Annotated in this window: 50 protein-coding genes, 1 other RNA gene and 2 pseudogenes (1 of these 53 running past the window's edge); 30 read left to right on the top strand and 23 right to left on the bottom strand. The window is 62.1% G+C overall.

Going from position 1 to position 57,032, the window contains the following annotated elements:
- Window positions 1–1,612, bottom strand: partial view of a DNA polymerase III subunit gamma/tau gene (gene dnaX / locus MJ643_RS17405; RefSeq protein ID WP_013973506.1) — the 5' portion only. Its footprint begins 461 nt before the window's first position; the window shows 1,612 of its 2,073 coding nt (coding positions 1–1,612); the start codon lies at window positions 1,610–1,612; the stop codon falls past the left edge of the window.
- Between the two features lie 123 nt (window positions 1,613–1,735).
- Between dnaX and MJ643_RS17400 the strand changes: the two genes are divergently transcribed.
- The gene (locus MJ643_RS17400) at window positions 1,736–2,503 is read left to right on the top strand and encodes a transporter substrate-binding domain-containing protein (protein WP_013973507.1); all 768 of its coding nucleotides are present in this window, start codon (window positions 1,736–1,738) and stop codon (window positions 2,501–2,503) included.
- A gap of 181 nt (window positions 2,504–2,684) precedes the next feature.
- On the opposite strand, the gene MJ643_RS17395 is transcribed toward MJ643_RS17400, so the two are convergent.
- Complete coding sequence (locus tag MJ643_RS17395; protein WP_013973508.1) at window positions 2,685–2,960, bottom strand: hypothetical protein; 276 nt, start codon at window positions 2,958–2,960, stop codon at window positions 2,685–2,687.
- A gap of 368 nt (window positions 2,961–3,328) precedes the next feature.
- Entirely contained in the window at window positions 3,329–3,817 is a 489-nt protein-coding gene (locus MJ643_RS17390) for a DUF2938 domain-containing protein (protein ID WP_024087435.1), read from the bottom strand.
- Between the two features lie 82 nt (window positions 3,818–3,899).
- On the opposite strand from MJ643_RS17390, the gene MJ643_RS17385 reads away from it, so the two are divergent.
- The gene (locus MJ643_RS17385) at window positions 3,900–4,322 is read left to right on the top strand and encodes a helix-turn-helix domain-containing protein (protein WP_013973510.1); all 423 of its coding nucleotides are present in this window, start codon (window positions 3,900–3,902) and stop codon (window positions 4,320–4,322) included.
- A 55-nt stretch (window positions 4,323–4,377) separates the two neighbouring features.
- Here MJ643_RS17385 and MJ643_RS17380 read toward each other — a convergent pair.
- Window positions 4,378–4,769 (bottom strand): annotated as a pseudogene (locus MJ643_RS17380) (hypothetical protein).
- Window positions 4,770–5,051: 282 nt separating this feature from the next.
- On the opposite strand from MJ643_RS17380, the gene MJ643_RS17375 reads away from it, so the two are divergent.
- The 4 genes from MJ643_RS17375 (at window position 5,052) to MJ643_RS17360 (ending at window position 6,934) form a co-directional block, all read left to right on the top strand.
- Window positions 5,052–5,378 (top strand): hypothetical protein, encoded by a 327-nt coding sequence (locus MJ643_RS17375; protein WP_013973511.1) that lies wholly within the window; start codon window positions 5,052–5,054, stop codon window positions 5,376–5,378.
- A 242-nt stretch (window positions 5,379–5,620) separates the two neighbouring features.
- Window positions 5,621–5,875, top strand: a complete 255-nt coding sequence (locus tag MJ643_RS17370; protein WP_023661286.1) for a Pathogenicity locus — start codon at window positions 5,621–5,623, stop codon at window positions 5,873–5,875.
- On the top strand, window positions 5,868–6,581 hold the full coding sequence (locus MJ643_RS17365) for a YafY family protein (protein WP_024087436.1): 714 nt from the start codon (window positions 5,868–5,870) through the stop codon (window positions 6,579–6,581). Before MJ643_RS17370 ends, MJ643_RS17365 begins: the two co-directional genes overlap by 8 nt.
- Before the next feature lie 44 nt (window positions 6,582–6,625).
- A complete protein-coding gene (locus MJ643_RS17360; RefSeq protein WP_023661288.1) occupies window positions 6,626–6,934 on the top strand; it encodes a hypothetical protein in 309 nt (102 codons plus the stop codon).
- Between the two features lie 275 nt (window positions 6,935–7,209).
- On the opposite strand, the gene ffs is transcribed toward MJ643_RS17360, so the two are convergent.
- From ffs to MJ643_RS17335, 5 genes are all read right to left on the bottom strand, one after another.
- Window positions 7,210–7,306: signal recognition particle sRNA small type (ffs, locus tag MJ643_RS17355), an RNA gene on the bottom strand.
- Between the two features lie 329 nt (window positions 7,307–7,635).
- The gene (ligA, locus tag MJ643_RS17350; RefSeq protein ID WP_013973519.1) at window positions 7,636–9,966 is read right to left on the bottom strand and encodes an NAD-dependent DNA ligase LigA; all 2,331 of its coding nucleotides are present in this window, start codon (window positions 9,964–9,966) and stop codon (window positions 7,636–7,638) included.
- Between the two features lie 238 nt (window positions 9,967–10,204).
- Entirely contained in the window at window positions 10,205–11,095 is an 891-nt protein-coding gene (zipA, locus tag MJ643_RS17345; protein WP_013973520.1) for a cell division protein ZipA, read from the bottom strand.
- A 205-nt stretch (window positions 11,096–11,300) separates the two neighbouring features.
- Window positions 11,301–14,789 carry a chromosome segregation protein SMC gene (gene smc, locus MJ643_RS17340; RefSeq protein WP_208209444.1) on the bottom strand — a complete coding sequence of 1,163 codons (3,489 nt, stop codon included), beginning with the start codon at window positions 14,787–14,789 and terminating at the stop codon, window positions 11,301–11,303.
- Between the two features lie 3 nt (window positions 14,790–14,792).
- Window positions 14,793–15,452, bottom strand: coding sequence for a GntR family transcriptional regulator (locus MJ643_RS17335; RefSeq protein ID WP_013973522.1), 660 nt, complete (start codon window positions 15,450–15,452; stop codon window positions 14,793–14,795).
- Window positions 15,453–15,720: 268 nt separating this feature from the next.
- Between MJ643_RS17335 and xdhA the strand changes: the two genes are divergently transcribed.
- From xdhA to guaD, 4 genes are all read left to right on the top strand, one after another.
- The gene (xdhA, locus tag MJ643_RS17330) at window positions 15,721–17,175 is read left to right on the top strand and encodes a xanthine dehydrogenase small subunit (protein WP_013973523.1); all 1,455 of its coding nucleotides are present in this window, start codon (window positions 15,721–15,723) and stop codon (window positions 17,173–17,175) included.
- Window positions 17,168–19,567, top strand: a complete 2,400-nt coding sequence (gene xdhB / locus MJ643_RS17325; RefSeq protein ID WP_041505746.1) for a xanthine dehydrogenase molybdopterin binding subunit — start codon at window positions 17,168–17,170, stop codon at window positions 19,565–19,567. The genes xdhA and xdhB overlap by 8 nt, the downstream gene beginning before the upstream one ends.
- 118 nt (window positions 19,568–19,685) lie before the next feature.
- The gene (xdhC, locus tag MJ643_RS17320; RefSeq protein ID WP_013973525.1) at window positions 19,686–20,531 is read left to right on the top strand and encodes a xanthine dehydrogenase accessory protein XdhC; all 846 of its coding nucleotides are present in this window, start codon (window positions 19,686–19,688) and stop codon (window positions 20,529–20,531) included.
- A gap of 10 nt (window positions 20,532–20,541) precedes the next feature.
- Window positions 20,542–21,846 carry a guanine deaminase gene (guaD, locus tag MJ643_RS17315; RefSeq protein WP_013973526.1) on the top strand — a complete coding sequence of 435 codons (1,305 nt, stop codon included), beginning with the start codon at window positions 20,542–20,544 and terminating at the stop codon, window positions 21,844–21,846.
- On the opposite strand, the gene aqpZ is transcribed toward guaD, so the two are convergent.
- Both aqpZ and MJ643_RS17305 read right to left on the bottom strand, forming a co-directional pair.
- Complete coding sequence (gene aqpZ / locus MJ643_RS17310; protein ID WP_013973527.1) at window positions 21,843–22,541, bottom strand: aquaporin Z; 699 nt, start codon at window positions 22,539–22,541, stop codon at window positions 21,843–21,845. The genes guaD and aqpZ overlap by 4 nt on opposite strands.
- Window positions 22,542–22,773: 232 nt before the next feature.
- A complete protein-coding gene (locus tag MJ643_RS17305; RefSeq protein ID WP_003259493.1) occupies window positions 22,774–23,529 on the bottom strand; it encodes a GntR family transcriptional regulator in 756 nt (251 codons plus the stop codon).
- 312 nt (window positions 23,530–23,841) lie between these two features.
- On the opposite strand from MJ643_RS17305, the gene MJ643_RS17300 reads away from it, so the two are divergent.
- Window positions 23,842–25,161 carry an NCS2 family permease gene (locus MJ643_RS17300; protein WP_153671158.1) on the top strand — a complete coding sequence of 440 codons (1,320 nt, stop codon included), beginning with the start codon at window positions 23,842–23,844 and terminating at the stop codon, window positions 25,159–25,161.
- A gap of 494 nt (window positions 25,162–25,655) precedes the next feature.
- On the opposite strand, the pseudogene MJ643_RS17295 reads toward MJ643_RS17300, so the two are convergent.
- A pseudogene (locus tag MJ643_RS17295) lies at window positions 25,656–25,889 on the bottom strand (RHS repeat-associated core domain-containing protein); the annotation flags it as partial.
- A gap of 179 nt (window positions 25,890–26,068) precedes the next feature.
- Entirely contained in the window at window positions 26,069–26,422 is a 354-nt protein-coding gene (gene uraH, locus MJ643_RS17290; protein WP_003259496.1) for a hydroxyisourate hydrolase, read from the bottom strand.
- Window positions 26,423–26,820: 398 nt separating this feature from the next.
- On the opposite strand from uraH, the gene puuE reads away from it, so the two are divergent.
- The 7 genes from puuE to MJ643_RS17255 all read left to right on the top strand — a co-directional run bounded on the left by puuE (window position 26,821) and on the right by MJ643_RS17255 (window position 33,831).
- Window positions 26,821–27,747 (top strand): allantoinase PuuE, encoded by a 927-nt coding sequence (gene puuE / locus MJ643_RS17285; RefSeq protein WP_013973531.1) that lies wholly within the window; start codon window positions 26,821–26,823, stop codon window positions 27,745–27,747.
- Window positions 27,747–28,262, top strand: coding sequence for a 2-oxo-4-hydroxy-4-carboxy-5-ureidoimidazoline decarboxylase (uraD, locus tag MJ643_RS17280; protein ID WP_013973532.1), 516 nt, complete (start codon window positions 27,747–27,749; stop codon window positions 28,260–28,262). The genes puuE and uraD overlap by 1 nt, the downstream gene beginning before the upstream one ends.
- Window positions 28,263–28,318: 56 nt before the next feature.
- Window positions 28,319–28,822 (top strand): ureidoglycolate lyase, encoded by a 504-nt coding sequence (locus MJ643_RS17275; protein ID WP_003259500.1) that lies wholly within the window; start codon window positions 28,319–28,321, stop codon window positions 28,820–28,822.
- Between the two features lie 59 nt (window positions 28,823–28,881).
- Window positions 28,882–30,210: a urate hydroxylase PuuD gene (locus MJ643_RS17270; protein WP_013973534.1), complete on the top strand. Its 1,329-nt coding sequence runs from the start codon at window positions 28,882–28,884 to the stop codon at window positions 30,208–30,210.
- 209 nt (window positions 30,211–30,419) lie between these two features.
- Window positions 30,420–31,775, top strand: a complete 1,356-nt coding sequence (locus MJ643_RS17265; protein ID WP_013973535.1) for a nucleobase:cation symporter-2 family protein — start codon at window positions 30,420–30,422, stop codon at window positions 31,773–31,775.
- Window positions 31,776–31,912: 137 nt separating this feature from the next.
- Window positions 31,913–32,698, top strand: coding sequence for an outer membrane protein OmpK (locus MJ643_RS17260; RefSeq protein ID WP_013973536.1), 786 nt, complete (start codon window positions 31,913–31,915; stop codon window positions 32,696–32,698).
- A 350-nt stretch (window positions 32,699–33,048) separates the two neighbouring features.
- Window positions 33,049–33,831 (top strand): outer membrane protein OmpK, encoded by a 783-nt coding sequence (locus MJ643_RS17255; RefSeq protein WP_003259506.1) that lies wholly within the window; start codon window positions 33,049–33,051, stop codon window positions 33,829–33,831.
- Between the two features lie 138 nt (window positions 33,832–33,969).
- On the opposite strand, the gene MJ643_RS17250 is transcribed toward MJ643_RS17255, so the two are convergent.
- Window positions 33,970–34,884 (bottom strand): DUF808 domain-containing protein, encoded by a 915-nt coding sequence (locus MJ643_RS17250; RefSeq protein ID WP_208209446.1) that lies wholly within the window; start codon window positions 34,882–34,884, stop codon window positions 33,970–33,972.
- 132 nt (window positions 34,885–35,016) lie between these two features.
- Here MJ643_RS17250 and MJ643_RS17245 point away from each other — a divergent pair, with 132 nt between their 5' ends.
- Window positions 35,017–35,628 (top strand): TetR/AcrR family transcriptional regulator, encoded by a 612-nt coding sequence (locus MJ643_RS17245; RefSeq protein WP_013973538.1) that lies wholly within the window; start codon window positions 35,017–35,019, stop codon window positions 35,626–35,628.
- A gap of 122 nt (window positions 35,629–35,750) precedes the next feature.
- On the opposite strand, the gene MJ643_RS17240 is transcribed toward MJ643_RS17245, so the two are convergent.
- The gene (locus MJ643_RS17240; RefSeq protein ID WP_013973539.1) at window positions 35,751–36,191 is read right to left on the bottom strand and encodes a heme-binding protein; all 441 of its coding nucleotides are present in this window, start codon (window positions 36,189–36,191) and stop codon (window positions 35,751–35,753) included.
- 257 nt (window positions 36,192–36,448) lie between these two features.
- Between MJ643_RS17240 and gcl the strand changes: the two genes are divergently transcribed.
- The 8 genes from gcl to MJ643_RS17200 all read left to right on the top strand — a co-directional run bounded on the left by gcl (window position 36,449) and on the right by MJ643_RS17200 (window position 46,225).
- Window positions 36,449–38,224, top strand: coding sequence for a glyoxylate carboligase (gene gcl / locus MJ643_RS17235; RefSeq protein WP_015271168.1), 1,776 nt, complete (start codon window positions 36,449–36,451; stop codon window positions 38,222–38,224).
- Window positions 38,225–38,292: 68 nt separating this feature from the next.
- Complete coding sequence (gene hyi / locus MJ643_RS17230) at window positions 38,293–39,075, top strand: hydroxypyruvate isomerase (RefSeq protein WP_003259508.1); 783 nt, start codon at window positions 38,293–38,295, stop codon at window positions 39,073–39,075.
- Between the two features lie 180 nt (window positions 39,076–39,255).
- Window positions 39,256–40,149: a 2-hydroxy-3-oxopropionate reductase gene (locus MJ643_RS17225; RefSeq protein ID WP_003259509.1), complete on the top strand. Its 894-nt coding sequence runs from the start codon at window positions 39,256–39,258 to the stop codon at window positions 40,147–40,149.
- 243 nt (window positions 40,150–40,392) lie between these two features.
- On the top strand, window positions 40,393–41,667 hold the full coding sequence (locus tag MJ643_RS17220; RefSeq protein WP_015271169.1) for a glycerate kinase: 1,275 nt from the start codon (window positions 40,393–40,395) through the stop codon (window positions 41,665–41,667).
- Complete coding sequence (gene pyk, locus MJ643_RS17215; protein WP_013973542.1) at window positions 41,664–43,079, top strand: pyruvate kinase; 1,416 nt, start codon at window positions 41,664–41,666, stop codon at window positions 43,077–43,079. The genes MJ643_RS17220 and pyk overlap by 4 nt, the downstream gene beginning before the upstream one ends.
- A 187-nt stretch (window positions 43,080–43,266) precedes the next feature.
- Window positions 43,267–44,139, top strand: coding sequence for an urea transporter (locus tag MJ643_RS17210; protein WP_013973543.1), 873 nt, complete (start codon window positions 43,267–43,269; stop codon window positions 44,137–44,139).
- A 45-nt stretch (window positions 44,140–44,184) separates the two neighbouring features.
- Complete coding sequence (locus tag MJ643_RS17205; protein ID WP_013973544.1) at window positions 44,185–45,006, top strand: ion transporter; 822 nt, start codon at window positions 44,185–44,187, stop codon at window positions 45,004–45,006.
- A gap of 217 nt (window positions 45,007–45,223) precedes the next feature.
- Window positions 45,224–46,225 (top strand): sulfate ABC transporter substrate-binding protein, encoded by a 1,002-nt coding sequence (locus MJ643_RS17200; RefSeq protein ID WP_013973545.1) that lies wholly within the window; start codon window positions 45,224–45,226, stop codon window positions 46,223–46,225.
- 124 nt (window positions 46,226–46,349) lie between these two features.
- Here MJ643_RS17200 and MJ643_RS17195 read toward each other — a convergent pair whose 3' ends face one another.
- Window positions 46,350–47,276: a class I SAM-dependent methyltransferase gene (locus MJ643_RS17195; RefSeq protein ID WP_024087446.1), complete on the bottom strand. Its 927-nt coding sequence runs from the start codon at window positions 47,274–47,276 to the stop codon at window positions 46,350–46,352.
- Between the two features lie 145 nt (window positions 47,277–47,421).
- Window positions 47,422–48,318: a DMT family transporter gene (locus MJ643_RS17190; RefSeq protein ID WP_024087447.1), complete on the bottom strand. Its 897-nt coding sequence runs from the start codon at window positions 48,316–48,318 to the stop codon at window positions 47,422–47,424.
- A 134-nt stretch (window positions 48,319–48,452) separates the two neighbouring features.
- Here MJ643_RS17190 and MJ643_RS17185 point away from each other — a divergent pair, with 134 nt between their 5' ends.
- The 3 genes from MJ643_RS17185 to MJ643_RS17175 all read left to right on the top strand — a co-directional run bounded on the left by MJ643_RS17185 (window position 48,453) and on the right by MJ643_RS17175 (window position 51,725).
- Window positions 48,453–48,890 (top strand): Lrp/AsnC family transcriptional regulator, encoded by a 438-nt coding sequence (locus tag MJ643_RS17185; RefSeq protein ID WP_003260363.1) that lies wholly within the window; start codon window positions 48,453–48,455, stop codon window positions 48,888–48,890.
- Window positions 48,891–49,447: 557 nt separating this feature from the next.
- Window positions 49,448–50,980, top strand: coding sequence for an NCS1 family nucleobase:cation symporter-1 (locus MJ643_RS17180; protein ID WP_013973549.1), 1,533 nt, complete (start codon window positions 49,448–49,450; stop codon window positions 50,978–50,980).
- Between the two features lie 16 nt (window positions 50,981–50,996).
- Window positions 50,997–51,725 carry an aspartate/glutamate racemase family protein gene (locus tag MJ643_RS17175; RefSeq protein ID WP_013973550.1) on the top strand — a complete coding sequence of 243 codons (729 nt, stop codon included), beginning with the start codon at window positions 50,997–50,999 and terminating at the stop codon, window positions 51,723–51,725.
- Between the two features lie 203 nt (window positions 51,726–51,928).
- Here the strand turns inward: MJ643_RS17175 and MJ643_RS17170 are convergent, their stop codons facing one another.
- The 6 genes from MJ643_RS17170 to MJ643_RS17145 all read right to left on the bottom strand — a co-directional run bounded on the left by MJ643_RS17170 (window position 51,929) and on the right by MJ643_RS17145 (window position 56,352).
- Complete coding sequence (locus MJ643_RS17170) at window positions 51,929–52,588, bottom strand: hypothetical protein (RefSeq protein ID WP_013973551.1); 660 nt, start codon at window positions 52,586–52,588, stop codon at window positions 51,929–51,931.
- A 238-nt stretch (window positions 52,589–52,826) separates the two neighbouring features.
- Window positions 52,827–53,333: a hypothetical protein gene (locus MJ643_RS17165; RefSeq protein ID WP_023661660.1), complete on the bottom strand. Its 507-nt coding sequence runs from the start codon at window positions 53,331–53,333 to the stop codon at window positions 52,827–52,829.
- Between the two features lie 289 nt (window positions 53,334–53,622).
- The gene (locus MJ643_RS17160; RefSeq protein ID WP_013973553.1) at window positions 53,623–53,961 is read right to left on the bottom strand and encodes an FKBP-type peptidyl-prolyl cis-trans isomerase; all 339 of its coding nucleotides are present in this window, start codon (window positions 53,959–53,961) and stop codon (window positions 53,623–53,625) included.
- A 112-nt stretch (window positions 53,962–54,073) separates the two neighbouring features.
- Complete coding sequence (locus tag MJ643_RS17155) at window positions 54,074–54,481, bottom strand: GFA family protein (protein ID WP_024087448.1); 408 nt, start codon at window positions 54,479–54,481, stop codon at window positions 54,074–54,076.
- Window positions 54,482–54,574: 93 nt separating this feature from the next.
- Window positions 54,575–55,363: a PhzF family phenazine biosynthesis protein gene (locus MJ643_RS17150; protein ID WP_023661667.1), complete on the bottom strand. Its 789-nt coding sequence runs from the start codon at window positions 55,361–55,363 to the stop codon at window positions 54,575–54,577.
- A gap of 50 nt (window positions 55,364–55,413) precedes the next feature.
- Window positions 55,414–56,352 carry a 2-hydroxyacid dehydrogenase gene (locus MJ643_RS17145; protein WP_013973556.1) on the bottom strand — a complete coding sequence of 313 codons (939 nt, stop codon included), beginning with the start codon at window positions 56,350–56,352 and terminating at the stop codon, window positions 55,414–55,416.
- Between the last annotated feature and the right edge of the window lie 680 nt (window positions 56,353–57,032).

Here is a 57,032-nt window from a genome sequence, read left to right as displayed (position 1 = left end):
GGACGTGTTCGGCCAGTTCGTCCAGGTAGCTGAAGCCGACCGGGTCGCTTTCGCCGCCGTAATAGTCTTCGTCCAGTGGCGGTTCATCGTCGCGGTCCATGCCCACGGCGGCATAGGCGGACGGGTCGAAGGGTGGCTCGTCGTCGTGTGCCGGGGCGGCAGGTGCCGGCGTGGGCACAGCGGCCGGTGCAGGAGCCGGCGCAGGCTCGGCCACTACCGGTGCGGGCGTTGGCGCGGGCTCTTCCCATGGCAGGTCAACCACCTCTGCCACGGGTTCTGGTGCTGGCTCAGGTTCACTGACCGGGGCAGGCTCAGCTGCCACCACAGGCTCGACAACCGGCTGTGGCGCTGGTTCGACCGGTGCGGGCGCCTGCACTTGTTGCTCGGCAACCGGTGCAACCGGCGCCACGACAGCAGCGGCCGGCGGCGCCACGGCAACCGCCGGCGCTGCCACCGGTGTTGCAGGATCAGCTGTGGCCTGGCTGATCCCCACTGGCTTTAGTACCGGCTTCGGCGCGTCGTCGGTGTCGGCGGGGCGGAACGCGAGCATGCGCAGCAGGACCATTTCGAAGCCGCCGCGCGGGTCCGGCGCAAGTGGCAGGTCACGGCGGCCTATCAGGCCCATCTGGTAATAGAACTGCACGTCCTCGGCTGGCAATGCCGAGGCCAGCGCCAGCACCCGCTCACGGTCGCCCTGGCCGTTGTCCACCGCTTCCGGCAGCGCCTGGGCAATGGCCACGCGGTGCAGCACATTGAGCATCTCGGCCAGCACGCCAGCCCAGTCCGGGCCCTGCTCGGCCAGGTTGCGCACGGCCTCGAGCAAGGCCCGGGCATCGCCTTCGAGCAACGCCTGCAGCACCCCGTAGACTTGGCCATGATCAAGGCTGCCGAGCATGGCCCGCACATCGGCGGCCAGTACCTTGCCTTCGCCAAAGGCGATGGCCTGGTCGGTCAGGCTCATGGCGTCGCGCATCGAGCCATCGGCCGCGCGCCCCAGCAGCCACAGGGCATCCGGCTCGAACGGCACGTTCTCGGCGGCCAGAACATGGCTGAGGTGCTCGACCACCCGCTCCGGGCTCATGTTCTTCAGCGAGAACTGCAGACAGCGCGACAGGATGGTGGCCGGCAGTTTCTGCGGGTCAGTGGTGGCGAGGATGAACTTGACGTAGGGCGGTGGCTCTTCCAGCGTCTTGAGCAAGGCGTTGAACGAGTGAGTCGAGAGCATGTGCACTTCGTCGATCAGGTAGACCTTGAAGCGCCCACGACTCGGGGCGTACTGCACGTTATCGAGCAGTTCGCGCGTGTCCTCGACCTTGGTGCGGCTGGCGGCGTCGATCTCGATCAGGTCGACGAAACGGCCTTCGTCAATCTCCCGGCACACCGAACAGGTACCGCAGGGCGTTGAGGTGATGCCGGTTTCGCAGTTCAGGCACTTGGCGATGATACGGGCAATGGTCGTCTTGCCCACACCCCGGGTACCAGTGAACAGATAGGCATGGTGCAGGCGCTGGTTGTCCAAGGCATTGATCAAGGCCTTGAGCACATGGGTCTGGCCGACCATTTCGCGGAACGAGCGCGGACGCCATTTACGTGCAAGAACCTGATAACTCATCGAAAAACCATCGCAGCCTGATCGAGCGGAAGATCGCTAATGCTAGCGGAGCGGGGGCAAAATTGCACCCTGCGCAAGTCGTCTAAGCTTTGAAACTGGCGCGCCATCCAGGGAGGATCGCCTTTGCGAAGACTGCTGGCCCTGTTGCTGCTGTGGAGCACCTACAACCAGGCTGAACAGCCCCTGGTGCGTTTTTCTGTCGCCGAGAGCTGGAGCATGCCGCTGGTACGCATCGAAGGCGACCAGCCGGTGGAAGGCATGCTGTACGACCTGATGCAGGCCTTGGCCAAGGAAGTGGGCATCCGCCCTGAATACCACGTCATGGCCCGCCTGCGTCTGCAGGAGGCGATGAACAGCGGTGATATCGATGTGCGCTGCTATGTCAGCACCCAGTGGTTCAATGACCGGCCAGGGGATTTTGTCTGGAGCATTCCACTGCTGCACCAGCGAGACCTGCTGGTAGGACGCGCTGGCAATAGTACTCCGCTGCCCCCGGAGCAATTGACTGCCCAGGTCATTGGTACGGTGCTTGGCTACACCTATTCGACCTTGCAACCGCTGCTCGCCCAGGGTCGCCTGCACCGCGAGGACAGCCGCAGCCAGTTGCTGGTACTGCAGAAGCTGCAAGCCGGGCGCTATCGGCATGCGGTAAGCAACCAGCTGTCGTTGCAGTGGTTCAACCAGGGCCTGCCCACCGAACAGCAATTGCAGGCGCTGGCAGTACTGGAAGAACAGGACCTGGGATGCATGGTACGCAATGACCCGTCGATACCGACCCAAGGGCTGCTGCGGGCGCTGGTGCGAATGAAGCAGTCGGGGGAGATCGAGCGGATTGTGCAGCGGTATGGGGGGACGGGCAACCAAGAACCCATGTCTGTGGCTCGCCCCTGAGCCACGCATACCTGATGAAAGACAAACCTGCCCGAAAATTGCACGCCCGCTGTGGGAGCGGGTTCACCCGCGAACACCGGCAAAGCCGGTGCCATCCATCGTGTCGCGTTCTTCGCGGGTAAACCCGCTCCCACAGGGTTAATTGATATCCCTGCTATCTCTACTTACTCCAAGGCCGACTTCACTGGCTTCTACGCTCAACTGCCAGTGCCACAGCATCCGCCTGCCCCCAGGCAATCTGCATGGCCCGCAACCCGTGCTCCAGCAACTGCCGCGTCTCCTCGTCCTGGATACGCTCCAGCGCCCGCCGGCTGTCGCTATAGGCAAACATCAGATAGTGGGTGACATTCATCAACGCGAACTCCATCGGCACGATGCCTTCGCTGATCGCGCGGGAAAGGGATTTACCTTGGGGAAGCTCGAAAACGTGGGGTGGATCGGGGACCAGTTTTTTCATGACAGCTCCGTGTTGGCTGTGTTGTCCCCTTCCGCTTCCACGCATTAGGGTGGCAACTGTACGCGGGGTGGAAGACCAGGTACACGGTAGACCCGGCAGGTACGAATACCTCCCGCGCACAGCCGCCATAAATGACAACCGTCCCGTGTACTGCCCAGGCTTCCACACCCGATCGCTGAACCGACAGCGACCGCAAAAGCCTAGTGGGCGGTGATTCCCGGGACAATCAGACGGGAGTCGACGGAGTGCGTAGGATATTTCGACACCTCCTACAGAAAAAGCGGGAAATTGCCCTGACCGTTGTAGGAAGCATCCTGAAAGCAGATCGCATTCCTGCTACCGATTGCTCGTCTTGAGGAATGTCGCTCTCACACAGCCGCAACCAAACCCGCACTCAAGAACATCCCCACGCCAAACACAAAATGCGTGGCCAGGCTCTTCAGGCAATTGCGCACAGGCGTCGGCGTCCTCGACGCAAAGAACCCCGCGCCCATCGCCGGCTGCATGAAGCACAAAGGCGCCACGACCGTCACCACACCAACAACCAGCGCGGGCAACAATGTAGGTGCCAGCAACCAGCCCTCCCCCACGATCACGACCAGCAGCATCGCGAACAGCACGCCGATGGCGTAATGAATCCCCCACCCCAACGCCAGCTCATGCCGCACCGGTTCCGCCTTGGCAATCGCCTGGTGCCGCACACGCCCGTGCAGCAAATGCCCCGCCCAACGCCCGACCATGGCGAAGTTCAGCGTGGCAACACCCATCCGCCTAAGCAGCAGCCCCCACAAGTCCATCACCATCGTGGCACCGATACCAATCGGCAAGGCAGCGGAAAACATCGCAGTAAGGGTCATTGAACAAGCCCTCCAAGATTGACGGTCATCACCATGCCGCGCAGCATAGAAGTTGAAGTCAACTTCAAGTCAAGGGCCCGAAATGGACATTGCCGACGTCGCCAAGCGCACAGGCGTACCCGCCTCGACGCTGCGCTACTACGAGAAGAAAGGCCTGCTCAAGTCACTCGCCGGGCCTGGCCAGCGGCGGCAGTTCGCAGCCGATGTTGCAGACCGGCTGGCGCTGATCGCCCTCGGCCAGGCTGCGGGGTTTTCGCTGGATGAAGTGGGGGCGATGCTGGTGGACCTGCAGGTCGACCGGCAGATGCTGATCTCCAAGGCCGACGAACTGGACGCACGAATCAGGCGCTTGCAGGCGATGAGCAAGGGCCTGCGGCATGCGGCGCAGTGCCCTGAGGAAGATCATCTGGAATGCCCGAAATTCCAGCGGCTGATGAAGCTGTCGGCGGCGGGGCATGGAAAGAAACAAGGCAGTTCAACAGTTGTCTTGAAGCGCCCAGATTGAATCATCACCCGACCGCATCGGCACGGTCGCGGCAGGAATGGAAGGCAGATGGCACCTAGCGGCGCCGGGCACATGCCTGCGTCTTGCAGCCCCCGGAAGATTGCTTTCTGGAAGGTGCCGACTCCTTTGCCCGAAGATCGAATACAAGCACCTGCGCATCCGTAGCGTGGCTGAACGTGACCGCCTGGGTTTCCGTCAGCTTCAATCCGTCGCCTTCCACAACACTTTCTCCGTTCACCCGGAGCTTGCCAGCGACAACATGGACATAGGCCTGTCGTCGCCCTGCGAGGGCCAGAGTATGCGACTCACCTTGCGATTTATGACGCGCAGATCGGAGAAACCGTTCTCTTGCGGGTTTCTACAGCTTCCAAACGAGAAGGAATGCCGGGATTTCAGCCACGGCAAACGGGTGGCACCCCGATCACCTGCCTTGCGGATCTCTTTCATGCTCACACCGAAATGCATTGCTTCAAAGAGAGCGCAGCTTAGAGAAGAGTATGATCGAAGAAAAACATCAGAAACTGGTCTAAACCATCGCTTAAACAGATTGAATAGACGCTGGGCTATCCTTGGCACCTGAGACCACACCTGCAACGCCCCTGATTCTGAAGCCCCGCGAGGCGCCTGTTAATCATCAAGATCAATGATAGGTAACATCGATATTCACCTATTTTCTATCAGCTAAATGAAATGGAGAATAGCGGCTGAACTCAAGCCTGGAACTGTCTGATGCGCTTTCTGCCTCTCGCTGCTGCCTCCTTCACTATCACTCTGCTGGCGGGGTGCGCATCCGCGCCTAACCAGCCGACAAAGGAACTGGTGACCGCGAAATCTCCTGAAGCTTTTTCCACCTGCGTCATGCAGAAGCTGCAAGAGAATCAGCAATCACCGAACGTCACCCATACGAGCCAAAGCTATCGCGTGGTTCTGAGCAGCCCTGTTGCGGCGGATAACGTGATCGAGACGTTCAAAGGGGACACGGGCGGGAAAGTCTACATTTATCAGCGGGGGCTCTTTTCAGAAGATCTCGTTCGCCTAGCTTCCCAATGTGCCTGAGGTGAGGGGAGCTCTCACCAAGTTGAAATTGTCGAGTCGGGCAAACGCAGGACGCCAGGACACGCGCATCAGCCAGTTGCAGCAGTCAGGCCAATGCCAACCCTCTGCAATCAGGTTTGTAAGCGTTTGCCGAACCCACCTTCCTGATGCCTACGCGTAGGGCGATGGAACCATATATTGAGATGCCATCTGCCGTCGGGCAAACTCCGGTTGCTTCATTGGCCGATAACAGGAGTTTACGGATGCCATTTCCACTGAAGGAACATAATGCTTTGTTGGCCCTAAAGGGCGTAGGGCCGGCCGTCATTGCTCGCCTTGAGCAGATGGGCATTGACTCGCTAGCTGTGCTCAGCAGAGCGAATGCTGGTGACATCCTGGCTCAGGCGTCGGCAGCAGTGGGATCGACTTGCTGGAAGAATAGCCCCCAAGCTCGGGCCGCCATTGACGCAGCCATTGAGCTTGCAAAGGACTCTCAGTTGAGCACACCAAGTGCGTAAAGCTGATCGTTTATTTCAGTTGGTAAATCTGATTCGTGTCCATCAGCCAATCTCTGCTGAACGACTGGCTAGCCGAATTGGCGTTTCCGTTCGCTCAATCTATCGATACATCGACGACCTTTCCTTCAGTGGAATCCCAGTCTATGGTACCGCTGGCGTGGGGTATGCCTTGGATGCCGATTTTGAGATGCCGCCATTAACGTTGAACAGGCTCGAACTGGATGCACTGATGCTCGGGATGGAAATGCTTTCAGCTTCCGCCGATAACGATCTAAGTGCTGCTGCAAGGATGTTGTTGAGCAAAATCTCAGCGTCCATAGTCCATCATCAGGTTGACCCCAGCACGGCAAAAATCAGGGCACTTGGAACCACTCCTTCCTCGACGCGTGGCCATCTGGCAACCCTTCGAAATGCCATCGAAAACGCTCAGGCGCTGACGATAACTTATACCAGCTTGGATGGTGCAGTTTCGCAACGCCTCATTTCCCCCCTTGGCCTTTTCTACTGGGGAGGAAAGTGGACGGTTGGAAGCTGGTGTAGTACCAGGGCAGCTTACCGCGATTTTCGGGTCGATCGCATAGCCTCCATCGCTATTGCTCAACAACCATCACCCGACAATCCTGCCCTTGATCTCCAAGCGTATATGAAGCACCAGGCAAGCCAGTGGAAAGCGATCACCACTACTGACACTACGCTGTCAGTATGAACCACTGATCATTGGGACTCCCTAATACACAGAAGGTCATCCCTATGCAGCACTCATCTCATGTACTCGAATTAGCCATTTTCAAGGTCAAACAGGAATGTGTTGCGCAAGTGCCGGTGCTCCGCGCAGGACTTCGTGAAACATTAAAGACCTTTCCTGGCTTGATTGAATACCGCGCCTACTGCCCTATGAGCGACGAACGAATCTTCGCGGATTTAGCAATGTGGGATAGTCTTGAGAACGCACAAAAAGTGGCAAAGGCGTTCAACGATGGAGATCCGAGATTCTCTGAGTATATGTACGCTATTGAAAACCTGACGTTCATGAGTCACCTCGTTCCAGAGATGAGTTGACCCCGGCGGACTGCCAGAGCAGGCAAGAGACACCGATGCCTTTGCTGTCAGGCATCGGTGTCGTCGCTTCCAGTGTAAGTGTTCTCAGATCACCTATTGCTACCCTGCCACCATGATTAGGTTCTTATAGCTTGAGGCCTGAGTCATCAGTTTTTCGTTGAGACGAGCTAACATGCCGTTTACGGTGCACCACTCAGGTGTCCCTAAACGTTGTCACACTTCGAGATTTTCGAGCGAGAAATCCTTGAAAATTCAAGGACCTGAAATGGAGGCGGCCCCACCAGCCACACCCCGGCACTCGATGTTCCCGCTATGGCTGCTCCCTTCCGGGCCTGACCAGGTTAACGGGTAATCAATGCGGGGGGACCGATGGGGCCACCACTACAAGGCTCGCTGAACAGCGAGTGGCGCCATTGTACCGGTCTTGGGGGCAGATACAACCTCTGGAGGAGAAAAAGTCATCATTTCTCAATGACTTGTCCGGGCCGGGATGGCCTGGAGCTGGCAATTCGCGGGTGAACCCGCTCCTACAGGGTTAGCGCTGACAGCAAGACCAGCGCAGGACTTGTGGGAGCGGGCGTGTCGAGGCGTCGAACCGCCGCGAAGCAGGCGCCGCGATGGATGGCACGGGCTTCGCCCGTGTTCGCGGGCATGCCCGCTCCCACAAGGACCGCGCAAGCCACAGGGGATTGCGCAGGGCGTCAGACAGCGATGCCCTGTTCGCCCAGGAAGGTGACGAAGGCATCTTCATCAAGCACCTTCACACCCAACTCACTGGCCTTGGCCAGCTTGGACCCCGCCCCCGGCCCCGCCACCACGCAGTGGGTCTTGCCGGATACCGAACCCGCCACCTTGGCCCCCAGGCTTTCCAGCTTTTCCTTGGCGATGTCGCGGCTCATGCGCTCCAGGGTGCCGGTCAGCACCCAGGTCTGGCCGGCCAGCGGCAAGCCTTCGGCCACTTTCTTCTCGCTGCTCCAGTGCATGCCGAACGCCAGCAACTGTGCCTCGATGTCCCGGGCCAGCTTCTGGTTGGCTTCATCCTTGAAGAACTCGCGCACGGCTTCGGCCTGCTTGGCCGCCAGGGCCTGGCGCAGGTCGATACCATCGGCGGCGATGATCTTGTCCAGGCTGTCTAGCTTGGCCACCAGCTTCTCGGCACCGGTCGGGCCAACCGAGGCGATGTCGAGCTTGGCGATCATGCCGGCCAGGGTGGTGCTGGCGGCGAACTCGGCAGCCAGCTCGCCTTCGTCCTGCAGTTGCATGCCGCTGTCGAGCAACTGCTTGATGACCTTGCGGTTGTGCTCGTCCTCGAAGAAGTTGTGGATCTCGTACGCCACCTCCAGGCCGATGTCCGGCAGGTAGGTGAGCACCTGCGGCAGCGCCTGCTGCACCCGCGCCAGGCTGCCCAGCGAGCGGGCCAGCACCTTGGCGGTCTCCTCGCCTACGTCCGGGATACCCAGGGCGTAGATGAAGCGCGCCAGGCCCGGGCGCTTGCTGGCTTCGATGGCATCCAGCAGCTTCTTGCTGGACACTTCGGCAAAGCCTTCCAGGCCGACGATCTGGTCGAATTCCAGCTTGTACAGGTCGGCCGGCGAACCGATCAGGCCTTCGTCCACCAGTTGCTCGACGCTCTTCTCGCCCAGGCCATCGATGTCCATGGCGCGGCGTGACACGTAGTGGATGATCGCCTGCTTGAGTTGGGCGCCACAGGCCAGGCGACCGACGCAGCGGTACACCGCCCCCTCGCTGGTTGTTTCCTTGCCCTTGCTACGCTTGACCAACTGGGTACGCTCGACCTGCGAGCCGCATACCGGGCACTCACTCGGCACCTGCACCGGGCGCGCATCCTCTGGGCGGCGCTCCAGCACCACCTGCATCACCTGCGGAATCACGTCACCGGCGCGGCGGATGATAACCGTGTCGCCAACGCGCAGGCCCAGGCGGGCGATTTCGTCCATGTTGTGCAGGGTAGCGTTGGACACGGTCACACCGGCCACCTTGACCGGCTTCAGGCGTGCCACGGGCGTTACGGCGCCGGTGCGGCCGACCTGGAACTCGACATCCAGCACCTCGGTCAGCTCTTCCATGGCCGGGAACTTGTGGGCAATCGCCCAGCGGGGCTCACGGGCACGGAAGCCCAGTTCGCGCTGGGCGGCCAGGCTGTTGACCTTGAACACCACGCCGTCGATTTCGTAGGGCAAGCTGTTGCGTCGCTCGCCGATGTCGCGATAGTAGGCCAGGCATTCTTCGATACCGGCGGCATGCTTGAGTTCGCGGCTGATCGGCAACCCCCACGCCTTGAGCTGTTCGAGGATGCCGATGTGGCTGTCGCCGATGCTCGCGGACACCTGGCCGACGCCATAGCAGCAGAATTCCAGCGGGCGGCTGGCGGTGATTTTCGAGTCCAGCTGACGCAGGCTGCCGGCTGCGGCGTTGCGCGGGTTGGCGAAGGTCTTGCCACCGGCTTCGGCCTGGGCGGCGTTGAGCCGGTCGAAACCGGCCTTGCTCATGTAAACCTCGCCGCGCACCTCCAGCACCGCAGGCCATCCCTCGCCTTGCAGCCTGAGCGGGATGTTGCGCACGGTGCGTACGTTGGCACTGATGTCTTCGCCGGTGGTGCCGTCGCCACGGGTGGCGCCCTGTACGAGCAGACCGTCGCGGTACAGCAAGCTCACGGCCAGGCCGTCGAGCTTGGGCTCGCAGCTGTAGTCGACCGCACCGGGCTGGTCGAGGCCGTCTACCACGCGGCGGCCGAACTCACGCAGGTCGGCTTCTTCGAAAGCGTTGCCCAGGCTGAGCATGGGCACTTCGTGGCGGACCTGGCTGAACGCGGCCAGGGCTGCGCCCCCGACGCGCTGGGTGGGCGAGTCGGGGGTTACCAGGTGCGGGTATTCGGCTTCAAGCGCCTTGAGCTCGTTGAACAGGCGGTCGTATTCGGCATCGGGCACGCTTGGCTCATCGAGCACGTAGTAGCGATAGTTGTGCTGGTCGAGCTCGGCACGCAGTTCGTGGATACGGGTTTCGGCGGTCATGGGATTTGTCTTCTCTTGCAAAGCAAAAGAGCAGCCTGGGGGTGGTGCCGGGGGTTTGAGGTATTTATTGCCTGTTCCGGCCCCTTCGCGGGTAAACCCGCTCCTACAGGGACACCACAAACCTCAAGGGCTGTGGTGTCCCTGTAGGAGCGGGTTTACCCGCGAAGGGGCCGGAACAGGCGATAACAACACCCGAACCGACCAGCACGCCCTGAGGCTGCTCTTTCGTCTGGATCTGTCAGCGCTTCTGGGTCAGCGCACGGCGCTCGAACTCGACGATGCGCTGGCGATAGTGCTCGATGGTCTGGGCGGTCAGCACGCTGCGCTGGTCGTCCTTGAGCTCACCGTTCAGTTCGTGCGCCAGCTTGCGCGCCGCAGCCACCATCACGTCGAAGGCCTGCTTCGGATGACGCGGGCCCGGCAGGCCGAGGAAGAAGCTCACCGCGCGGGTGCTGAAGTGGTCGATGTCGTCCAGGTCGAACACGCCGGGCTTGACGGCGTTGGCCATGGAGAACAGCACCTCGCCGTGACCGGCCATGCTCTCGTGACGGTGGAAGATGTCCATTTCGCCGAAACGCAGGCCGCTTTCCAGAATGTTCTGCAGCAGCGCCGGGCCCTTGAAGCCACCCTCGTCGCGGGAGATGACGCTGATCACCAACACTTCCTCGGCCGGCGGCAGCTCCTTGACGCTGCTGCTGGCAGGCGCCGCACCGTTGCTGCGGGTATTTTCCGCGGCAAAGTCATCATCGCTGTCGGCAAACAGGTCCGGCTCGCGTGGCTCGGCGCTGAGGTTCAGGTCGCCCTGCTGTGTATCCGCAGCAGCGGTGGCGCGCTTGCCGCGCTTGGCAGCCTTGGCCGGCTTGGGCTCGCGCTCGCGATCACGCGCAGAAGCACTGAGCGACGGCAGGTCGCTTTCGTCCAGCTCAGGCTCCTTGTGGGTATCCAGCACCCGCGACGGGCCAAGCACTTCGGCATTGCCCTCTTCGTCCGGCAGGTTGGAATAACTGCGATCCAGACGGAATTTCAACTTGCCTTTCCCGCCGCGCATGCGGCGCCAGCCGTCGAAAAGAATCCCGGCAATGACAATGATGCCGATGACGATCAGCCACTCGCGCAGACCGATTTCCATGTAATCCCGTGCCTCTATAAAAATATGCTTGAAAACAAAGGGTTCAAAGCCCTTTAACACGTGGCGCCAACTCTATGTTCTGACAGGCGTTTTACCCACGCAAAAAACGAGTGACATTAAGCTAGCACGACCAAAGACAACTTTACACCGTCTGTCGCACATGGCGGGGGCATTTCGCTACGGAATATGCCCTTATCGTCGAGCATCAGGCATCGACCATGGCCATGGCCTCCTCCACGTCGACGGCAACCAGACGTGAACAGCCCGGTTCATGCATGGTCACCCCCATCAATTGATCCGCCATCTCCATGGCAATCTTGTTATGGGTGATGTAGATGAACTGCACGCTTTCACTCATTTCCTTGACCAGACGGGCGTAGCGCCCGACGTTGGCATCGTCCAGCGGCGCGTCGACTTCGTCGAGCATGCAGAACGGTGCGGGGTTCAACTTGAAGATGGCAAACACCAGCGCCAATGCGGTCAGTGCCTTCTCACCGCCGGACAGCAGATGGATGGTGCTGTTCTTCTTGCCCGGTGGTCGCGCCATGATCGTTACCCCTGTATCGAGTAGATCTTCGCCCGTCAGTTCCAGATAAGCGCTGCCACCACCGAAAACTTTTGGGAAAAGTGCCTGTAATCCGGCATTTATCTGATCAAAGGTATCCTTGAAGCGGTTGCGGGTTTCCTTGTCGATCTTGCGAATGACGTTTTCCAGGGTCTCCAGGGCTTCGACCAGGTCGGCGTCCTGGGCGTCCAGGTAGCGCTTGCGCTCGGACTGCTGCTCGTACTCTTCGATGGCCGCCAGGTTGATCGCCCCCAGGCGCTGGATACGCGCCTCGAGCTGCTCCAGCTCCTGTTCGGTACCCTGCTCGCTGGCTTCGGCCTCGAGAGTGGCGAGCACACCTTGCAGGTCGTAGCCGTCGGCCAGCAACTGCTCCTGCAAGGTCTTGCGCCGCACATCCAGGCCCTGGCACTCCAGGCGCAGCTGCTCCAACTGGCCACGCAGCAATTGGGCCTGCTGCTCGGCCTGGGTACGACGCTTTTCGGCGTCACGCAGTTCGCGGTCGGCTTCGTCCATGTGCAGGCGGGCCTGGCGCATTTCCTCATCGACGCTCATGCGCCGCTCCAGCAGCTCTTCCAGCTTCAGGCGCAGTTCTTCCTGCGGGGCCTCACCCTCTTCCAGGTTCAGGCTCAGTTGCTCCTGGCGCTCGGTCAGGCGCGCGGCCTGCTGCTCCAGGCGCTCCAGTGCCTGCCGGGTGGAGTCGTGCTGGGCACGCAGCGAGCCCAGACGGACAGCCAGCTGGTGGGCGTGATCCTTGTGCTGGCGGGCCTCCTGGCGCACGCGATCGAGGCTTTCGCGCAAAGTGTCGCGGCGGGCCATCAACTGCTCGCGCTGCTCGGTGTCCTGGGCCATCAGCTCCAGGGCCTCCTGCAGCAGCAGGCGGGCTTCGCCCAGTTGCTCATGTTCCAGAGCGCGCTGCTCTTCCAGTTCGGCCAGCTCTTCCTGCAGGCGCCGGCGGCGCAGCTCGACCTGCTCGGCACGTGCGCGGCCAGCCGACAGGTTGGCCTTCAGCTCGCCATGCAGGCGGCTTTCTTCCTGGGTGCGACGGCGCAGTTGTTCCCGCTGCTCTTCAAGGTCCAGCTGCTGCTCGCGCAGGGCCTGCAGTTGCTGTTCAAACTGCTCCAGCGCCGCTTCCTGCTCCAATTGCTCCTGGCCGAGGCGCTCGATCTCCTGGCCGCGTGCCAGCAGGCCGCCTTCGGCTTCGCCGCCACGGCGCACCCGCAGGAAGTGTCGGCCAACCCAGTAGCCATCGCGGCTGACCAGGCTCTGGCCTTCGCCGAGCGAGGCGCGCTGCGCCAGTGCCTGGGCAAGGTCTCCCACGGGTTTGACCTGGCCCAGCCAGGGCGACAGGTCGACACGGCCTTCGACCTTTTCCAGCAGGCTGCCGGGCAGCGACGAGCCGGTACCGCTCGCCAGCAGCAAGCGCAACTCGCCCTGCTCCAGGCCGGCAAAATCCAGATTACTGAAGTCGTCCACCAGTACAGCCTGCAGGTCGGCGCCAAGCACGGTTTCTACCGCAAGCTCCCAGCCCGGCTCAACCCGCAACCCTTCAGCCAGCCGCGGCCGTTGCTCCAGGCCCTGGCCCTGGAGCCAGTCCGCAGCACCTGCACCGGGCTCCAGGGCAGCCTGCTGCAAGGCTTCGAGCGAGGCAAGGCGCCCGCCCAGGCGTTGCAGGTCGCCCTGCGCCTGCTGTTGGGCCTGGGTGGCCTGCTGCAGTTGCTCACGCGCGCCTTCCAGGCGCTCGACCACCTGCTCTTCGGACAACTGCAACTCTTCCAGCAACATTTCGCTACTGGCCAGCTGCTCGGCCAGTTCGAGCATGGCCGCATCCTGCGGGTCGCTGCCCAGCAGCTCGCGCTCCTCGCCCAGCTTGCGTTGGCGCTCGGCCTGGCGTTCCAGGCTGGCTTCCAGCTGCTGCAGACGCGCCTGCTGCACTTCGGCCTGGCGGCGCGGCTCGGCAGAACGGCTGTTGAAGCTGTCCCACTGTTCCTGCCAGCCGTGCATGCCCAGCTCGGCCTCTTCAAGGGCAGCGGCGGCTTCTTCGGCAGCGGCCAGGGTCATTTCCTGCTCGGGTTCGAGCATTGCCAGCTCTTCGCCCAAGGTAGCCAGCAGGGTGCGGTCGTGCCCGAGGTGCGACTCGGTTTCCAGGCGCGTGCGCTCGGCTTCCTTGAAGTCATCCTGCAACTGGCGCAGGCGCTGCTGGCCGTGCTGGATGCTCTGCTCGACCCGGGCGATGTCACCGGCCACCGAGTAGAAGCGGCCCTGCACCTGGTTGAAGCGCTCGGACAATTCGTGATGGCCATCGCGCAGGCGCTCGATGCTGGCATCGGCATTGCGCTGCTCGGCCACCAGCGCCTCATGGGACACATCCTGGTCGCCGATCACCGCCTCGCGCTGGCGCACCCGTTCGTCCAGATCACGCCAGCGCAAGGCCGACAGGCGCGCCTTCAACTGGCGTTCCTGGGCTTTGTATTCCCGGTACTTCTCGGCTGCCTGGGCCTGGCGGTGCAGGCGCTCCAGCTGGCGTTCCAGCTCTTCGCGCAGGTCGGTCAGGCGCGCAAGGTTTTCCTGGGTGCGGCGGATGCGGCTCTCGGTTTCCCGGCGGCGTTCCTTGTACTTGGAAATACCGGCGGCTTCCTCGATGAAGTTGCGCAGCTCCTCGGGCTTGGCCTCGATCAGCTTGGAGATCATGCCTTGCTCGATGATCGAGTAGCTGCGCGGCCCCAGGCCGGTGCCAAGGAAGATGTCGGTGATATCGCGCCGGCGGCACTTGGTACCGTTGAGGTAATAGCTGTTCTGCCCGTCGCGGGTGACCTTGCGGCGGATCGAGATCTCGGCGTAGGCGGCGTATTCGCCGACCAGGGTGGTTTCGCTGTTGTCGAACACCAGCTCGATGCTGGCCTGGCTGACCGGCTTGCGGCCACTGGAGCCGTTGAAGATGACATCGGTCATCGACTCGCCGCGCAGGTTCTTCGCCGAACTCTCGCCCATCACCCAGCGCACGGCATCGATGATGTTGGACTTGCCACAGCCGTTGGGGCCGACCACGGCCGCCATGTTGCTGGGGAAGTTGACCGTGGTGGGGTCGACGAACGACTTGAACCCGGCCAGGCGAATGCACTTCAGGCGCATCGGTCAGCCTCGGGCCAACGCCGCCAGCACCAGTTCGCAGCTGCGCTGGCCATAGGCGGTGAGCACCTCGCGAATGCGCGGCAGGTCACGGGCGATCACGGCGTCGAGCAGGCGGGCGAACAGGTCCAGATAGTCGATCATGCTGGCCTGGCGCTGGTCCAGCGACAGGTAGTAGGCACGGCTCATCGCCGGCTGCAGGTTTTCCACGGTTTCCTGCAGGAACGGGTTGTCGGCGAACGGGTAGGCCGCCCGCATGACTGCGAAGCTGTCGGCGACGAAGGCCTTGATGTCCAGCTGGTCATGGGCTCGCTGCAGGCGCTGCTGGATCTCCAGGAACGGGCGCAGGTCGGCATCGGTGCGCCATTTTTGCGCAACCGCGTTACCCAGCAGGATGTAGAACTCGCCCATCAGTGCACACAGGCTGCGCACACTGCGCTCGTCGAGCTCGGTCACATGGGCACCCCGGCGCGGCAGGATCGCCACCAGGTGGCGGCGTTCGAGGATCAGCAGCGCCTCGCGCACCGAGCCGCGGCTGACGTTGAGTGCCTGGGTGACCTTCTGCTCCTGGATACGCTCGCCTGGCGCCAGCTCGCCACGGATGATGCGTTCGGCCAGGTAATCGGCAATCTGCTCGGAGAGGCTGTCCGGGGCCTTGAACGTCATGGTTTTCCTTCAAAATCATTGAACTGGGCACAAGGAGCGGATTGTAGCGTACTTGGCCGCTGATCGCGCAGAGGGGCCTGGCGGTTTATTTGACCTGCAAGGCAACCACACGCCCGGCGCGATCTATGCTTGGAATATGGGCAATGTGTGCGGCCGGGCTTGGACATGAGCAATTTCTTGACCTTTGAGTCAGAAAAATATTGACCAGCTGGACAGCTCTTGCTTAGAGTCCGCCCAACAACAATAAAACCATTGCGAGGCCATCCCCGTGATCCAGTTTCTCGTAAACCAGGAGCTGCGTAGTGAGCATGCCCTGGACCCGAACATGACGGTGCTGCAGTACCTGCGCGAGCACCTGGGCAAACCTGGCACCAAGGAGGGCTGCGCCAGTGGTGACTGCGGTGCCTGCACCGTGGTGGTCGGCGAACTGACCCAGGACGACCAAGGCAACGACAGCATCCGCTACCGTAGCCTCAACTCGTGCCTGACCTTCGTCTCGTCGCTGCACGGCAAGCAACTGATCAGCGTCGAGGGTCTCAAGCACCAGGGCCAGCTGCACAGCGTGCAACAGGCCATGGCCGATTGCCATGGCTCGCAGTGCGGCTTCTGTACACCCGGCTTCGTCATGTCGCTGTTCGCCCTGCAGAAGAACAGCAGCGGCCCCGACCTGCACCAGGCCCAGGAAGCCCTGGCCGGCAACCTGTGCCGCTGCACCGGCTACCGGCCGATCCTCGACGCCGCCGAGCAGAGCTGCCGCCAGCCCTGCCGCGACCAGTTCGATGCCCAGCAGGCACAGACCATCAGCCGCCTCAAGGCCATTGCCCCAACCCAGACCGGCGAACTGAACAGTGGCGACAAGCGCTGCCTGGTACCACTGACCGTGGCCGACCTGGCCGACCTGTACAGCTCGCACCCCGAAGCGCGGCTGCTGGCCGGCGGTACCGACCTGGCACTGGAAGTCACCCAGTTCCACAAGACCTTGCCGGTGATGATCTACGTCGGCCATGTGGCCGAGCTCAAGCGCATCGAGAAAACCGCCAGCCATCTGGAAATTGGCGCCGCCACACCGCTCACCGACTGCTACGGTGCGCTGAACGAGGAATACCCGGACTTCGGTGCCCTGCTGCACCGCTTCGCCTCGCTGCAGATCCGCAACCAGGGCACCCTGGGCGGCAATATCGGCAACGCTTCGCCAATCGGTGACTCGCCACCCCTGCTGATTGCCCTGGATGCGCAGATCGTCCTGCGCCAGGGCGATCGCCAGCGGGTGATGCCACTGGAAGACTACTTCATCGACTACCGCATCACCGCCCGCCAGGACAGCGAGTTCATCGAGAAGATCATCGTGCCGCGCGCCACCAGCGATTGGGCGTTCCGCGCCTATAAAGTGTCCAAGCGCCTGGACGATGACATTTCTGCCGTATGCGGCGCCTTCAACCTGAGCATCGAAGACGGCGTGGTCAGCGGTGTGCGCATCGCCTTCGGCGGCATGGCGGCAGTCCCCAAACGGGCCCGTGCCTGCGAAGCGGCGCTGCGCGGCAAGCCGTGGAACCAGGCTGCCATCGAGCGCGCCTGCCAGGCCCTGGCCGAAGACTTCACCCCGCTCAGCGACTTCCGCGCCAGCAAGGAATACCGCCTGCTGACCGCCCAGAACCTGCTGCGCAAGTACTTCATCGAACAGCAAACGCCGTACATCGAAACCCGGGTGACCGCTTATGTCTAACCATCACGTAGCCAAGAGCCAGGCCGAGATGGCCGAACTGTTCAGCCAGGACCTGACCACCGGGGTCGGCCGCAGCGTCAAGCATGACAGCGCCGACAAGCATGTGTCCGGCGAGGCGGTGTACATCGACGACCGCCTGGAATTCCCCAACCAGCTGCACGTCTATGCGCGCACCGCCGACCGCGCCCACGCGCGCATCCTGCGCATCGACACCACGCCGTGCTATGCCTTCGAGGGCGTGCGCATCGCCATCACCCACGAAGACATCCCTGGCCTAAAGGACATCGGCCCGGTGGTAGCCGGCGACCCGCTGCTGGCCATCGACAAGGTCGAGTTCTTCGGCCAGCCGGTGCTCGCCGTGGCCGCCCGTGACCTCGATACCGCGCGCCGTGCGGCCATGGCCGCCATCGTCGAGTATGAAGACCTGGAGCCGGTGCTGGATGTGGTCGAAGCACTGCGCAAGAAGCACTTCGTGCTCGACAGCCACACCCACCAGCGTGGCGATTCCGTCGCTGCCCTGGCCAGTGCACCGCACCGCATCCAGGGCACCCTGCACATCGGTGGCCAGGAGCACTTCTACCTGGAAACGCAGATTTCCTCGGTGATGCCCACCGAAGACGGCGGCATGATCGTCTACTGCTCCACGCAAAACCCCACCGAAGTGCAGAAACTGGTCGCCGAAGTACTCGACGTGCCAATGAACAAGGTGGTGCTGGACATGCGCCGCATGGGTGGCGGTTTTGGTGGCAAGGAAACCCAGGCCGCCAGCCCGGCGTGCCTGTGCGCAGTGGTGGCGCGCCTGACCGGCCAGCCGACCAAGATGCGCCTGCCACGGGTCGAAGACATGACCATGACCGGCAAACGCCACCCGTTCTACGTCGAGTACGACGTGGGCTTCGACGACGACGGGCGCCTGCACGGCATCAACTTCGACCTGGCCGGCAACTGCGGCTACTCGCCCGACCTGTCCGGTTCGATCGTCGACCGCGCCATGTTCCACTCCGACAATGCCTACTACCTGGGCGATGCCACCGTGCACGGCCACCGCTGCAAGACCAACACAGCCTCCAACACTGCCTATCGCGGCTTTGGCGGCCCGCAGGGGATGGTCGCCATCGAGCAGGTGATGGACCACATCGCTCGCCACCTGGGCCGCGACCCGCTGGCGGTGCGCAAGGCCAACTACTACGGCAAGACCGAGCGCAACGTCACCCACTACTACCAGACCGTCGAGCACAACATGCTCGAAGAGATGACCGCCGAACTGGAAGCCAGCAGTGACTATGCCGAGCGCCGCGAGTCGATACGCCGCTTCAACGCCAACAGCCCGGTCCTGAAGAAGGGCCTGGCACTGACACCGGTCAAGTTCGGTATTTCGTTCACCGCCACCTTCCTCAACCAGGCCGGTGCGCTGATCCATATCTACACCGACGGCAGTATCCACCTGAACCATGGCGGCACCGAGATGGGCCAGGGCCTGAACACCAAGGTGGCACAGGTGGTGGCGCAGATCTTCCAGGTCGATTTCAGCCGTATCCAGATCACCGCCACCAATACTGACAAGGTGCCCAACACCTCACCGACCGCTGCCTCCAGTGGTGCCGACCTGAACGGCAAGGCAGCGCAGAACGCTGCGGAGATCCTCAAGAAACGCCTGACCGAGTTCGCCGCACGGCACTACCAGGTGACCGAGGAAGACGTCGAGTTCCGCAACGGCCATGTGCGCGTGCGCGACCAGATCGTCAGCTTCGAGCAGCTGGTGCAGCAGGCCTATTTTGCCCAAGTGTCGCTGTCCAGCACCGGTTTCTACCGCACGCCAAAGATCTACTACGACCGCAGCCAGGCACGTGGCCGGCCGTTCTACTACTTCGCCTTCGGCGCCGCCTGCGTGGAGGTGGTCGTCGACACCCTGACCGGCGAATACAAGATGCTGCGCGCCGACATCCTGCACGATGTGGGTGATTCGTTGAACCCGGCCATCGACATCGGCCAGGTGGAAGGCGGCTTCATCCAGGGCATGGGCTGGCTGACCACCGAAGAACTGGTGTGGAACGCCAAGGGCAAGCTGATGACCAACGGCCCGGCCAGCTACAAGATCCCGGCAGTGGCGGACATGCCGCTGGATTTGCGGGTAAAGCTGGTGGAAAACCGCAAGAACCCGGAGGACACGGTGTTCCATTCCAAGGCTGTGGGCGAACCACCGTTCATGCTCGGCATCGCCGCCTGGTGCGCGATCAAGGACGCCGTGGCCAGCATCGCCGACTACCGCGTGCAGCCACAGGTGGATGCGCCGGCGACGCCGGAGCGGGTGTTGTGGGGTTGCGAGCAGATGCGCAAGGCAGTGGCTGCAGCGCAACCTGCCGAGCCGGAGCTGGAAACCGTGTCTCACTGACAATGCAGGGCCCTGTGGGAGCGGGTTTACCCGCGAATGCGATAGTGGTTTCACCGCCGCATTCGCGGGTGAACCCGCTCCCACAGGGATCGCGACGCGACTATAGAGAGGTTGCATCATGCACCAATGGATCAACGCCCTCGCCGACCATCAGTCCCGTGGCGAAGCCTGCGTGCTGGTTACCATCATCGAGGAGCGCGGCTCGACCCCGCGCAATGCCGGCTCGAAAATGGTCGTCAGCGCCAGCGGCCTGTTCGACACCATCGGCGGCGGCCACCTGGAATACAAGGCCCTGCACATCGCCCGGCAAATGCTCGAAGAGCACCGCACCACCCCGCATCTGGAGCGCTTCAGCCTCGGTGCCAGCCTTGGCCAGTGCTGCGGCGGCGTCACTGTGCTGCTGTTCGAACCCATGGCCGCGGTGCAGGCGCAGATCGCGGTGTTCGGCGCGGGCCATGTCGGCCGGGCTCTGGTACCCTTGCTCGCCGCGCTGCCCTGCCGGGTGCGCTGGATCGATTCGCGCGAGCAGGAATTCCCTGCCCTGATCCCCGACGGGGTGACCAAGGTGGTCAGCGAGGAGCCGGTCGACGAAGTGGCAGACCTGCCGCCAGGCTGCTACTGCATCGTCATGACCCACAACCACCAGCTCGACCTGGAATTGACCGCCGCCATTCTCAAGCGCAACGACTTCACCTGGTTCGGCCTGATCGGCTCGAAGACCAAACGGGTCAAGTTCGAACACCGCCTGCGCGAGCGCGGCTATGACGAGGCCGTGATGTCGCGCATGCGCTGCCCGATGGGCCTGGCCGAGGTCAAGGGCAAGCTGCCCATCGAGATCGCCGTGTCCATCGCCGGTGAAATCATTGCCACCTACAACGCCTGCTTCGGCCAGCACGACGCTGCCGCCAATGCCGGCCCCATTGCCCAGTTGCTGCCGCCCTCCCGGCGCAGCCAAGCCATTTGACGAGTGTGTTATGACCGTTACCCGCAAAGCCTACCGTGCCGCCATCCTGCACAGCATCGCCGACCCGGCCGAGGTGGGCCTGGAGGCTTCCCATGAATACTTCGAGGACGGCCTGCTGGTGGTCGACAATGGCCGCATCAGCGCCGTAGGCCACGCCGCCGAACTGTTGCCGACCCTGGATGCCGATATCCCGGTCGAGCACTACCAGGACGCACTGATCACCCCAGGCTTCATCGACACCCATATCCATTTCCCGCAGACCGGCATGATCGGCTCCTACGGCGAACAGTTGCTGGACTGGCTGAATACCTACACCTTCCCCTGCGAAAAACAGTTCGCCGACAAGGAACACGCCGACCAAGTGGCGAAAATCTTCCTCAAGGAACTGCTGCGCAACGGCACCACCACCGCCCTGGTGTTCGGCAGCGTGCACCCGGAATCGGTCAATGCCCTGTTCGAAGAAGCCGAACGCCTGGACCTGCGCCTGATCGCCGGCAAGGTGATGATGGACCGCAACGCCCCGGATTACCTGACCGACACCGCAGAGTCCGGCTATGCCGAAAGCAAGGCGCTGATCGAGCGCTGGCACGGCAAAGGCCGCCTGCATTATGCAGTCACCCCGCGCTTCGCCCCGACCAGTACGCCTGAACAGCTGGCGCTGGCGGGCCAACTGCTCAAGGAGCACCCGGGCGTGTACATGCACACGCACCTGTCGGAGAACCTCAAGGAAATCGAGTGGGTCAAGTCGCTGTTCCCCGAGCAGAAGGGTTACCTCGACGTCTACGACCACTTCGAGCTGCTGGGCGAACGCTCGGTATTCGCCCATGGCGTGCACCTGTGCGATGACGAATGCCAGCGCCTGGCCGAAACCGGCTCGGCGGTGGCCTTCTGCCCCACCTCCAACCTGTTCCTCGGCAGCGGCCTGTTCAACCTGCCCCAGGCCGAGCGCTTCAAGGTCAATGTGGGCCTGGGCACTGACGTTGGCGCCGGCACCAGCTTCTCGCTGCTCAACACCCTGAACGAAGCGTACAAGGTGATGCAACTGCAGGGCGCACGCCTGCACCCGTACAAGTCACTGTACCTGGCCACGCTCGGCGGCGCCCGCGCGCTGCGCCTGGACGACCGCATCGGCAGCCTACGCCCGGGTAACGATGCCGACTTCGTGGTGCTGGACTACAAGGCCACGCCACTGCTGGACTACCGCATCCAGCAGTCCAACAGCATCGAGGAAACCCTGTTCGTGCTGACCACCCTAGGCGACGACCGCACCGTGCGTGAAACCTACGCCGCTGGGCGTTGCGTGCACCAGCGCTAAGGTTCTTTTGCCAGGCCCCGGTACAGTGCGCCGCCGATCGCAGCACCAATCAGCGGCGCCACCCAGAACAGCCACAGCTGTTGCAGGGCCCAGCCACCGACGAACAAGGCCGGCCCCGTGCTACGCGCGGGGTTGACCGAAGTATTGGTCACCGGGATAGAGATCAGGTGGATCAGGGTCAAAGCCAAACCGATGGCGATCGGCGCAAAACCCGCTGGCGCCCGGGCGTCGGTAGCGCCCATGATCACCACCAGGAACATCGCCGTCATCACCACTTCACTGACAAAGCCCGCCCCGAGCGTGTAGCCGCCAGGCGAGTGGTCGGCGTAGCCGTTCGAAGCCAATCCCGCAGACAGCTCGAAACCTGACTTGCCGCTGGCGATGAGGTAGATCACACCTGCCGCCAGAATGGCGCCGATCACCTGGGCGATCACGTAGGGCAGCAGCTCTTTGGCCGGAAAGCGCCCGCCCACCACCAGCCCGAACGACACGGCGGGGTTGAGGTGACAGCCGGAGATATGGCCGATGGCGAAGGCCATGGTCAGCACGGTCAGGCCGAAGGCGAAGGCGACGCCAAGTACACCGATGCCGATGGGCGAGCTGGCGGCGAGTACCGCACTGCCGCAGCCGCCAAGCACCAGCCAGAAGGTGCCGACCAGCTCGGCCCCCATGCGTTTACCGAGGGACATGCTCATGAGTCCATTCCTCAAGAAGTTGAACGCAACGAATGCGCAAGCCCAACTGCTTGATGAAGGTTTGCTCACAAGAATTTAGCAGACCTTTGATCAATGACCAGAAATGGCCGTGCTTCTTGTGGGAGCGGGTTTACCCGCGAAGAAGGCGACACGGTGAATGGCACCGGCTGCGCCGGTGTTCGCGGGTGAACCCGCTCCCACAACGGCGCACTACGCTCACTTGAGCAAACGATCAACCCTTGACCGATACCTTGGGCTTTTTCAGCAAGTGCGAGAACACCGCATGCAGATCGTCCGAGGCACTCTCCTCGTCCAGGTTCAGCTTGCTGTCGATGTGGTCCATGTGGTGCATCATCAGGCTCACCGCCTGCTCGGCATCGCGTGCCTCGATGGCATCGATCAGCTGCATGTGTTCGTCATACGAGCAATGCGAGCGGTTGCCGCTTTCGTACTGGGCAATGATCAGCGAGGTCTGCGACACCAGGCTGCGCTGGAAGCTGACCAGCGGCGCATTGCCCGCAGCCTCGGCCAGCTTGAGGTGGAATTCGCCGGAAAGACGAATGCCGGCACCACGGTCACCACGCGAGAAGCTGTCGCGCTCCTCCCGCACCATCTGCCGCAGCTCGTTGAGCTGCTCGAGGGTAGCGTGCTGCACGGCCAGTTCGGTAATGGCCCGTTCGACCATGCGCCTGGAGAAGAACACCTGACGGGCTTCTTCCACCGTAGGGCTGGCCACCACTGCGCCGCGGTTCGGCCGCAATAGCACCACGCTTTCATGGGCCAGCCGCGACAACGCGCGGCGAATGATGGTGCGGCTGACGCCGAAGATCTCGCCCAGCGCTTCCTCGCTCAACTTGGTACCCGGTGCCAGACGCTGCTCGAGGATTGCCTCGAAAATATGCGCGTAGACGATGTCGTCCTGGGTACCACTGCGGCCAGCCTTGCCGGTACGCGCAGGTTTCTTCAGAGGTTGCAGCTGTTCGTTCATGGGCTCTCGAGGCACGAAGGAAAGTATGGCGCCATTGTACACAGGCTGAGCCGTTTCTGCAGGTGGCCTTTTACCTATATAGCCGTTGTACGACGTATTGCGCACACAAAAGATAAAACATTATTTGCTTTATTTGTACACAAAAGCATAATCCACCGAGCAACTTCTTGACCCATAAGTCAACAAACCAGTCAGACGTCTGCCTTCCCTCGCGGAGCCGCCAAGTGCATTGCGCAGGCCCATGGTTCCAGAACAACAAGAAAGACTTGAGGAGTACTCGCTGTGGAAAGCCGCAAATCCGAAGCCCCTACGCTGGATCTTGCTCCACCGCTCGAAACGAGCTGGCTGGAGCGGATTTTCAAACTCAAGCAGCACGGCAGCACCGTCAGAACCGAAATGATCGCCGGCGTGACCACCTTCATCACCATGGCCTACATCATCTTCGTCAACCCCAACATCATGGCCGACGCAGGCATCGACCACGGTGCCGCCTTTGTCGCCACCTGCATCGCCGCCGCGCTGGGCTGCCTGTTGATGGGCCTGTACGCCAACTGGCCGGTGGGCCTGGCGCCGGGCATGGGGTTGAATGCCTTCTTTACCTACACCGTGGTTGGCACCATGGGCTACAACTGGGAAACGGCGCTGGGGGCAGTCTTTGTCTCGGGTGTGCTGTTCATGTTCCTGACCTTGTCGAAAGTGCGCGAATGGTTGCTCAACAGCATCCCGGTCAGCCTGCGCCATGCCATGGGGGCCGGCGTCGGATTGTTTCTCGGGCTGATCGGCCTGAAGACCGCCGGCATCATCGTCGACAGCCCGGCCACCCTGATCAAGCTGGGCTCGCTGCATGAGCCGGGGCCACTGCTGGCGGCGGTGTGCTTCCTGTTGATTGCCATCCTCAGCTACAAGCGGGTATTCGGCGCGATCCTGATCAGCATCATCGGCGTCACCCTGGCCGGCTGGGGCCTGGGCCTGGTGAAATTCGGCGGGGTGATGTCGATGCCGCCGAGCCTGGCACCGACCTGGATGGCCATGGATGTGGCTGGCGTATTCAACGTCAGCATGATCAGCGTGGTGCTGGCCTTCCTGTTCGTGCACATGTTCGACACCGCCGGCACGCTAATGGGCGTGGCGCAGCGAGCCAACCTGGTGGCACCGGACGGGCGTATCGAGAACTTGTCGAAGGCGCTGAAGGCTGACAGCGCTTCGAGTGTGTTCGGTGCCGTGGTCGGTGTGCCGCCGGTGACCAGTTATGTGGAAAGTGCTGCCGGTGTGGCCGCTGGTGGCCGTACCGGCCTGACGGCGGTGGTGGTCGGCCTGCTGTTCATTGCCGCCATGTTCTTCGCGCCATTGGCCGGAATGATTCCGGCCTATGCCACCGCGGGCGCACTGATCTACGTGGCAATGCTGATGATGGGCAGCATGGCGCATATCCACTGGGACGAAGCTACCGACAGCATTCCGGCGATCGTCACGGTGATCATGATGCCGCTGACTTTCTCGGTGGCCGACGGTATTGCCCTGGGCTTCATCAGCTATGTGGCATTGAAGGCAGGTACCGGCAAGTACAAGGAAATCTCCGCCAGCCTGTGGGTGCTGTGCGCAATCTTCATTGCCAAGTTCGTGTTCCTCTGAACCCTCCACATCCAAAAAGGGCGCTCCGGCGCCCTTCTCTTTTATTTAGCCGGTGCTGGTTTTTTCGCGAAGATGCCCGTTCGAGGGAGTTCAGCTGGCGTCACGCCTGAAGGAACGGTTTCCCGCACGCTTACAACCTCAAATGCCGCCGGCAAGATCGCTACTACATCAAATACATCCTTTTTATAACCTACACCGGGGACCAGATTAAGATCCTTGCGCACGAGTACCGGCAGGACAACACCATCGTCGTAGGCATTAGCGTATGTTTTGGCGTGTTCAGGGGTTGGCGCGACATAGAAGCCTTGCCCTTGGGCTCGCCTATGAGGCTCTGAATACACTGGCGATAGCCCCTTAGCCAATGAAGGAATATTTTTTCGGCTCGTCCCGTGCCAGCCAACCAGTTTTGTAAATCCCCCCTTGTTAGCAACTGCAGCCAGAACCTCTACTCGCTTGGGCGGCTTTGCAACCCCCATCAGCATTTTCCAAAGGCTATGACCGCTTGGATCCTGGTAATTCACTGGGTCCCCCTGGCAGTAGGCATACGCGTTCAAGCCACCTTGATCGAACGGACTCAAGCTGTCCGGGCTGTTGAACCGCATCAAAGAGGGATTGAATGCTCGATAACCATTACCCAAGTGGTAATGCTCGGTGACTGGGTCCAGTTGTTCACCGTTGAAGCCGAGTACACCCTGATCAGGCAGATGGTAGCCATAGGGCGCATACGCATTTTTTGTGTCCATCAGGCCGGCTCCTCAACTTGGTAGCTGATCATCCCAGATGAACCAAAAAGAGAGTACTGGCAGAAATGTGAGTGATTTGAACTGATATAAAAAACGCAGACGAAAAAAAGCCCGCCAGTGTGAGAGCGGGCCAAAGGACCTACGAAGATTCTTCTAGCGACCAACTAGCTTCCACGATAGGTCGAATAGCTGTACGGCGAGATCAGCAGCGGCACGTGGTAGTGCTCCTGCTGCTCGTCGATGCCAAAGCGCAGCACGACAACATCCAGAAACGCCTGGGCCGGCAGCTGTACACCGCGAGCGCGGTAGTAGTCACCAGCGCTGAACTGCAGCTGGTAGACGCCGGTACGGTAGTCGTCACCCTGCAGCAGCGGCGCATCGACGCGGCCATCGCTGTTGGTCAGGGCGGTGTTCACCAGCTCCAACTGCTGGCCTTCGACACGGTACAGCTCGACCTTGATCGAGCTGCCCGGGCAGCCATGCGCGGCATCCAGTACGTGTGTGGTCAAACGTCCCATTGCTTGTCGCCTCTTGTTCAATCTGTGGGCAAAAAATACTCAGCCGTCGCACCAGCATAGCGCCTGCGGCAGGCGGGAATGACGTCATTAAGACATTCCGAGCCAAGATTGTACACAATTTTTTCAACCCATCTGTCGCCCGCAGCAAATCTTGCCACTGAGCGACCCACCGATCGCAAAGACAGGCCTGGTAACGACACCAACATCATTAGCTGACCAATCAGGCAGGTTTCTTGCACTGTTTTTCCAGGTCGCTACGAGGCGACAAAAGGGAAGAAATGCGGAAAAACAGGCTTACAAAAGATTTCAGAAGTTGTATACAATCAGCCCATCCGGTGGTGCGACATCCCGACGCGGTCCGCCCACCCCCGCACAAACGCACAAGAAGGAAGACTGCAGTGAGCGCTGACTACCCTCGCGACCTGATCGGTTACGGCAACAACCCTCCTCACCCGCAATGGCCGGGCAACGCTCGCATCGCGCTGTCTTTCGTCCTCAACTACGAGGAAGGTGGCGAACGCAACATCCTGCACGGTGACAAGGAGTCCGAAGCATTCCTCTCGGAAATGGTCGCCGCCCAGCCACTGCAGGGCGTGCGCAACATGAGCATGGAATCGCTGTACGAGTACGGTAGCCGTGCCGGCGTGTGGCGCCTGCTGAAGCTGTTCAAGGACAGCGGCGTGCCGTTGACCATCTTCGCCGTGGCCATGGCCGCCCAGCGCCACCCCGACGTGATCCGTGCCATGGCCGAGGCCGGTCATGAAATCTGCAGCCACGGTTACCGCTGGATCGACTACCAGTACATGGACGAGGCCCAGGAGCGCGAGCACATGCTCGAAGCCATCCGCATCCTCACCGAAATCACCGGCGAGCGCCCGCTGGGCTGGTACACCGGCCGCACCGGCCCGAACACCCGTCGCCTGGTGATGGAGGAAGGCGGCTTCCTGTATGACAGCGACACCTACGACGACGACCTGCCCTACTGGGAGCCGAACAACCCTACCGGCAAGCCGCACCTGGTGATCCCCTACACCCTCGACACCAACGACATGCGCTTCACCCAGGTACAGGGCTTCAACTGCGGCGAGCAGTTCTTCCAGTACCTGAAGGACGCCTTCGATGTGCTGTACGCCGAGGGCGCCGAAGCACCGAAAATGCTGTCCATCGGCCTGCACTGCCGCCTGGTCGGCCGCCCGGCGCGCCTGGCCGCACTGAAGCGTTTCGTCGATTACGCAAAAAGCCATGACCAGGTCTGGTTCGCCCGTCGCGTGGACATCGCCCGCCACTGGCACGCCACCCACCCGTACAAGAAAGAGAACGCCTGATGACCGCCTTCAAGACCCTCAAGCCATCCGCCCTGGACCGCGACGCCTTCGTGAAGGCCTTCGCCGACATCTACGAGCATTCGCCGTGGGTAGCCGAAAAAGCCTATGACCTGGGCCAACTGGGCGAACTGGACGAGATCGAGGCGCTGCACCAGCGCATGAGCGACATCCTGCTCAGCGCCAACCACGCCGACCAGTTGGCGCTGATCAACGCTCACCCGGACCTGGCCGGCAAGGCCGCCATCCAGGGCGAGCTGACCGAATCGAGCACCAACGAGCAGGCCGGCGCCGGTATTCACCAGTGCACCGCCGAAGAGTTCGCCCGTTTCACCGAACTGAACGACGCCTACAAGGCCAAGTTCCAGTTCCCGTTCATCATGGCGGTAAAAGGCAGCAACCGGCACCAGATCCTCGCCTCCTTCGAAAAACGCATCCACAACGATGCCGATGCCGAATTCAAGGAAGCCCTGGCGCAGATCAACCTGATCGCCCTGTTCCGCCTGCTGCAGCTGTAAAGCCGCCGCAACGCTTGAGCCTTATCCAGAACAACGAACATAGAAGAGATATCCGCATGCGCACCCTGATGATCGAGCCCCTGACCAAAGAAGCCTTCGCCCCCTTCGGAGACGTTATCGAAACCGACGGCAGCGACCACTTCATGATCAACAACGGCTCGACCATGCGCTTCCACAAGCTCGCCACGGTCGAAACCGCCGAGCCTGAAGACAAGGCGATCATCAGCATCTTCCGCGCCGACGCGCTGGACATGCCGCTGACCGTGCGCATGCTGGAACGCCATCCGCTGGGCAGCCAGGCTTTCATCCCGCTGCTCGGCAACCCCTTTCTGATCGTGGTCGCGCCAGTTGGCGATGCACCTGTATCAGGTTTGGTCCGAGCCTTCCGCAGTAATGGCAGGCAGGGCGTTAATTACCATCGCGGCGTCTGGCACCACCCGGTGCTGACGATCGAAAAGCGGGATGACTTCCTGGTGGTTGATCGCAGTGGTTCCGGCAACAACTGCGACGAGCATTACTTCACCGAGGAACAGATGCTGGTCCTCAATCCCCACCAATAAGAAAAGGTCGGTCATTCAAGGGCATTGCCCGAGCGGGTGACCGGCAAGAGGTACATACTGTGGAAGCACACCTTCACGAATGGCTGAACCTGAGCATTCGCTGGGTTCACATGATCACCGGTGTCGCCTGGATCGGTGCATCGTTCTACTTCGTCTGGCTGGAGAACCACCTGAACCGAAGCAACCCGCGCGATGGGTTGTCGGGTGATCTCTGGGCAATTCACGGCGGTGGTATCTACCACCTGGAGAAATACAAGCTCGCCCCCCCGAAAATGCCCGAGAACCTGCACTGGTTCAAATGGGAGGCCTACTTCACCTGGATGTCCGGTATTGCCCTGCTGTGCGTGGTGTTCTACTGGAACCCGACCCTGTACCTGCTGGCCCCTGGCAGCACCTTGAGCGGTGCCGAAGGCGTGGCCATCGGTATCGGCTCGCTGATCGCCGGCTGGTTCATCTACGACTTCCTGTGCGACTCGCCTCTGGGCAAGAAGCCAGCGCTGCTCGGTGCAGTACTGTTCGTGCTGATCATCGCCGCATGCTGGGGCTTCAGCCTGGTGTTCAGCGGCCGTGGTGCGTACCTGCACACCGGCGCGATCATCGGCACCATCATGGTCGGCAACGTGTTCCGCATCATCATGCCGGCCCAGCGCCAGCTGGTTGCGGCGATCGAGAACAACCAGACCCCAGACCCGGTACTGCCGGCCAAGGGCCTGCTGCGCTCGCGCCACAACAACTACTTCACCCTGCCGGTGCTGTTCATCATGATCAGCAACCACTTCCCGAGCACCTACGGTAGCCAGTACAACTGGCTGATCCTGGCCGGTATCGCAGTAGCCGCGGTCCTGATCCGCCACTACTTCAACACCCGCCACGACAGCAACAAGTACGCCTGGACCCTGCCGGTCGGCGCCCTGGCGATGATCTGCCTGGCCTATGTCACCGGTCCGAAACCGATGGCCGTCAGCCCGGAGCAAGCTGCGGCGAAGGTCGAGTACCAGCCACTGCCCGCGACCGCTGTAGGTGGCAAGACCGCCGCCGAGCAACGCGCCGAAGACGCCGCCAAGGCTGCCGCAGCGCCTGCCGCGCCGGCCGAAGCCCCTGCCCAGGCCACCGCCCAGGCTGGCGGCGAGAGCTTCGACAAGATCCACAATGTCATCCAGGAACGCTGCACCGTGTGCCACTCGTCCAAGCCGACCAGCCCACTGTTCAGCGCCGCCCCTGCCGGCGTGATGTTCGACACCCCGCAGCAGATCCAGGCCCAGGCCGCGCGCATCCAGGCGCAAGCGGTCGCCAGCCAGATCATGCCGCTGGGCAACATTACCCAGATGACCACCGAAGAGCGCAAGCTCGTCGGTGACTGGATCGCCAAAGGCGCCCCGGTCAACTGAAACACAATTGTCGGGATAACACCGCCCCCTGTGGGAGCGGGTTCACCCGCGAAGAGGCCGGCACTCCCGGCCTCTGTTTCAAGACATATGCAACAAGCAAGCATCGAGCGTTCAGCGTCAGGCGGGAACCCCAGGCTCTCTTCATAGCGAGCCTGCCGCCTGAGGCCGGCGCTTGGATCCGAGAATAAAAACAAAACTCGAGGTGCTGCATGTCCGAGTCACGCAAGGCGTACATCCCTGTTGCGCCGCCGCGCGAGCCCTTGCCCCTGTTCCAACTGATCCTGGTTGGCCTGCAACACGTTCTGCTGATGTACGGCGGCGCGATCGCCGTGCCGTTGATCATCGGCCAGGCCGCCGGGTTGTCCCGTGAAGAAGTCGCTTTCCTGATCAATGCCGACCTGCTGGTCGCTGGCGTCGCCACCATCATCCAGTCCTTCGGTATCGGCCCGGTGGGCATCCGCATGCCGGTGATGATGGGTGCCAGTTTCGCTGCCGTCGGCAGCATGGTGGCCATGGCCGGCATGCCCGGCGTGGGCCTGCAGGGGATCTTCGGCGCGACCATTGCCGCCGGGTTCTTCGGCATGCTGATCGCGCCGTTCATGTCCAAGGTCGTCCGCTTCTTCCCGCCTCTGGTTACCGGTACGGTGATCACCTCGATTGGCCTGTCGCTGTTCCCGGTGGCAGTCAACTGGGCCGGTGGTGGCCAACAGGCAGATACCTTCGGCTCGCCGATCTACCTGCTGGTGGCCGGCCTGGTACTGGCGGTAATCCTGCTGATCAACCGTTTCATGCGCGGTTTCTGGGTCAACGTGTCGGTGCTGGTGGGCATGGGCCTGGGCTACATCCTGGCCGGCTCCATCGGCATGGTCGACCTGTCGGGCCTGAACGACGCACCGTGGCTGCAAGTGGTCACCCCACTGCACTTCGGCATGCCGACCTTCAGCCTGGCGCCGATCCTGTCCATGTGCCTGGTGGTGGTGATCATCTTCGTCGAGTCCACCGGCATGTTCCTGGCCCTGGGCAAGGTGACCGATCGTGAAGTTACCCCAGGGATGCTGCGTCGCGGCCTGCTGTGCGATGCCGGTGCGTCGTTCATTGCCGGCTTCTTCAACACCTTCACTCACTCCTCGTTCGCCCAGAACATCGGCCTGGTGCAGATGACCGGGGTGCGCTGCCGCTATGTCACCATCGTGGCCGGTGCACTGCTGATCCTGCTCAGCCTGCTGCCCAAGGCGGCCTTCCTGATTGCCTCGATCCCGCCAGCGGTACTGGGCGGCGCGTCCATCGCCATGTTCGGCATGGTCACCGCCACCGGGATCAAGATTCTCCAGGAGGCGGACATCGGCGACCGTCGCAACCAGCTGCTGGTTGCAGTGAGCGTCGGCTTCGGGTTGATCCCCGTGGTACGTCCGGAGTTCTTCGCCCAGATGCCCCAGTGGATGGAGCCCATCACCCACAGTGGCATCGCCATGGCCACGGTCAGTGCCCTGGTGTTGAACGTGCTGTTCAACATCCTTGGTGGTGCCGACCGCGCGGTGCACAACGAAGCCTGTCACCAACATTGAGCAAAGGGGGGCGGCGCGCTGCCGCCCCGCCTCGAATTCGCCGTAAACGCTACACCGTCGGCCCGCCGGAATGGGCCGTCCGGGGCGCCTGCGCGCCAAAAAAACCAAACAAAAACAATAAGTCCGGGAACCACAACATGAAACGCATCACCTCGTCCCTCTTGCTGGGCAGCAGCCTGCTGGCCACCCTCCCCGCCCACGCTGGTGAATGGCTGCAGTGGCATGGCGAAAGCCTGACCTACCTGTACGGCAAGGATTTCAAGGTCAACCCACGCATCCAGCAGACGGTGACCTTCGAGCACGCCAACAAATGGAAGTACGGCGATACCTTCATGTTCGTCGACAAGGTCTTCTACAACGGCAAGCCCGACCCGGGCAAAGGCGTCACCTCCTACTACGGTGAATTCAGCCCGCGCCTGTCGTTCGGCAAGATCTTCGACCAGAAGCTGGCGTTCGGCCCGATCAAGGATGTGCTGCTGGCCATGACCTACGAGCGTGGCGAGGGCGACAACGAGGCCTACCTGATCGGGCCCGGCTTCGACCTGAACATTCCCGGCTTCAACTACTTCACCCTCAACTTCTACCTGCGCAACACCGAAGGCAGCCGCCCCGGTGACAACGTCTGGCAGATCACCCCGGCCTTCTCGTACACCATTCCGGTGGGCAAATCCGACATTTTGATCGACGGTTACATGGACTGGGTGGTCGACAACGACCAGACCCGCCGTGGCACCTACCACGCCAACCTGCAGTTCAACCCACAGGTCAAGTACGACCTGGGCAAAGCCCTGAACCTGGGCGCCAAGCAGCTGTACGTGGGCATCGAGTACAGCTACTGGAAGGACAAGTACGGCATCGACAGCCAAGGCAATATCGACAGTAACCAGAGCGTCACCAGTGCCCTGATCAAGGTGCACTTCTAGAAAGCTGACCAAACGCACAAGTTTGTTCCACTCTGCTCCAGGACGGAGCACTTGAGGCAAGGCGCGCAAGCCAGTAATCTGCGCGCCCCTCGATCAGGGCAGAACGGATTCTGCCTGCGTTTACTGACCGCTCAGTCAATGAATTCGGGCGGTTGGCCAACGTGTTGCCAGCCTGAAAGACCCTTTTCATCCGTTCAGAACGAAGTCGAGCAGGAAGGTTTTGCCAGCCCAGGAAAGTTGGCTCAACCCTTGCCAGACAGCTGTGGCCTATCGAAAAAAGCTGACTCAAAAGACAAAAAGCGCCAATAACGAGCGCTGACAACAGATCAATCAAGGGAGCGACATTCGCAATGCGTACCATCAACAGCCTGATCCTCGCCGGCGGCCTGCTGGCCTGTGGCACCACCTTCGGCGGCGACCTGCTGCAATGGCAGAACAACAGCCTGACCTACCTGTGGGGCAAGAACTTCAAGGTCAACCCGTCGATCCAGCAAACCGTGACCTTCGAGCACGCTGATGGCTGGAAGTACGGCGATAACTTCATCTTTGTCGACAAGATCTTCTACCAGGGCCAGAAAGATGAGGGCAACGGCCCGAACACCTACTACGGCGAAATCAGCCCGCGCCTGTCGTTCGGCAAGATCTTCGACCAGAAGATCGGGTTTGGCCCGGTCAAGGACGTACTGCTGGCGATGACCTACGAGTTCGGTGAAGGTGATACCGAGTCGTACCTGATCGGCCCTGGCTTCGACCTGGACATCCCGGGCTTCGACTACTTCCAGCTGAACTTCTACAACCGCACCACCGACGGCAGCCGCGCCGGCGACAACGTGTGGCAGATCACCCCGGTGTGGTCGTACACCATTCCGGTCGGTTCGTCCGATGTACTGATCGACGGCTTCATGGACTGGGTGGTGGACAACGACGAGAACCGCCGCGGCACCTATCAGGCCAACCTGCACTTCAACCCGCAGATCAAGTATGACCTGGGCAAGGCCTTGCACCTGGGCGAGAAGCAGCTGTATGTGGGTGTGGAGTACGACTACTGGAAGAACAAGTACGGCATCAAGGATTCCGATGCCTTCACCACGGACCAGAACACCATGAGCTTCCTGCTCAAGGTTCACTTCTGATCTGAGTACAGGGGCCGCCTTGCGGCCCATTCGCGGGTAAACCCGCTCCTACAGGGTCCGCACCGGATTCATGGCAGACGCTATACATGTGGGAGCGGGTTCACCCGCGAACCGGGGCGAAGCCCCGGCCAGGCAGCATCAACTGGCCGGCCGAACCGCTCGCCACAGTTTCCCCGCAATGCCCACCACGGCCAGCACCACAGCACCGGCCACAACTCCCACACCGCCGTTCAGCAGTGCCACGGTCAACGCCCCGCCACGCCATTCGCTGAATGCCTCGATCGCATGATGCAGAGGTGCGATGCCATGCACCAGGATCCCGCCACCAACCAGGAACATGGCTGCCGTGCCGATCACCGACAGGCTCTTCATCATGTATGGCGCGGCACGCAGAATGCCGTTACCCACCGCCCTGGCCAGGCGTGATGCCTTGCGGGTCATCCACAGCCCCAGGTCATCGAGCTTGACGATACCGCCCACCAGCCCGTAGACGCCGATGGTCATGACCACCGCAATACCCGACAGCACGACGATCTGCTGGGTCAACGGCGAGTCGGCAACGATGCCCAGGGTGATGGCGATGATCTCTGCCGACAGGATGAAGTCGGTACGTACCGCGCCCTTGATCTTGGCTTTCTCGAACGCCACCAGGTCAACATTGGCATCGGCCACCGCCTCCTTGAGCGCTTCGTGCTCGGCGTCAGTTTCGGCCTTGCTGTGCAGGAACTTGTGCGCCAGCTTCTCGAAGCCCTCGAAGCAAAGGTAGGCACCGCCCAGCATCAGCAACGGCGTCACCGCCCAGGGAATGAACGCACTGATCAGCAGCGCTGCCGGCACCAGGATGGCCTTGTTCACCATCGAGCCCTTGGCTACTGCCCACACCACAGGGATCTCGCGCTCGGCACGTACCCCGGTGACCTGCTGGGCATTCAGCGCCAGGTCATCGCCCAGCACGCCTGCGGTCTTTTTCGCCGCCACCTTGGTCATCACCGAGACGTCATCGAGCACAGTGGCGATGTCGTCGATCAGTACCAGTAGACTGCTTCCTGCCATGTTTGCCTGCATCCAGAAGAGTAAGTGTCCAGGATTCTAGCCCAAAGCCGCTGCCTTGAGCGCCCGTCGAGCCCGGTGCTACCATGCCCGATCCCTCTTAGAGGTGGCCAGACACGAGGAAGATCCCTGACCATGAGCACCATTCGCGAGCGCAACAAGGAACTGATCCTGCGCGCGGCCAGCGAGGAATTCGCCGACAAGGGCTTCGCCGCCACCAAGACCAGCGATATCGCGGCCAAGGCCGGCCTGCCCAAGCCGAACGTGTATTACTACTTCAAATCCAAGGACAACCTCTACCGCGAGGTCCTGGAAAGCATCATCGCGCCGATCATGCAGGCGTCGACCCCGTTCAATGCCGACGGTGACCCGAAGGAAGTGCTGAGTGCGTACATCCGCTCGAAGATCCGCATTTCGCGCGACCTGCCGCATGCGTCCAAGGTGTTCGCCAGCGAGATCATGCACGGTGCCCCGCACCTGTCGCCGAACCAGGTAGCGCAGCTGAACGAGCAGGCGCGCCATAACATCGAGTGCATCCAGCGCTGGATCGACCGCGGGCAAATCGCCCATGTGGATGCGCATCACCTGATGTTCAGCATCTGGGCAGCGACCCAGACTTATGCCGATTTCGACTGGCAGATCTCTGCCGTGACCGGCAAGGCCAAGCTGGCCGACAGCGATTATGACGCGGCGGCGGAGACCATCATCCGCATGGTGCTCAAGGGCTGCGAGCCCGAGGTAGCCTGACCCCCGGCGCTGGCTTCTTCGCGGGTGAACCCGCTCCCACAGGGACACCACGAGCTTCAAGCCTGTGATGATCCTGTGGGAGCGGGTTCACCCGCGAATTGGCCGGAACAGACAACAGAGAATTAGGCTGCTACACCCGCATCCGCCTTCAACCCCACCTCCTCGATCGCACTGATCGCGCACTGCTCGTCGATATCCGACGTATCCCCGCTGATCCCTACCGCACCCAGCACCTTGCCGTCCTGATCACGCACCAGCACACCACCCGGCGCCGGCACCACCGGTCGCTCGCCCAACCCGTTCAGCGCGGCAAAAAATGCCGGCCGCTGCTGCGCGTCCAGCGCCAGCAGGCGCGACCCCTTGCCCAGGGCAATCGCCCCCCAGGCCTTGCCGGTAGCCACCTCCGGCCGGATCAGGCTGGCGCCATCCTCGCGCTGCAGCGCCAGCAAGTGGCCGCCGGCATCCAGCACCGCCACGGTCAGTGGCGCGGCGTTGATCTTGCGGCCCGCCGCCAGCGCGGCATTCACCAGGCTGACCGCGACTTTCAGGTTCAAAGCGTTCATGGAAAGGTCCTCTTCTTGTTGTGAGAAGCCCTGAGGGCAGGTGAAAAACCGATAGGCCAATAGAACACAACTGAATCTTTTTTTGTATACAATAAATTGAAACGATCGTATGCGAGATTGCAAACGCTCGTTTTCACGGGCGCTTGAACGAAAGCGACCTCGTCCGACGAAAACCCGTTGACCTGAGCGGCCAGCCGTGAATACACTCTGGCACAAAGCAAGTTGTATACAATTACAAAATCGATGAGGCACAAACCATGAGCAAAATGAGAGCAATCGATGCAGCCGTTCTGGTCATGCGCCGTGAAGGTGTAGATACCGCGTTCGGCATCCCGGGGGCTGCCATCAACCCGTTGTACTCGGCCCTGAAGAAAGTCGGTGGCATCGATCACGTCCTCGCTCGTCACGTCGAAGGCGCCTCGCACATGGCCGAGGGTTACACCCGTGCCAACCCAGGCAACATCGGCGTGTGCATCGGCACCTCCGGCCCAGCCGGCACCGACATGGTCACCGGCCTGTACAGTGCCTCCGCCGACTCCATCCCGATCCTCTGCATCACCGGCCAGGCCCCACGTGCCCGCCTGCACAAGGAAGACTTCCAGGCCGTCGACATCACCAACATCGTCAAGCCGGTCACCAAGTGGGCCACCACCGTTCTGGAGCCAGGCCAGGTGCCTTACGCCTTCCAGAAGGCCTTCTATGAAATGCGCACCGGCCGCCCAGGCCCGGTACTGATCGACCTGCCGTTCGACGTGCAGATGGCCGAAATCGAATTCGACATCGACGCCTACGAACCGCTGCCAGTGCACAAGCCGTCCGCTACCCGCGTACAGGCCGAAAAAGCCCTGGCCCTGCTCAATGACGCCGAACGCCCGCTGCTGGTAGCCGGTGGCGGCATCATCAACGCCGACGCCAGCGACAAGCTGGTCGAGTTCGCCGAACTGACCGGTGTACCAGTGATTCCAACCCTGATGGGCTGGGGCACCATCCCGGACGACCACGCACAGATGGTCGGCATGGTCGGCCTGCAGACTTCGCACCGTTATGGCAACGCCACCCTGCTGAAATCTGACCTGGTGTTCGGTATCGGTAACCGTTGGGCCAACCGCCACACCGGTTCCGTCGACGTCTACACCGAAGGCCGCAAGTTCGTGCACGTGGACATCGAGCCGACCCAGATCGGCCGCGTGTTCACCCCGGACCTGGGTATCGTTTCCGACGCTGGCAAGGCACTGGACGTGTTCCTCGAAGTGGCCCGCGAATGGAAAGCCGCTGGCAAGCTGAAGTGCCGCAAGGCCTGGCTGGAAGACTGCCAGGAGCGCAAGGCAACCCTGCAGCGCAAGACCCACTTCGACAACGTGCCGGTCAAGCCGCAGCGCGTCTACGAAGAAATGAACCAGGTATTCGGCAAGGACACCTGCTACGTCAGCACCATCGGCCTGTCGCAGATCGCCGGCGCGCAGTTCCTGCACGTGTACAAGCCACGCCACTGGATCAACTGCGGCCAGGCCGGCCCGCTGGGCTGGACCATCCCTGCCGCCCTCGGTGTGGTCAAGGCCGATCCGAAGCGCAAGGTGGTCGCGCTGTCGGGTGACTACGACTTCCAGTTCATGATCGAAGAGCTGGCGGTGGGCGCACAGTTCAACCTGCCGTACGTGCACGTGCTGGTGAACAACGCCTACCTGGGCCTGATCCGTCAGGCACAGCGTGGCTTCGACATGGATTACTGTGTACAACTGGCGTTCGAGAACATCAACTCGACCGACGCCGCCACCTACGGTGTCGACCATGTCGCCGTGGTCGAAGGCCTGGGCTGCAAGGCCATCCGTGTATTCGAGCCGGCCGAGATCGCCCCTGCCCTGCTCAAGGCACAGAAGATGGCCGAAGAGTTCCGCGTACCGGTGGTGGTCGAAGTGATTCTCGAACGTGTGACCAACATTTCCATGGGCACCGAGATCAACGCGGTCAACGAGTTCGAAGACCTGGCCCTGGTCGGCAACGACGCGCCAACCGCCATCTCGCTGCTGGACTGATCGCCTGACGCCCCCGTGCCGACCCCTACCTCAGGGCGCCGGGGGCCTTCATCGCTAGGAGACACAACATGCCTCGCTTCGCTGCCAACCTGTCCATGCTGTTTACCGAACAGGACTTCCTGGCCCGCTTCAAGGCTGCCGCCGATGCTGGTTTCAGCGGCGTAGAGTACCTCTTCCCGTACGATTTCAGCGCTGCCGAGATCAAGCAGCAGCTGGACGCCAACGGCCTGACCCAGGTGCTGTTCAACCTGCCGGCGGGCGATTGGGCCAAGGGTGAGCGCGGTATCACCTGCCACCCTGACCGCGTCGAGGAATTCCGCGCTGGTGTCGACAAGGCCATCGAATACGCCAAGGTGCTGGGCAACACCCAGGTCAACGCCCTGGCCGGCATTCGCCCACAAGGCCCGGACTGCGCCACCGTGCGCAAGACCTTCGTGGAAAACCTGCGCTACGCCGCCGACAAGCTGAAAGCCGCCGGGATCCGCCTGGTCATGGAAATGATCAACACCCGCGACATCCCAGGCTTCTACCTGAACACCACCAAACAGGCCCTGGAAATCCAGGCCGAGGTTGGCAGCGACAACCTGTTCCTGCAGTACGACATCTACCACATGCAGATCATGGAAGGTGACCTGGCTCGCACCATGGAAGCCAACCTGAAACTGATCAACCACATCCAGCTGGCCGACAACCCCGGCCGCAACGAGCCAGGCACCGGCGAGATCAACTACCGCTTCCTGTTCGAACACCTGGACCGCATCGGCTACCAGGGCTGGGTGGGCGCGGAGTACAAGCCGCTGACCACCACCGAAGCGGGCCTGGGCTGGCTGAAGACCCATAACGCAATCTAAGGCTGATCGGGTCCCGTGACACATGCCTGACCCTGTGGGAGCGGGTTCACCCGCGAATGCGATGTTGGCTTCACTGCCGCTTTCGCGGGTAAACCCGCTCCCACAGAGTTTTGTGTCCAACAATGGGGCCTGTGCAGCCTGCTCCATCGAGATTCAACAAATACAACGAGGTAATCTCTCATGGCTAAAATCGGTTTCATCGGCACCGGCATCATGGGCAAGCCCATGGCTCAGAACCTGCAGAAAGCAGGTCACAGCATCTTCATTTCCACCCACCACGACGCTGCTCCGGCCGACCTGATCGCCGCCGGTGCCGTGGCCCTGGCCAACCCGAAGGAAGTTGCCCAGGAAGCCGAGTTCATCATCGTCATGGTCCCCGACACCCCGCAGGTCGAGAGCGTCCTGTTCGGTGACAACGGCGTGGCCGAAGGCGTGGGCCCGAACAAGGTCGTGATCGACATGAGCTCGATCTCCCCTACCGCTACCAAAGCCTTCGCAGAGAAGATCAAGGCTACCGGCGCCGCCTACCTGGACGCCCCGGTGTCCGGCGGCGAAGTCGGTGCCAAGGCCGCGACCCTGAGCATCATGGTCGGTGGCTGCCCGAAAGCCTTCGAGCGCACCCTGCCGCTGTTCGAAGCCATGGGCAAGAACATCACCCGCGTCGGTGGCAATGGCGACGGCCAGACCGCCAAGGTGGCCAACCAGATCATCGTTGCCCTGAACATCCAGGCCGTTGCCGAAGCCCTGCTGTTCGCCGCCAAGAACGGCGCCGACCCCGCCAAGGTACGTGAAGCCCTGATGGGCGGCTTCGCCTCGTCGAAGATCCTCGAAGTGCACGCCGAGCGCATGATCAAGGGCACCTTCGACCCAGGCTTCCGCATCAACCTGCACCAGAAGGACCTGAACCTGGCCCTGCAGGGTGCCAAGGAACTGGGCATCAACCTGCCCAACACCTCCAATGCCCAGCAAGTGTTCAACACCTGCCAGGCCCTGGGCGGCGGCAACTGGGACCACTCGGCGCTGATCAAAGGCCTGGAGCACATGGCCAACTTCTCGATCCGCGACGACAAGTAAGTAATTTTTAGCCTTCACCGGCCTCTTCGCGGGTGAACCCGCTCCCACAGGATTTACGCCGTCTTCAGCCTCTGTGAAGTCCCTGTGGGAGCGGGTTTACCCGCGAAGAAGCCAACACCGTTGAACCTGCGACCACAGCTTCAAAGGTGGCACCGAGCAACACCCGCCCCTGGTTCGGCCTGCACGGAGGCAGTTCCAGGGGCGTTTTTGATTCTGCAGAACAACAATAATTGGGAGCCTGCCATGTCGGTCGATCCGCAAAAACTTCTCCGCGAGCTGTTCGACACAGCCATCGCCGCCGCCCACCCCCGTCAAGTCCTCGAACCCTACCTGCCCGCCGACCGCAGCGGCCGGGTCATCGTCATCGGTGCCGGCAAGGCCGCAGCCGCCATGGCCGAAGTGGTCGAGAAGTGCTGGCAGGGCGAAGTCTCCGGGCTTGTTGTCACACGGTACGGTCACGGTGCCAACTGCCAGAAGATCGAGGTGGTCGAAGCCGCCCACCCGGTCCCCGATGCCGCCGGCCTGGCCGTGGCAAAACGCGTGTTGGAACTGGTCAGCAACCTCAGTGAAGACGACCGCGTCATCTTCTTGCTGTCCGGCGGTGGCTCAGCGCTGCTGGCCCTGCCCGCCGAAGGCCTGACCCTGGCCGACAAGCAGCAGATCAACAAGGCGCTGCTGAAATCCGGCGCCACCATCGGCGAGATGAACTGCGTGCGCAAGCACCTCTCGGCGATCAAGGGCGGCCGCCTGGCCAAGGCCTGCTGGCCGGCCACGGTGTACACCTATGCCATTTCCGATGTCCCGGGCGACCTCGCCACGGTGATCGCCTCCGGCCCTACCGTGGCCGACCCGAGCACCTCGGCCGATGCCCTGGCCATCCTCAAGCGCTACAACATCGAAGCGCCCAAGGCGGTTATCGACTGGCTCAACAACCCCGCCTCGGAAACCGTCAAGGCCGATGACCCAGCCCTGGCCCGCAGCCACTTCCAGCTGATCGCCAAGCCCCAGCAGTCGCTCGAAGCCGCCGCGGTCAAAGCCCGCCAGGCCGGGTTCAGCCCGCTGATCCTCGGCGACCTGGAAGGCGAATCACGCGAAGTGGCCAAGGTGCACGCCGGTATCGCCCGGCAGATCGTCCAGCACGGCCAGCCGCTGAAAGCGCCCTGCGTGATCCTGTCCGGCGGCGAAACCACCGTGACCGTGCGCGGCAATGGCCGTGGCGGGCGCAACGCCGAATTCCTGCTCAGCCTCACCGAAAGCCTGAAAGGCCTGCCGGGCGTGTACGCCCTGGCCGGTGACACCGACGGTATCGATGGCTCGGAAGAGAACGCCGGCGCCTTCATGACCCCCGCCAGCTACGCCCGCGCCGAAGCCTTGGGCCTGTCGGCCAGCGACGAACTGGACAACAACAACGGCTACGGCTATTTCGCCGCCCTGGATGCGCTGATCGTCACCGAGCCGACCCGCACCAACGTCAACGACTTCCGCGCCATCCTGATCCTCGAGACTGCCCAATCATGACGCCTGATAAAAAAGTAAAGATCCTCGCCACCCTCGGCCCTGCGATCAAAGGCATCGACGACATCCGCCAACTGGTAGAAGCCGGCGTGAACATCTTCCGCCTCAACTTCAGCCACGGCGAGCACGCCGACCACGCCCTGCGCTACCAGTGGATCCGCGAAGTCGAGCAGCAACTGAACTACCCGCTGGGTATCCTCATGGACCTGCAGGGGCCGAAGCTGCGCGTCGGCCGCTTTGCCGACGGCAAGGTGCAGCTGCAACGCGGCCAGGCCCTGCGCCTGGACCTGGACAACACCCCGGGCGACAGCCGCCGGGTCAACCTGCCGCACCCCGAGATCATCGCCGCCCTCGAGCCGGGCATGGACCTGCTGCTGGACGACGGCAAGCTGCGCCTGCGCGTCACCGCCAAGCACAGCGACGCCATCGACACCGAAGTGCTGGCCGGTGGCGAGCTGTCCGATCGCAAGGGTGTCAACGTGCCGCAAGCGGTGCTCGACCTCTCCCCGCTCACCGAGAAAGACCGCCGCGACCTGGCCTTCGGCCTGGAACTGGGCGTGGACTGGGTGGCCCTGTCGTTCGTGCAGCGCCCCGAAGACATCACCGAAGCACGCCAGCTGATCGGTGACCGTGCCTATCTGATGGCGAAGATCGAAAAGCCATCGGCGGTCGAACAGTTGCAAGCCATCGCGGAACTTGCGGATGCAATCATGGTGGCCCGTGGCGACCTGGGCGTGGAAGTGCCGGCCGAAAGCGTGCCGCAAATCCAGAAACGCATCATCGGCACCTGCCGCCAACTGGGCAAACCGGTGGTGGTGGCCACGCAGATGCTCGAATCCATGCGTTTCTCGCCAGCGCCGACCCGCGCCGAAGTCACCGACGTGGCCAACGCCGTGGCCGAAGGTGCCGATGCGGTGATGCTGTCGGCCGAGACTGCCTCGGGTGAGTACCCGCTGGAAGCCGTGCAGATGATGAGCAAGATCATCCGCCAGGTGGAGAACGGCCCGGACTACCAGGCCCAGCTCGACGTTGGCCGGCCGAAGGCCGAGGCCACCGTATCGGACGCCATCAGCTGCGCCATCCGCCGTATCAGCGGCATTCTGCCGGTGGCGGTGCTGGTCAACTACAGCGAGTCGGGCGCCTCGACCCTGCGCGCGGCACGCGAGCGGCCACGGGCACCGATCCTCAACCTCACCCCGAACCTGGCCACCGCGCGTCGCCTGAGCGTGGCGTGGGGCGTGCACTCGGTGGTCAACGACCGCCTGCGCCAGGTGGACGAAGTTGTATCCACCGCACTGGAAATTGCCCAGGCACAAGGCATGGCCAGCCGTGGCGACACGCTGCTGATCACCGCCGGTGTGCCTTTCGGCAAACCAGGGTCGACTAACACGCTGCGGATCGAGACCTTGATCTAAACCACCGCATCTCTCCTGTGGGAGCGGGCGTGCCCGCGAAGAGGCCAGCAGGGACAACGACGTTGCCTGAGCTGACGCATTCGCGGGCACGCCCGCTCCCACAGGGTCGGTGGTGTCACACACAACTGCGGAAAACCCGAGGCCCAAAGAGGCCCACCGCGCCCCATCAACCTCACTGACTGCCCCGATGTACACCAAAAATTTCGTCAACCCGTGCCCCGACTGGGCCACGGCGTTACTCAACGGCTTCAGCCAGGTGCTGCTGCTGCGCAACCCCCTGTGCGGCCTGTGCTGCCTGCTGGCCATCCTGCTGACCGCCCCCGGCCTGGTCGGTGGCGCCCTGCTCGGCGCCCTGGCCGGCCTGCTCACCGCCCAGGCTCGCGGCTACGACCGTGCCGACCGCCAAGCCGGCCTGTACAGCTACAACGGCGTGCTGATCGGCATCCTGATCAGCGCCGTGCTGCCCTGGTCGGTCATCCTGCCGCCACTGATCATCGCCGCTGGCGGCCTGTCCAGCATCATCACCCACCAGTGGCGCAAGCGCGGCGGCAAGCTGCTGATCGCCTACACCGCACCCTTCGTCCTGCTTGGCTGGGCCGTATTGCTGATCGCCAGCCCCTCGCCCAGCGGCTTCGTCGAAGCCCAGCCGCTGTACGCGTTGGCGCGCGGCGTGGGCCAGATCTTCCTGCTCGACCAGCCCCTGGCCGGCCTGCTGATCGTCATCGGCATGTTCATCGCAAACCCTTATGCCGCAATGTGGGCGGTGATCGGCTCGGCCATCGGGGGCGGCGTAGCGCTGCTCGCGGACCAGGCACAGGCAGCGTGGATGGGCCTTTACGGTTTCAACGCTGCGCTGGCGGCACTCGCGTTCAGTAGACAAGGTGAAAAGCCGTGGCTGACAGTGCTGGCCATCACCCTGGCCCTGCTACTGCAACCACTGTTCAAGCTGCTACCGGTGCCCGGCCTGACCGCGCCCTTCGTCGCCGCCTGCTGGCTGATGCACCTGGGCAACCACCTGGCCCAGCCCGGGCAGCGTGACGCCAGCCGCTTGCACAGCTGAAGTGCAGCCCCTAGGCTCAGCCCATCGCTTTTGTGGAACGAGCCAATGAACAACCCTGCGAGCCTGCGCGAGCAGCTCTACATCATCGTCTTCCAGACCGATACCGTGGCTGGAAGACGCTTCGACAAGATCCTCCTGCTGATCATCCTGGCCAGCCTGGTGACGGTGATACTCGACAGCATCGACGAAGTGCACCAGGGCTACGCCGGCCTGCTGGCCGGCATCGAGTGGGGCTTTACCGCGATCTTCCTGGCCGAGTACCTCACCCGCCTGTACTGCTCGCCCAAGCCTTTGCGCTACGCATTCAGCTTTTATGGCCTGGTCGATCTGCTGGCGATCGTGCCGGGGATCATCGCGCTGTACTACAGCGACGCCCAGTACCTGCTGATCATCCGCGTGATACGGATGCTGCGGATCTTCCGTGTGCTCAAGCTCAGCCCCTACCTCAAGCAGGCCCATTACCTGATGGAGGCGCTGCGCGGCAGCAAGCAGAAGATCATCGTGTTCCTGGTGACGGTATCGACCCTGGTGACGGTGTTCGGCACCTTGATGTATGTGATCGAAGGGCCGGAGCATGGCTTCACCAGCATTCCCAAGGGCATCTACTGGGCCATCGTTACCCTGACTACGGTAGGCTTTGGCGACATCGTGCCGAAGACCCCGCTGGGGCAGGTGCTGTCGTCGCTGGTGATGATTACCGGTTATTCGATCATCGCCGTACCGACCGGGATCTTTACCGCCGAGCTGGCCAATGCCATGCGCGGGGAGCAGCTGCAGCATGATTGCCCGACTTGCAGCAAGAAAAGCCATGAGCATGGCGCGGCGTTCTGTTCGCGGTGCGGGAATGTGCTGTTTCCCAAACAATGATTCCGCCTGTTCCGGCCCTATCGCCGACAAGCCCGCCCCCACAGGATCACCACAGGCCCAAACCCTGCGCGGTCCCTGTAGGAGCGGGCTTGCCCGCGAAGAGGCCAGCACAGGCAGGAGCATAAACAAAGTCGTTTTTGTTCTTTAACCCGCGCAAACCCACCCGCTATAGTCGCTGGCAATCTGCCCCAATAACCTTCAAGAACAAGGAAGCAACGTGAAAAAACTCTTCACCGCCTCGCTGCTCGCCGCAGGCCTTACCTTGGGCAATTTCGCCCAGGCTGCCCCCACCCTGCTCAACGTTTCCTACGACGTGATGCGCGACTTCTACAAGGATTACAACCCGGCCTTCCAGAAGCACTGGGAAGCAGAGCACAACGAGAAGGTCAACGTGCAGATGTCCTTCGGCGGCTCGAGCAAGCAGGCGCGAGCGGTGATCGATGGCCTGCCGGCCGATGTCATCACCATGAACATGGCCACCGACATCAACGCCCTGGCCGACAACGGCAAGCTGGTGCCGGACAACTGGGTAACCCGCCTGCCGAACAACAGCGCGCCGTTCACCTCGGCCACTGTGTTCATCGTGCGCAAGGGTAACCCCAAGGCGTTGAAAGACTGGCCCGACCTGCTCAAGGATGGCGTGCAGGTAATCGTGCCCAACCCAAAGACCTCGGGTAACGGCCGCTACACCTACCTGTCGGCCTGGGGCTATGTGCTCAAGCAAGGCGGTGATGAAAACAAGGCCAAGGACTTTGTCGGCAAGCTGTTCAAGCAGGCGCCGGTGCTGGACACCGGTGGCCGCGCCGCCACCACCACCTTCATGACCAACCAGATCGGCGACGTGCTGGTGACCTTCGAGAACGAAGCCGAAATGATCGCCCGCGAGTTCGGCCGCGACCAGTTCGAAGTGGTCTACCCGAGCGTGTCGGCCGAAGCCGAGCCACCGGTCACCGTGGTCGACAAGGTAGTGGCGAAGAAAGGCACCCAGGCCGCGGCCGAGGAATACCTGAAGTACCTGTGGTCGCCAGCCGCCCAGGAAATCGCCGCACAGAACTACCTGCGCCCGCGCGATGCGACGGTACTGGCCAAGTACACCGACCGCTTCCCGAAAGTGGACTTCCTGTCGGTGGAGAAGACCTTCGGTGACTGGCGCACCGTGCAGAAGACCCACTTCAATGATGGTGGGGTGTTTGACCAGATCTACACCAACAATCAGTAATTGATGTAAGCCTTACCTGCCTCTTCGCGGCTAAAGCCGCTCCCACAGGAACCCCACAGCCCTCAGGTTTTGCGCTGTACTTGTGGGAGCGGGTTTACCCGCGAAGAGGCCAGCAAGGGCAACATCAGGCCTGACGGAATACCAGGGCCTTCAAGCCCCCCGCCGGGTCCACGTCAGGAAACTCCGGTGGGTTCTCCAGCCGCTCGACGAATTTCAGCGACGGCGCCTGCTCCGCCATCCCCTCGATCAGAAACTCTGGCCCGATGCCCGGGTCGTTCACGCATGCCAGCACCGTCCCGCCCTCACTCAACAACTCCGGCAAGCGCCGCAGGATCTTCGCGTAATCCTGGGTCAGCACAAAGCTGCCGCGCTGGAAGGTCGGCGGGTCGATGATGATCAGGTCATAAGGCCCGTACTTGCGCACCTTGCCCCACGACTTGAACAGCTCGTGCCCCAGGTACGCCACCCGCGACGCATCGTGGCCATTGAGGCGGTGGTTGTCGCGGCCCCGGGACAACGCCGACTTGGCCATGTCCAGGTTCACCACCTGCTCGGCGCCACCGGCAATCGCCGCCACCGAGAAACCGCAGGTGTAGGCGAACAGGTTCAGCACGCGCTTGCCCGCCGCCTGCTCGCGCACCCAGCGCCGACCATAGCGCATGTCGAGGAAAAGGCCATTGTTCTGCCGCACGCCCAGGTCCAGCAGGTAGGTCAGCCCATCCTCGACCACCTCGCGCTGCTGGCACGGTTCGCCCAGCAGCCACTGGCCCGGGCTGTCGGGCAGGTAGCGATGCTGGAGAAGGATGGCTTGACCAGTCCACTGTGGACGCTCGGCGAGAGTACGCAGCATGGCCTCCAGTTCGGCCAGCTGGCCTTGCGCCGGCTCGCGAAACAGGGCGACCGACAGCACGCCTTGCAGCCAGTCCACGGTGACCTGCTCCAGGCCCGCCCAGCAGCGGCCGCGGCCGTGGAACAGGCGGCGGGTTTCCTGCGGGGCAGGGTCGAGGGCGGCGAGCAGGTGTTGCTCCAGAGTCTGGATCGGCGAAGTCATCATGGGTCGCAAGCTGGTAAAAGCGGCATTCTACCTTGCGGGCCCTTTCGCGGGTAAACCCGCTCCCACAGGATCACCACAGGCCCGAACCGTGTGCAGCACCTGTGGGAGCGGGTTTACCCGCGAAAGGGCCCGCAAGACCACCTCATTCCTCTGCCACAACCCGCGCTGGCCGGAACCACCACCCCTGCTGCATCCCCGCCGCCGCCAGCAGGATCAACGCCACCCCCAGCCACTGCAAGGGTGCCAGTCGGTGCCCGAACGCCACCCAGTCCACCAGAATCGCCGCAATCGGGTAGATGAACGACAGTGCCCCGGTCAGCGCCGTGGGCAAGCGCTGGATGGCGCTGTACAGCAACACATACATCAACCCGGTGTGCACCATGCCCAAGGTCACCAGGCTGGCCAGCGCCGGCACTTCACCCGGCAACCCGCCAAGCTTGACCCACGGCGCCAGCAACAGCACACCCGTGGCCACCTGGATCAGCGCGATCAGGTGCGGTGGCGTGCCACTCAGGCGCTTGATGATCAACGCCGCGATGGCATACAGGAAGGCCGCCCCCAGCGCCAGCGCAATGCCCAGCAAATAGTCCTCACCGCCACCCTGCCCCGCGCCATGGGCACTGACAATGGCCAGCATGCCGAGGAACGCCACGCTCAGCCAGGTAACTTTGGCCAGGGTGATCTTCTCGCCCAGGAACACCGCCGCCAGCCCCACCAACATGAACGGCTGTACGTTGTACACCGCCGTGCCGATGGCAATCGACGCCCGCGAGTAGGAGGCGAACAGCAGCACCCAGTTGCCGACAATGGCCACACCGCTGGCAATCGCCAGCAGGAACGCCGTGCGGCTGATCACGCCCGGCCGCAGGAAGCCGAACCCCGCGCAGATCGCCAGCAAGGTCACGGCACCGAACACGCAGCGCCAGAACACCACTTCGAGCACCGGCTGGCCTGACACCAGCACGAACCAGCCGATGGTCCCGGAAATCAGCATGGCGGCAACCATTTCCAGCGAGCCACGACGCAATGAACTGTCCATCTCAAACCTCCTGTTGACGATGGCAACAGTATGCAAAGGTTGCTGCCCGGCCTTCCAGCGCATAACGAAGGAAGATTGGCCAGTTTGCCTTTACTATCAAGGCAAATCACGCGAATAACCTGATTGAGGTGACCATGACCGATGCCATCGACCAACTGCTGATCAACGCGCTGATGGAAGACTCGCGCCGCTCGCTCAAGGCCCTGGCGCAAATCAGCGGGCTGTCTTCCCCCAGCGTCAGCGAACGCCTTCGCCGGCTGGAGGAACGCGGCGTGTTGCGCGGCTACACCGTAGAGGTCGACCCGCGTGCCTTTGGCTACCAGCTGCAGGCCATCGTGCGCATCCGCCCGCTACCCGGGAAGCTGCAGGAGGTGGAACGGCAGATCATCGCCATTCCCGAATTCACCGAGTGCGACAAGGTAATCGGCGAAGACTGCTTCATTGCCCGCCTGCATGTTCGCTCGATGGAGCAACTGGACACCCTGCTCGACCGCCTCTATACGGTGGCCGAAACCAATACGGCGATCATCAAGAAGACACCGGTCAAGCGGCGGTTGCCGCCGATGGATTGAATCTGCCTGTGCGGGCCTCTTCGCGGGTAAACCCGCTTCCACAGGATTTCGACCGACCTGAATGCTACGGGGTACTTGTAGGAGCGGGTTCACCCGCGAAGAGGCCAGCACAGAAAAAAGCTGACTAATTTTTGTACACAAGAATGTCACCTTAAGTGCCATTTTTGTGTGCACTTTCCAAGATTGCGCCCCAATAGGTTACACACTTCCCACAAATTATTCTGACCAAACGATCAACTAAGTTACCTTCGCGAAATTTAAATCTGTTCATTTGGTCAACTTATACTCTCTTCATCTCATGAAGTTACAACTCAAAAATATAAGTTCAAAATGATGGCCAACTAAAGTTTGCTTTTTCCTTGGCATGGAACTCGCTTTTGTGTGTTCGTGTTTTGTATACAAACTAAGCAAAACATAAATACACAAGAACCCGCGACGCCGACCCAACATCGGCCGCCGCGCCCCAAACCCTGAGATGCCAACGCTGCACCGACGAGATGGCGAGCCCGTGCGCATGCCCGCTCATCGCAGTCCACGTGCATCAGGAGCCCGCCGGAATGAGTACCAGCTTCGACCTTGCCCCTGAACTATCCGTCGCCAGCACCCACCCCGCGTCCACTCTCGCCGGCAGCCAGCCGGAACTTGCCCTGAGCCCGCGCCTGCATAACCGCGACCTCGCTCCGACGCGCATCGAAGGCCGCCGCTGGGGCGGCTACAGCATCTTTGCGCTGTGGACCAACGATGTGCACAACATCGCCAACTACTCGTTCGCCATGGGTTTGTTCGCCCTCGGCCTGGGTGGCTGGCAGATCCTGCTGTCGCTGGCCATCGGCGCGGCGCTGGTGTACTTCTTCATGAACCTGTCCGGCTATATGGGGCAGAAGACCGGCGTACCGTTCCCAGTCATCAGCCGCATCGCCTTCGGCATCCATGGTGCGCAGATTCCGGCGCTGATTCGTGCGGTCATCGCCATCGCCTGGTTCGGCATCCAGACCTACCTGGCTTCGGTGGTGCTGCGCGTGCTGCTCACCGCTGTATGGCCGCAAATGGCAGCCTACGACCACGACAGCATCCTCGGCCTGTCGAGCCTGGGCTGGGTGTGCTTCGTGTCGATCTGGCTGGTACAGCTGGTGATCCTGGCCTATGGCATGGAGATGGTGCGCCGCTACGAGGCCTTTGCCGGCCCGGTGATCCTGCTGACCGTCGCCGCCCTGGCGGTGTTCATGTACTTCAAGGCCGACGCCCGCATCGCCTGGTCGGTTGCCGAACCGCTGACCGGCTACGAGATGTGGCGCAACATATTTGCCGGCGGCGCGCTGTGGCTGGCGATCTACGGCACCCTGGTGCTGAACTTCTGTGACTTCGCCCGCTCCTCGCCATGCCGCAAGACCATCCGCGTCGGCAACTTCTGGGGCCTGCCGGTGAACATCCTGGTATTCGCCGTGATCACCGTGGTGCTGTGCGGCGCGCAGTTCCAGATCAACGGCCAGATCATCGACAGCCCTACCCAGATCGTCGCCGCCATCCCCAGCACAGCGTACCTGGTACTGGGCTGCCTGGCCTTCCTGATCGTCACCGTGGCGGTGAACATCATGGCCAACTTCGTCGCCCCGGCCTTCGTCCTCAGCAACCTGGCACCGCGTCACCTGAACTTCCGCCGCGCCGGGCTGATCAGCGCCACCCTGGCAGTGCTGATCCTGCCGTGGAACCTGTACAACAGCCCGCTGGTGATCGTGTATTTCCTGTCCGGCCTGGGTGCCCTGCTCGGCCCGCTGTACGGGGTGATCATGTCCGACTACTGGTTGCTGCGCAAAGGCTGCATCAACGTGCCGCAGCTTTACAGCGAAGACCCGGCCGGCGCCTACCACTACACCAAGGGCATCAACCTGCGCGCGGTGGCCGCCTTCGTGCCGGCCGCACTGCTGGCCATCGTCCTGGCCCTGGTGCCCAACTTCCATGGCGTGGCGCCGTTCTCCTGGCTGATCGGTGCCGGCATCGCCGCCGCCCTGTACCTGCTGATCGCCCCACGCAAACGCCAATACCACGACGTCAGCGGCGAATGCATCGCCGTTGACCACAGCAGCCATTGACCAGGGAGGACTACCCATGCGCATTCTGATCGCCAACGTCAACACCACAGAAGCCATCACCGAAGCCATTGCCGAACAGGCCCGTGCGGTGGCAGCGCCCGGCACGGAAATCATCGGCCTCACCCCATGGTTCGGTGCCGAGTCGGTGGAAGGCAACTTCGAAAGCTACCTGGCCGCCATCGCGGTGATGGACCGGGTGCTGGCCTACGAAGGCCCTTATGATGCCGTGATACAGGCGGGTTACGGCGAACATGGCCGCGAAGGCTTGCAGGAACTGCTGAACGTGCCGGTGGTGGACATCACCGATGCAGCCGCCAGCACGGCGATGTACCTGGGCCATGCCTACTCGGTGGTGACCACCCTGGACCGCACCGTGCCGCTGATCGAAGACCGCCTGAAGCTCTCCGGCCTGTATGACCGCTGCGCATCGGTGCGGGCCAGCGGGCTGGCGGTGCTGGAGCTTGAAGCCGACCCACAGCGCGCCGTGGAGGCGATTGTCGAGCAGGCGGAACGCGCGGTGGCTGACGACAAGGCCGAGGTGATCTGCCTGGGTTGCGGCGGCATGGCCGGGCTGGACGAGCAGATCCGCCAGCGCACCGGCGTGCCGGTGGTCGACGGCGTGAGCGCGGCGGTAACCATGGCCGAATCGCTGGTGCGCATGGGCTTGAGTACCTCCAAGGTCCGTACCTATGCCACGCCACGGGTGAAGAAAGTGGTGGGTTGGCCGATGCGGTTCGGGCGTTAGGAGTCTTTCGCCTGTCCTGGCCTCTTCGCGGGTAAACCCGCTCCCACAGGGACCGCATTGCTCTCAAGGCCTGCGCAGTACTTGTGGGAGCGGGTTTACCCGCGAAGAGGCCGGTCCTGTCGAAGCATCATTCTGGTCAACCGCTGTGTACACAACTTCATCGTCACTCTGTACAGGCTTCCCGGCAGAACAGTACCAGCGGATCAGGTCGGGCAGCTATGCGCACCATCATTCAGGCCCTGACGCACATTGCGGCTGAGCAGGCTGGCCTTGCCGTCGTGCCAGGTCAGGGTCAGGACGTAGAGGGTGTCGAAGTCGTCGCCGCTCCAGTCCTCGGTGATCACCCGCTTTTCACCGAGGGCCTTGCCAGCCACGGCATTGATCAGGTCAGGGAGGTATCCATGCGACCAGGCGGTGTACACGGTCGCGTTACGGTACTTGTCGCGCAGCAGCTCTTCGGCCAGCGCGTCGGTGTCGTTGGCGCCATAGTCGATGTTTACCGGCAGGCCCAGGCGAATGGCGCTGGGTGTGATGGTCATCAGCGGGCGAATGTAGCTGTAGCTTTGGTCCTTGCTGCCTTCCTCGACATGCCGCGAGGGGTTGGCAGCGAACACGTAGTCGGCCTTGCCAAAGCGCTCGGGCAGCACGGTAGCCAGGTCCAACGCACGGTTGAGGCCCTGGCAGTTCAACTGGCCCAGCCCCTCGCCCGGCTTCTCGGCGTGGCGCAGGAACACAAGGGTCTGGGTGCCATCCACCGGTTGCGCCCGGCTTTCGACAACTTCCAGCGCCAGCGGTACGGCTATGGTTGCAAGCGTCAGGCTCAGCAACCAGTGACGACGACGGAAGAATGTTGGCAACTTCATCAAAACAGGCCCATGTGGCAGAAAGAATCGGGTAGACCCGCCACATCACCCCGCCAACAGCACCGCGGGGCATCCTTGTAGTGAATGCCGTCCTTGGCAACGAGTCAGGGTGAGAGTGCCCTGAACCCGTTTGGTTCCTCCCTGGAGGTGGATGCCGTTCCCTAGGCAAGGCTTAGATTAGAGGATGGGTGTTGCTGAAATGTGTCCGTTCGTTACTCGTTGCTCTCGCTGATTACCGTTACGGTGGCCCGGCTGCTTGTTCCATAGAGACAGAGTCGAGAATGGTTACATCAAATACCTGCTCGATAACCTGCTTTGGGCCTTGATTCAGACTCCAGGTGAAGAACACCAGAAAGCCCAGCAAAAACACGAAGAGAATCGAGCCCACGAGACTTTGTGCCAAACCCAACCAAAATCCTGGCTTGGCCTGCCTGACTTCGCTGCTTGCTTTATCGAAATAGTACTGTTCAAGCTCCACTGCTTGCGCCGCGATCGAGGCATCAAGAAAGCCCTGAGCAAGCTGGCTGGCCTGATTGCGGTAGCTCTCGATCTGCGAGGGGCTGTTGCTGACATCATGGAAAGGGGCCAAGTCTTCATCCTTCGGCTCCCGGTCATGCTTTATCTTGAAAGCCTGGATAAACTCGATTTTCTGCCTCTTGTACAACGAATAGGCAATGATACCGAGTGTATCTTGCTCATTCTCCACAAGCACCGAGTATATGTGGTTGTAACAGCCATCGGCCATATGGCTCTTACCCTTTGCGCAGGCGGGAATACGCAGCCTCGAATGCTGCCTTCAGTTCCGAACGGGTCTTTCGGGAGTTGGTAACCACACTCGCCAGTTCGCGTGGTAACGAGATTTCCATTCGCGCGCCTGATGCCACCAACAGCGCGTTCGCTTTGCGTACCACCCGTGAGGAAAAATGCGATTTCATGGATAGGCTACCCTCTTCACTCAGTGAGTCTGCAAGGTTAGCCATACCCGGGCGGCACCTCAATCAGACACTGGCCGACAGCGCGTGTAGTCCTTTTCCTCAATCCTCCCGTGTCAGCACTTCCAGCAATTCGATCTCGAAGGTCAAATCCGAATTCGGCGGAATCGCCCCCACGCTGCGTTCGCCATAGCCCAGGTGCGCCGGTACCAGCAACTTGCGCTTGCCGCCAACGCGCATACCCATCAGGCCTTGATCCCACCCCTTGATTACCCGACCAGTGCCGATCACGCACTGGAACGGCTTGCCGCGCGACCAGGACGAGTCGAACTCGCTGCCGTCGGCCAGCCAGCCGGTGTACTGGGTGGTGATCAGGGCGCCTTTGACGGCGGCTTTGCCATCCCCCTCCACAAGGTCGATGATCTGCAGTTCTTGGCTCACGGGGCATACTCCAACGCTGGAAACAAAGCCGCCCTTTTCTCAGGAATGCACCGGTTTGGCAAGTTCGCGTGGCGTTTCGTGCTGGCGCATCGATCACAGCACGCCGCCTGAATCAGCCGAGCTGCTCGAAGGCTTCCTGGCCAGTCAGTTCCTTGGTCTGGTTGGCGAAGCAATACCAGGCGGGTTTCTGTTCGACGAAGATCTGCAAGTCGAAATGCCATTCCTGGTCGCCGTCGAGCAGGCCGACCGGCACGGCGTGGAAGTCATTGGCCTTGAGCCGGTAGTACAGGTGCGTGCCGCACTGGCCGCAGAAGCCGCGCTGGGCCCAATCGGAAGACTCATAGACGCTGGGTGCGCGCCCTTCGATCACCGGTGGCTGGCTACAATGCACCACCAGCAATGGGCCGCCGGTCCATTTGCGGCACATGCTGCAGTGGCAGGCGCTGATATCGGTATTGTCGACGGTGACCTTGAGCCGGGTGGCGCCGCACAGGCAGGTGCCGTGTTTTTCCAGGGTCATGGCTGGCTCCTTCAGCGGAAGATGGGCCAGCAAGTATAGATGCCTGTACCGGCCTCATCGCCGGCACAGGCAGCACAAGACAGTTGCCCGAGGTCAGATGTACACCGTACCGCGCAGGTACAACGCCGCCCGCCCGCTGATGATCACCCGGCCATTACCCGGCACTTCGCACTGCAGCTGCCCTTTGCGCCCCCCACCCTGCTCGCAGCTCAGCACGCTCCTACCCAGCCGCTCTGCCCATATCGGCGCCAGCGAGGTGTGCGCCGAGCCAGTCACCGGGTCTTCGTTCACGCCGACCCGTGGGCCGAACCAGCGGGTGACGAAATCAAAGCCACGGCCTGCTGCGGTAACGGCGATACCGCGCACATCGAAAGCCGACAGGGCAACGAAATCCGGCTTCAGGGTGTCGAGCAACAGGGCGTCATCGATCACCACCACATAGTCGTCACTGCGGTACAGCGCCTGTGCCTGGCCAAGGCCCAGCGCCTGCAACAGGCCCGGCAGCATGTCCACGGCGACCGGCTGCTTGGCCGGGAAGTCCATGGCCAGCAGCCCGTCGGCGTTACGGCTGACCCGCAGCTCGCCACTGCGGGTGTTGAAACGCAGCACCTGCACCTGCTCGCCCAGCTGTTCGAACAGCACATAGGCCGAGGCCAGGGTGGCATGGCCGCACAGGTCGACTTCCACGGTCGGGGTGAACCAGCGCAGGTCGAAGGTTTCGCCGTTGCGCACGAAGTAGGCGGTTTCCGACAGGTTGTTCTCTTCGGCAATGCGCTGCAGCACGTCGTCCGGCAGCCAGCTTTGCAGCGGGATCACTGCCGCCGGGTTGCCCCCGAACGGTTCGGCGGAAAACGCATCGACCTGGAAGATTTCAAGTTGCATGCACACACTCCTTGTTGCCCGATCGCTGCCAGGCAGATGTATGAAAATGGTTACTGGCGTACCGGGGTCAACACGGCTTCGCCGGCAAAGAACGCCTGCAGGTTGCGCAGCACCAGGGTCACCGTGTCGCGCGCCGCCTCCGGCGACTGGCCGGCCACGTGGGGGGTGAGCACGGTGTTGCCAAGGGCCTTGAGGGCATCGGGTACAGCCGGCTCGTCGTCGAACACATCCAGTGCCGCACCAGCCAGTTGGCCATGCTGCAGCGCGGCCACCAGGGCCTGGGTGTCGACCACGCTGGCACGGGCGATGTTCACCAGGTAGCTCTCGGCCCCCAGGGCCTCGAGCACCTGCGCATCGACCAGATGGCGAGTATTGGCACCGCCGGGGGTGGCCACAACCAGGATGTCGACGGCATCGGCCAGGTGCTGCGGGCTGTCGTACCAGGTGTACGGCACATCCTGGCGCGGCGTGCGGCTGTGGTAGCTGACGGGCATGGCGAAGCCCAGATGGGCGCGCCTGGCGATGGCCAGGCCCACCGCACCAAGGCCGAGAATGCCCAGGCGCTTGCCACTCACCGAGGGGCTGATCACCCGGTTCCATTCGCCCCGGCGGATACTGGCATCGGCGCGGGGAATGTCGCGCAACAGCGCCAGCAGCAGGGCGAGGGTGTGGTCGGCGACTGCCTCGGCATTGGCCCCGGCGCCGTTGGTAACCGTGATGCCGCGCGCAGCGGCGGCGGCCAGGTCGACCTGCTCGTAGCCGGCACCGATCACGCAGATGATCTGCAGTTTGGACAGCGTGTGGATTTCGCTGGCAGTCAGGCCCAGCGGGCCGCGGGTGAGCACGGCATCGATTTCATGGCCATGGCGCTGGATGGCCTGGGCCCGCAGTTGCGGCGAAGGGGCGCGGATCAAACGGTAGCCGGCCTGCTCCAGCATGGGCAGGTAATCATCGACGGTTTCCACCAGCACCAGGACTGTCTTGTGCATGCCACCTCCGGGTCAGTTCGAGGCGACATTATGCGGAGTCACCGGCCAGTACAGTCAACCGAAATAAAGAAGTGAAACTGCACTGTTCTGTTCTGCTCTGCACTGTTCTGCACTGTTCTGCTCTTGATCTTGATCTTGATCTTCGCGACTTCAGGAGGCCGAGCAGAGGTCTTGTGGAGGGAGGTGACGGGCATGGATGCCCGTCAAGCGCTGAGGCCCCATGGATGGGGCCTGCAGCGCGTACTCCCGGGAGCAAGACCGGCGCGAGGGAACCCCGGAGCGCAGCGCAGGGGCCGGATGATGGGAGCGCAGCGTTTTTTGGTTACTTTTTGCCGCGTTTGGCAAAAAGTGACTCGCCGTAAGGGCGAAAAGGTGAGTAAGCGTCGCCATCGTAAATGGACTATGCGCGAGATCAAGACCAGTACTTTTCCGCTCTTCGCTCTTCGCTCTTCGCTCTTCGCTCTTCGCTCTTCGCTTTCAAGCGTGGGCATCAACAACAAGGTCAACATTCATTTTCGAAGGTGGCGCTTAATCACCTTTCCGCCCTTACGGCGGGTCACTTTTTGTCAAACGCGACAAAAAGTAACCAAAAAACGCTGGCTCCTATCATCCGGCCCCTACGCTGCGCTCCGGGGTCCCCTCGCTACGGGCCTGCTCCCGGGAGTACGCGCTGCAGGCCC

It is taken from the genome of Pseudomonas sp. PNPG3 (genome assembly GCF_023093815.1).
GTDB lineage: Bacteria > Pseudomonadota > Gammaproteobacteria > Pseudomonadales > Pseudomonadaceae > Aquipseudomonas > Aquipseudomonas asiatica.
Note: the sequence above shows the minus strand (reverse complement) of the source record. Positions and strands in the feature narration are given on the sequence as shown.

What these genes read in the sequence shown, in the direction of transcription:
- MJ643_RS17395 (WP_013973508.1), bottom strand. Translation starts at nt 2,960, where the DNA reads ATGAAAAAACTGGTCCCCGATCCACCCCACGTTTTCGAGCTTCCCCAA.
- MJ643_RS17390 (WP_024087435.1), bottom strand. Translation starts at nt 3,817, where the DNA reads ATGACCCTTACTGCGATGTTTTCCGCTGCCTTGCCGATTGGTATCGGT.
- MJ643_RS17385 (WP_013973510.1), top strand. Translation starts at nt 3,900, where the DNA reads ATGGACATTGCCGACGTCGCCAAGCGCACAGGCGTACCCGCCTCGACG.
- MJ643_RS17375 (WP_013973511.1), top strand. Translation starts at nt 5,052, where the DNA reads ATGCGCTTTCTGCCTCTCGCTGCTGCCTCCTTCACTATCACTCTGCTG.
- MJ643_RS17370 (WP_023661286.1), top strand. Translation starts at nt 5,621, where the DNA reads ATGCCATTTCCACTGAAGGAACATAATGCTTTGTTGGCCCTAAAGGGC.
- MJ643_RS17360 (WP_023661288.1), top strand. Translation starts at nt 6,626, where the DNA reads ATGCAGCACTCATCTCATGTACTCGAATTAGCCATTTTCAAGGTCAAA.
- ligA (WP_013973519.1), bottom strand. Translation starts at nt 9,966, where the DNA reads ATGACCGCCGAAACCCGTATCCACGAACTGCGTGCCGAGCTCGACCAG.
- zipA (WP_013973520.1), bottom strand. Translation starts at nt 11,095, where the DNA reads ATGGAAATCGGTCTGCGCGAGTGGCTGATCGTCATCGGCATCATTGTC.
- smc (WP_208209444.1), bottom strand. Translation starts at nt 14,789, where the DNA reads ATGCGCCTGAAGTGCATTCGCCTGGCCGGGTTCAAGTCGTTCGTCGAC.
- MJ643_RS17335 (WP_013973522.1), bottom strand. Translation starts at nt 15,452, where the DNA reads ATGACGTTCAAGGCCCCGGACAGCCTCTCCGAGCAGATTGCCGATTAC.
- xdhB (WP_041505746.1), top strand. Translation starts at nt 17,168, where the DNA reads ATGTCTAACCATCACGTAGCCAAGAGCCAGGCCGAGATGGCCGAACTG.
- xdhC (WP_013973525.1), top strand. Translation starts at nt 19,686, where the DNA reads ATGCACCAATGGATCAACGCCCTCGCCGACCATCAGTCCCGTGGCGAA.
- guaD (WP_013973526.1), top strand. Translation starts at nt 20,542, where the DNA reads ATGACCGTTACCCGCAAAGCCTACCGTGCCGCCATCCTGCACAGCATC.
- aqpZ (WP_013973527.1), bottom strand. Translation starts at nt 22,541, where the DNA reads ATGAGCATGTCCCTCGGTAAACGCATGGGGGCCGAGCTGGTCGGCACC.
- MJ643_RS17305 (WP_003259493.1), bottom strand. Translation starts at nt 23,529, where the DNA reads ATGAACGAACAGCTGCAACCTCTGAAGAAACCTGCGCGTACCGGCAAG.
- uraH (WP_003259496.1), bottom strand. Translation starts at nt 26,422, where the DNA reads ATGGGACGTTTGACCACACACGTACTGGATGCCGCGCATGGCTGCCCG.
- uraD (WP_013973532.1), top strand. Translation starts at nt 27,747, where the DNA reads ATGACCGCCTTCAAGACCCTCAAGCCATCCGCCCTGGACCGCGACGCC.
- MJ643_RS17275 (WP_003259500.1), top strand. Translation starts at nt 28,319, where the DNA reads ATGCGCACCCTGATGATCGAGCCCCTGACCAAAGAAGCCTTCGCCCCC.
- MJ643_RS17265 (WP_013973535.1), top strand. Translation starts at nt 30,420, where the DNA reads ATGTCCGAGTCACGCAAGGCGTACATCCCTGTTGCGCCGCCGCGCGAG.
- MJ643_RS17260 (WP_013973536.1), top strand. Translation starts at nt 31,913, where the DNA reads ATGAAACGCATCACCTCGTCCCTCTTGCTGGGCAGCAGCCTGCTGGCC.
- MJ643_RS17255 (WP_003259506.1), top strand. Translation starts at nt 33,049, where the DNA reads ATGCGTACCATCAACAGCCTGATCCTCGCCGGCGGCCTGCTGGCCTGT.
- MJ643_RS17250 (WP_208209446.1), bottom strand. Translation starts at nt 34,884, where the DNA reads ATGGCAGGAAGCAGTCTACTGGTACTGATCGACGACATCGCCACTGTG.
- MJ643_RS17245 (WP_013973538.1), top strand. Translation starts at nt 35,017, where the DNA reads ATGAGCACCATTCGCGAGCGCAACAAGGAACTGATCCTGCGCGCGGCC.
- MJ643_RS17240 (WP_013973539.1), bottom strand. Translation starts at nt 36,191, where the DNA reads ATGAACGCTTTGAACCTGAAAGTCGCGGTCAGCCTGGTGAATGCCGCG.
- gcl (WP_015271168.1), top strand. Translation starts at nt 36,449, where the DNA reads ATGAGCAAAATGAGAGCAATCGATGCAGCCGTTCTGGTCATGCGCCGT.
- hyi (WP_003259508.1), top strand. Translation starts at nt 38,293, where the DNA reads ATGCCTCGCTTCGCTGCCAACCTGTCCATGCTGTTTACCGAACAGGAC.
- MJ643_RS17225 (WP_003259509.1), top strand. Translation starts at nt 39,256, where the DNA reads ATGGCTAAAATCGGTTTCATCGGCACCGGCATCATGGGCAAGCCCATG.
- MJ643_RS17220 (WP_015271169.1), top strand. Translation starts at nt 40,393, where the DNA reads ATGTCGGTCGATCCGCAAAAACTTCTCCGCGAGCTGTTCGACACAGCC.
- pyk (WP_013973542.1), top strand. Translation starts at nt 41,664, where the DNA reads ATGACGCCTGATAAAAAAGTAAAGATCCTCGCCACCCTCGGCCCTGCG.
- MJ643_RS17210 (WP_013973543.1), top strand. Translation starts at nt 43,267, where the DNA reads ATGTACACCAAAAATTTCGTCAACCCGTGCCCCGACTGGGCCACGGCG.
- MJ643_RS17205 (WP_013973544.1), top strand. Translation starts at nt 44,185, where the DNA reads ATGAACAACCCTGCGAGCCTGCGCGAGCAGCTCTACATCATCGTCTTC.
- MJ643_RS17195 (WP_024087446.1), bottom strand. Translation starts at nt 47,276, where the DNA reads ATGACTTCGCCGATCCAGACTCTGGAGCAACACCTGCTCGCCGCCCTC.
- MJ643_RS17190 (WP_024087447.1), bottom strand. Translation starts at nt 48,318, where the DNA reads ATGGACAGTTCATTGCGTCGTGGCTCGCTGGAAATGGTTGCCGCCATG.
- MJ643_RS17185 (WP_003260363.1), top strand. Translation starts at nt 48,453, where the DNA reads ATGACCGATGCCATCGACCAACTGCTGATCAACGCGCTGATGGAAGAC.
- MJ643_RS17180 (WP_013973549.1), top strand. Translation starts at nt 49,448, where the DNA reads ATGAGTACCAGCTTCGACCTTGCCCCTGAACTATCCGTCGCCAGCACC.
- MJ643_RS17175 (WP_013973550.1), top strand. Translation starts at nt 50,997, where the DNA reads ATGCGCATTCTGATCGCCAACGTCAACACCACAGAAGCCATCACCGAA.
- MJ643_RS17170 (WP_013973551.1), bottom strand. Translation starts at nt 52,588, where the DNA reads ATGAAGTTGCCAACATTCTTCCGTCGTCGTCACTGGTTGCTGAGCCTG.
- MJ643_RS17165 (WP_023661660.1), bottom strand. Translation starts at nt 53,333, where the DNA reads ATGGCCGATGGCTGTTACAACCACATATACTCGGTGCTTGTGGAGAAT.
- MJ643_RS17155 (WP_024087448.1), bottom strand. Translation starts at nt 54,481, where the DNA reads ATGACCCTGGAAAAACACGGCACCTGCCTGTGCGGCGCCACCCGGCTC.
- MJ643_RS17150 (WP_023661667.1), bottom strand. Translation starts at nt 55,363, where the DNA reads ATGCAACTTGAAATCTTCCAGGTCGATGCGTTTTCCGCCGAACCGTTC.
- MJ643_RS17145 (WP_013973556.1), bottom strand. Translation starts at nt 56,352, where the DNA reads ATGCACAAGACAGTCCTGGTGCTGGTGGAAACCGTCGATGATTACCTG.